Origin of the sequence: Glaciecola sp. MF2-115, assembly GCF_047250385.1 — a bacterium.
Classification (GTDB): domain Bacteria; phylum Pseudomonadota; class Gammaproteobacteria; order Enterobacterales; family Alteromonadaceae; genus Glaciecola.
In genome coordinates, this window is sequence record NZ_JBLBVM010000045.1 from 1 (window position 1) to 57,671 (window position 57,671).

Here is a 57,671-nt window from a genome sequence, read left to right on the forward strand (position 1 = left end):
ATTGAAAACATCAAACAATACATTGATTATTACAACAACGAACGCATTAAGCTAAAACTAAAAGGCCTGAGTCCGACACAATATCGAAATCAGGCCTTGGTCGCCGCTTAGAAATGAGTCCAACTTAATGGGGTCACTTCAGGAAACATTAGCGCTTTTTTATTAACTCAACTTTACTTCACTTAACTTAACTTAACTTAACTTAACTTGCCTTTGGTGGAATAACCCAATATTTTCCGTTGAAACTAGCGACAGCCGTATCTTCGTCGTGTATGTCGACAGTCAGTTCAATAGGACATTTCTTGTTAGACTTGAGTAGATCGAATCGTGCTTTCACCGATTCGATGTTGCAAACAGCACGTGGGCGCATCGTTATAGGTTTATGGTAATGAATGTCGCCGTCACCGAGCACAATTTCACCTTGAAGACCTTTTTGCTTAAGTTGCAGAAATATCATTCCCCAACCTGTTAGCGTAGCTTGCGAAAAAATACTTCCTGCGAACATGGAACCGTGTAGATTAATGTTCTTATTTAACGATGCTCTAGTTTCAATAGTACTCTCAGTATATTGATAAAGCTTAATGCCCATATGTTCGGTAATCGGGATTTTTTCATGCCAGGTATCCTGAAGCTCTTTGCACCATTGGGGATGGAGAACAAGGACATTGTTGTCCACAAGTAATTTGAACATATGCTTGCGTTTTAGCTTTCCCAGTTCCGCCGGAGCTTCTTTTTCGATTTGAAATCCACAAGCAGCGAAAAATGACATTGAGGTTTCTCGTGAATTAGTAACCGCTCGTTGTGCACCTAAATCACGCGCAACCGCCTCTAAAGCTGTTAAGATAAGTTGACCCACACCTTTGCGTCGGTACTTACTATCTACCGCTATATGCCTTATTTGAGCCTCTTCTGACGTATTTAAATGGATTCGACCACAGGCCACTATCTGCCCAGAGGGATTTAGAACGACTCTATGTTCACTAACGGTTTCATACTCGTCTTTTTCTGAGCCTTCTGGAAAACCCCACTGCTTACGCAACCACAGCCATCTAAAATGAAAGTAATCATTGAGTTCTTGTTCTGATGTAGGCTTTGAGATCGTAAACAAAAGTGTTCCTCGTTATGCTCCAGAGCAGCGTGTTAAAATTTCAGTAAGCGGCTAGTGTATCTTGAATTACGTACACCGTCATCCCTTCGAAGGAAGGGAACTCCCAAACTTCATGGAAAGCTTTGATAGTACACTTTTTGAATTTCCTAACGTTATTTGGAGATTCTTGCCTTCGCAAAAAAAACAGAAATTTCACCAATCACAATATTCTTTATACGTCTCGCCGACATATAATTTAAGCAACTTTTCTGGAGCACTAGGGAAGTGCACACTTAGCAATAAACCTGGGGTATGATTGAAACTAGTGTCTATACCTAAAGCATGAAATTTGCCGCCCATTTTTAGATATTGCCTAGCTAGGACAGGTACGTCTTTTCCGTCATCTTCAATGCTAGTTAAAAATGCAGTAAGTTGCTCACCTAATTTTATTTTTTGTGCGAGTTCATTTATTTCAATATGATTATCGAACTCAAACGAATTTATGGCTTCCACCTGAGAGGCACTTTGCGAGTCAATCAAACCTTGTTCAATCAATTTTACGCTTCGTGGGTCAAACAACTTACTAATTGACACTGTGCCATAAAGTGTTCGGTATTGTGGAAACTGAGCGACAAATCGACCTATACCTTTCCAAAGCAATAATAAGCCTTGATATGAGCCTTGCATTTCAGGAACTAAAAATGACCGGCCCATTTCCATACAGGGTTCTTGCTGATTGACGAAACTAGGTCTGAACTTAAACATTTTATGCAAGTACAAGCCTTCAGGGCCTTCACTGTCGAGCAACTTGTCAGTCAGACCCATACGATAAGCTCCCACTATTTTCTTTTGTTCATTATCTAAAATAAACAGATGAGTATAAGTCGCATCGTATCGATCAGTATCAAGTGCTTGACCACTTCCTTCATTATGCATTCTAAACACAATCTCGCGCAGACGAGCAATTTCCCTAACGACGAGAGGAAGTTGTGATTGGTAGCCAAAATAAACGGAGTATCCCTTATTTTCTAGAAGCAATTGATTGGCAGGAAGCGCGGAGATCTCTTTGATCAGTTGGCTAGTTTGAATTTCATCAATAATAGGTAACTGCTCTGTGACCATATCAGCAGGCCATTGATATCTCCATCGACGATCTTGTGCATAACTAAGCGCTCTGCAAAGCATCGCTTTGTCAGTATGATTCAGTTGTTTATCAAACTGCTTTTCCTTAACTGAATTGCCTGTATTAATAACAATCTTGGCGCCAGTTTTATTCAGTAACTCACGGCCTAAAAACAACATACGTAGTTTAAAATATATCCTTTCAATTCGATAAAACTTCTTACTGTTTTCACCGTTTACAAATATAGGTACGTACTGACAACTATCAATACTGACTAATCTTCCTACGAGCTTGTTCCAAACGTGTTCACTAATGCCAGATTTCGCTTTTTGATAATAGGACACTTTTCCGGCGGGGAAGATAAGTAGCGCCCCTTGTGATTGAACATGTTTCACGCATTGGCGCAGGGAGGGGCCATTTTTAGGATCGTTGGGGGAGAGTGGATTAGTGAAAATAAAATAGTCAGATATTTCTCTGAAGATACCAAGTCCTTTGTTGGCTAATACTTTTAAATCGGGACGAACTTCACCTATTAAGCGTGCCAAAATAACGCCTTCTATACCACCAAAAGGATGATTGCTGGCAATGACAACCGGGCCTGTTTTGGGGATTTTTAGCTTGAGTTTCTCTGCGCCTTGAATATCTAATTTAAGAATTTGAATTAAGCGGTCAGAGAAAGCTTCTTTGCTCAAACCTTGCATTTCATGCTGACGATATAAGCGGTCCATTTTTTTGATGCCAAGCAATCGGTCGAGAAACCAAATGAAAAGCTTGTTTGCAAAGTGAGTGTTTGGCGATATATTGCTAATACTAATGGCGGGTTGCATGAATTCCAGTGCCTATTAAAAAGTAGTGAATCAAATAAAAAAGCTGTATTTTAGAAGACCAAGGTTATCCTTTTTTCTTTCAATTTACTTCTGTTTTTCATTCATTCGAAAATGCACCGATGTTGCAACGAGGTGCCAAATTTATGCTTATAGGTATTTTGTCGATATAAGCATATTCTATACAAGCAGTATTGATAAGATGAAGAGTTTCTATATTTCAAGTTCTGGCTTACACTTTTATCAAAAAATGTACAGAATTCACAAATTGTCAAACAAGATGAGAACAATCCATGCTTTTGATGACTCAATTACATATTGATATTGCTAGAAACTCAACAGATGACTTTAATTTGTTTCACGACAAAAGCCGCTGGCACTGGCTTCGCGGGAATCCTTTTGAGGGCCCTATCGCATTGGGCTTTCAGCTCGGTTGCTTTATCGAGTATCAATGTAAATTATTGGACATGAATGGCGCCAGCGATATTGATCCTGAGCAGTTTCGCTTTAGTGCTTATGAATTTAGTTTTGCAAACTGTGTGCGGCCTGACGATGAAGTTAGTTTAAGTGTTAAAAGTGGCAAATGGTCAAATGGTGACGGCCCAAGCATCTTCAGCCGACGCCTTATTTTAAAAGCTAATAAAAAGCCTGCGATTATTGGTCATAAGCGCGAAGCTAATGATATGACCTTGCCGTTGCCAAGTAAGTTACCGCCAATGCATATGCTCAATGATCTAAGTGATAGAGACTTAGTACCTGGGACGAAATACTTTTTAAAACGCAAATATATGATTGTGGGCAATGCTAAGAACTTCTTAGCTAGTGCTGGGGCAGAACAGAGCCTATTTATCGATGAATTCGCTGATAAAGTAGATTTTCCAGAAATGTACCCTTTGGGGTTAATCTCATCAGCCCTCCTTGAACGTGCCGTTTTTGAAGATATTGACTTAATTTCTCACCCCATGATTTATGCCAGCCAGAAGCTTTGTATAGATAAGCGACAGCTTGAAGAACTGCGCAGTAACGATGCAATTAACATACTAGTGGGCCCAGATATATCTGACGACGCTAATGAGTTTGGTCCTGAGTCGAGTAATAAGAAACTAGTGATTCAAGAATGCGTTGCGTATGGTAAGGAAGAGAAACCCTTATTTATCGCGAAAGTCTGCTTAATTCCATTGAATAGTCTTATAAAAGCAAAATCTGAGTAAATTACATCGTTTAATTGCCCTTTAAGTGTGTAAATAGGGTAAAATATTCGCCATTATTTTTGACCTCTTTATATGGTGGAATTGGCATGACGACAACGCTTACTATTCAAACTCCAGATGATTGGCATTTACATTTTCGCGATGGTGAAATGCTTAAGGAAACTGTTCCTGCGACTGCACGTTGTTTTAAACGTGCGATTGTTATGCCAAACCTAGTACCGCCAGTAACGACAACTGAAATGGCTTTAGACTATAAGCAGCGCATATTGGATGCAGTGCCAGAAGGCGTTGAATTTGAACCTCTGCTGACTTTGTTTTTGACCAACCAAACCACAACCCAAGAAATCAAAAACGCGAAAGCGGCTGGTATTGTTGCATCAAAGCTATACCCCGCAGGTGCAACAACGAATTCAGATGCAGCAGTTAAAGGCATTAAAACTCTATATCCCGTTTTCGAGGTCATGCAAGAAGAGGGAATGTTGTTGTTAATCCACGGTGAAGTAACCGATGCTCACATCGATATATTCGATCGTGAGAAAGAGTTCATCGATACCTATTTACGTGACATTGTGAACGACTTTCCAAACTTAAAGGTCGTTTTTGAACACATTACTACAAAGGATGCGGTAGATTTTGTGCTCGCTTCCTCTGACAACGTAGCCGCGACCATTACTCCACAGCACCTACTTTTAAACCGCAACGATTTGTTAGTTGGCGGCGTTCGTCCACATAACTATTGTTTACCCGTGTTAAAGCGCAATACTCATCAACAAGCTTTAAGGGAAGTAGTCGCGTCAGGCTCTAAAAAGTTCTTTCTAGGCACTGATTCAGCGCCACACGAAAAACATAAAAAAGAAAACGCTTGTGGTTGTGCTGGTTGCTATAGCGCTTGGAGTGCAATTGAGTTGTACGCACAGGTCTTTGAAGATTTAGACGCGATAGAAAAATTAGAGGGCTTTGCGAGTCATTACGGCCCAGACTTCTATGGATTACCTCGCAACGGCGGAACGATCACACTAAACAAACAAAGCTGGGAAGTTCCTAGCAATATCAAATTACCGACAAAAGATGACACTGCTAGCACGGAACCCGCTAACAATGAAATAGTGCCATTCTTTGCAGGTGAAACCCTACAATGGAAATTAGCATGACATCTACTGCGGCAAATAGCGCGACCTCCTTTTCTAACTTAGGTTTATCTAAACCTTTGATGGAAGCAATAGAAGCCCTTGAGTTTACTCAAATGACACAAACTCAGCAGGCGTGCCTGCCGGATGTATTGGCAGGCAAAGATGTTGCTGTACAGGCTAAAACTGGTAGCGGTAAAACTTTGGCTTTTGCCCTTGCTCTATTAAGTAAAATAGACGTTGAAGCTAAGAACCCACAGGCTTTAATCATGTGTCCGACACGTGAATTGGCTGAGCAGGTGGCAGAGCAAATTCGTTTGCTCGCTAAGCGCATGTCTAATCTTAAGGTAGTTTCTTTGGTAGGTGGAATGCCAATGGGTCCACAAATTGTGTCTCTGCGTTACGGTGCAAATGTTGTCGTGGGTACGCCTGGGCGCATCATGGATCATATCGGTAAGCGCACACTCAGTCTTAAGAAAGTAAATTGCTTTGTACTAGATGAAGCTGACCGCATGTTGGATATGGGCTTCGAAGATGAAATGCGTATTGTAATGCACAATTTATCGCAAACGGCATTGGCTGCAACTCGCCAAACCTTATTGTTTTCAGCGACCTTCCCAGAGCAAATCAAGAGTATTACCGATCAATATCAACGCAATGCGAAGATTATAAAAGTAGAAGATGGCGAGTCAGCGCCGAATATCGAGCAACAAGCTTATCGCATTAACAATGAGCATCGAACACAAGCAGTTGCAGCACTACTGACTCATCATCAGATTGAATCGACCATTGTATTTTGCCGAACTCGACGCGAAACCAAAGAGCTTAGTGACGAACTCTATCAAATGGGCTTTACAGCCGTTGGTTTGCATGGCGATCTGGAGCAATCAGAACGTAGCCAAGTGTTAGCTCGCTTTGCCAACAAAACAGTTAGCGTATTGGTTGCTACAGATGTGGCCGCTCGAGGTCTTGATATTGACCGTGTCGACTTAGTCATTAATCATCGAGTGAGTGAAGACATTGATACCCACACTCATCGTATTGGACGAACTGGAAGAGCCGAAGAAAAAGGTTTAGCAATTACACTTATTGATGAAAGTGAAGAAGGTAAGTTAGACGAGATTGCTGCCAGAACAGATGCGAAAATCAACAAGATGCACATACAAGGCGTGCGTTTTCATGCAAACCGCATCAGAGAGCCAGAATACGTATGTATTGCTGTTGATGGCGGCAAACGAGATAAACTTCGTCCTGGTGATGTATTAGGCGCATTAACGAAAGAAGCGGAAATCCCAGGGGAAGATATTGGCAAAATTTCGATTTCCGCCCGACATACATATATCGCGATCAAAGCGAGAAGCGTAAAGCGCGCACTCAATCAATTTAGAGAGCGCCGTATTAAAGGGAAGCGTTTTAAGGCTAGAAAACTATAAGTTTTATTCTCAATAATTTTTCCGTGTGCGCTGAATTGCAGTTACTTTTGCGAAGAAGCGCCAAAGCCAAAATCTATATTATTCGTAATAAAATCATAACTTATTTATCAATCATTCAGCTTTTGTTCAGTTTTAAAATGCCAATCTTAGTCAGCAAATTCCACATTTATGAATTCAAAAAAAAGGATATTTAATGAAGCGTTCGCTTAGTTTTTTAGCAATCACCGCGCTGATGGGAAGTCATGCATCGTCTATCGCAAAAGTTAGTGTAAGTTCTGATTTTATCGAAGCCGGTCGAGCTAACGTTTATTTCGACTCTCAAGAACCAAGCGCCGATGGTTACTATGTATCGGGGCGGAAATTAATATCTGACAATTTTTATTTGGTAGGTGAGTATTTCAATACAAGAGTAGATAGCTTTGGTTTTCGAGTTGTTGACCTGGGAGATCGTGAGCGTGTTGATCGCTTATCAGCAAACGACGACTTTAAAGAGCTTTCTATTGGCTTAGGCTATTTATATCAAATTTCAAATAGTAGCTTTTTTCGCTTCGAAGCAAAATATTACGACTTCGAACAGGAGAGGCGCTCCAACTTTTCCAGAACGTTCAACAATCCACTCGAAATAGAGCAAGATGTAACATATCAACGAGCTGAGAGCACTGGCTCTATTATAGAAGCAGGTTACAAAGCGAAAGCCTTCAATTCATTTGAGTTCGAGATAGGCGTAGGTTACCGCCACATTGACGCTGCCACCGGCATGTATACCGAGTTATCAGCCTCTTATTTGCTGGGAGATAATTGGAAAGTTAGCCTCAGTACTGAGCAAGGAGATACTGACCGGTATATGCTGGGTGTTGGCTATGCATTTTAGGAATTTCAAAAAGCTTCCGGTTTATATTTTTACTGTGTGTTTATTATCCGCTTGCACTTCAACACCGACAGAACAATTGCTTGGTGAAGTGTTTATGACAGTGTTAACGGGTACGGTGACATCCAAAGGAAATCAAGCGCAGTGCAACCAATACAAAATGACTTGCAATAATTACCGAGAGTGGAGAGAAGATAATAAAATCGCTTGTTCTTGCTCAGATTAAAGGCAAGTTTATTTCTGGTTCAAGCTATACACTAAATAGGCTGATTCAGCGGTTTTTAAAGCTACCCCTGCAATGGCGGTAGCAGGCTGAATTTGCCGCAGGCTTGGGAAAAATGGAGCAAAAACATCAATTGCTTCAATGATAGCTTTTCCCGTCGCCATCGATGCGCGAATGTTGTTTTTTCTTAATGGATCTGACCATGCATCTATCGCGCTGTAGCTAGCGAATATGAACTCCATCGATTGAATAGGGGCATTCATTTCCTCTGGGAAATACTGCTTAATCAACGAAGCACTATTGGCAGTTAAAGACATGTATGCTTTTTGTATTTCTTTTGAGGAGACCTTCGGCGTGCTATCTGCCTTAGCTGCAAGCTTAACATTGTTAAAGCTCCCAAAGCTCAGGTTGTTCTGCAAATATTGAAGATAGTTTTTTTGTAAGCCCGTAATACTTTGCGTTCGAAATTGATTATTCAGAGTTTTATATGCGTCACCCGATAGCATGACATGTTTGTCGAGGTTCTCGCTCCACGCAATGTCATGCTTGCCTGATGTTAAGCTTTCAATTTCATTGACGGCTTCGGGTTTTGCTTTAACTAAGCGAACGCTTGTTTTAATTTCCATCATGCCATCCCTAAAATATGCTTAAAGAAACTATTGAAAACGAACTAAATCTTGCAAGCTTTCTGATTTAGCATTTCCTCTGATGAATACGAGGTTTTGCTTCCTGTTGGCGTCATTTGTTTATTGAGCTCATCGAGTTTTTTTTCTGCTTCTTCGCGTTGTTGAGTGTATTTTTCTACCGTTGCTTCGTGATTATCAAAAGTAGTAGCACAGTAATTCCTAAAATACTTCGTTGAGGCAATGGCTCGTTTTGGTGCGTTTTCTAAATTTAACTGATAGCTTCTACGCTTGGTATTTAAATGCTTTACCATGTCGAATGTACAATATGAAATTTCTGTCCACTCGTTAATCACGACTTCTTTGATTTGAGCTGGAATAAAGGCTTTGTCTGATAAGCCCATCAAATTAGTAAATATGCTCACCTTTCCCGCCTCTACTGCATATTGTGAGGACCAAATGTTGATCCCATCAGGTTTATAAGCATTACTTTTTTGCATGTATTTTTGAGCTTGTTGTGCCGATTTTACGAATTGCTCATAATAATCTTTAATTGCAGTGAAGTTTGGCGTCTCAAAGAAACCATTTTCTTTCAGATGAGTTTGGTTTCGATAAATCATTGGCAGTATCAGAGCAAGATCTATTCTGGTAGAAAACCAAGAAACAAGCTCGTCGGTTTGTTCTTTCGTTTTGGCTGCGACGGCTCTATTGATGTAGTTATCAAAAAAATAGAAAGAAGCATCAGTACAAATGCTTGCAGCTGCGGTTTGAATTTCTCCTGCTGGAAGAATGTCAGCTGTTTTAGCAACAAACTTGGGTTCAATATATAACTTATCGCAATCTTCGATACTGTTTACCTTAGTAATGCCAGCTAGGTTTTCTCGTTGTAGAACATTGTTCAAGTTGTTGAGCTCATGGAAGGGAGAGTTTTTGGCTTTGAATTCAGAATCTCTTGCGCTTCGTAGATTGCTTTCTGCCTTGTTTTTAATCTGATTGAAGAAATCTCCTTTAGTCTGTTCAAAAACATTTTGTTGCCAAAGCGGAAATGCGAATCTAGAGGATTCGTTACCTCCAGTACTAGCGCGAACCGGGATGGCTTGATTGTTCATAGCGATATACAAGCACACGTTTGATGATTCGGGAATTGATTTCAGTTTTCGTGGCAAGCCGAATACTTTACTGTTTAACTCTGGAAAGTCTCGTGACATATTTGCCACAACTTGTTTCACAGGTCGGGTGTTACCATTCATATCTAGTTCTTGATATTCAGCAATAAGCTGCATACGAGCCGTTTTGTAGTTTTGCGCGAAAGGATGCTGATCAGTCCAGGAAAAAACGATACTATTTCCTTTCCCTTCTACTTTCGTATCAAGGTTGTTGTCTAGAGATGTAGATGCACAGGAACTAAGCATTATTGCTAAAACAAGAATGGCTAAACAACGGAATAATTTCATCATGCTCTGCTCCTTTTTGGCCCTCTGATGAGCTTACTATTCAACATTGGTAAACCCGTAATTGAATAGTGTCTCTTGGCTTAATTCGGAGACTCCGCGTATTCTACTTTCGAACATGGTTATAATCATTCGCAGTGCTAAATTGCTTCTATTGCCTATACGATTGAGGCTACTCACCTGCTCGTCGAAGCGACTAGTTTTACATAAGGTAAACAATTGGTCTGCTACAAGCCAAGGTTTATAAGTCGATGACACGAAACTAAACTCTTTATTCTCATTTAACTCACAAATTCCGGCGATCATGTTGAATGCTGTTTCACGCTCAATTCGCATTGCGATTTGATGGGCTGCAGAACGTCCGCCTTCGCCGATACTTTTTATGTCAGCATCAAGTTGATGTTCGACATAATGATTGAATGACTGTATTCGTTTTTGTTGCAGCATTCTGGTTAAACGATTAGCTTCTCTAGTCATACCCTCATAACTAAAACTCTGATCAAGGGCTTGGATCATACTTTTGAGATAATTAAAGCGCCTAGCTACCTTAATAGACGAGTTGCCCCGCCTATTATCTTCTTCAAAATAGTATTTGTTTGGGTAAACAGATGAATACAGCAAGCCATGTTGGTTTTTAGCAATTGATAATAAGAATTCTCGAGGGTGACTCAGTAACTTATCCTTCCAAATAAAACTCTCTGCTCTGCGAGTATTGAAATCGTAGCCATTTAAGCGGTCAAAGCCATTCATAAAGCCAGAGTATATATGCACTAAAAACTGAGCATTTGAATCAATGGTTCGTAAACTTCCACCTAGGAATGCAACGGTGCAAGCACTTGCGCACTTGTTGCCATTGGCAACTCTAATCAGCAATTTGCTGCTGCGAAAGACTAAGCCTATCTTCATTCCTTCAGCGGAGTTTCCGCCACCTGAATCCAATCGAACTTCCACTGCTCCTCTATTTGAGTATATTGCTCTTTGGATACGAGATGCATCTCCGGCAGCGACACTACCGGAAACCTTTAATATTCGGCCGTTTGATAGAATCTTTAAACAGTCGTCATACGTTCTTGCTGCTCTATTTTTTGTTCGGGCTATGTATGACGTTGTCTCACTACTACATTGATTTTGAAATTCTCGATACTGGCCTTCTTGCGCGTTGCCGTCACCTACAAATCCACCCGCTATGGCTATTGAGATTACTACAAATATTCGCCAAAAACTGAGCGTAGACATAATGGATTACACCGCAACGACTTTAAATTCACCATCAGGTAAATCTCGACATTGCGTGACTAAAATCGACTCTGAGGTTTGATCAACTACCAAAGTATCTTTAGCGACGACACAATATGTATTACCGTTATTCTCAGTATATTTGTCGATGACATCAACGCTACCGCGATAGTTGGGATTTTGCGGGTCAACATAACTTGTTGATTCAGCTGTTACGGCAGCCTGCAATACTTGCTCACGACGTTTTTTTAAGCCATCTTCAGATAGTTTCTTGTAAATAGTTTCACCAGCATAATTAGCGATACCGCAAAACGTAAGAAACAAACCTACTTGAAAACCTTTCGTTAAGGTTTTTCGTTCTTCGGCAGTATATTGTTTGCTACTATTGCTAAAGTATTTACCGGCGAGTTCTTTCGCAATGTATGCCCCCGCAACACCACCGACTGCACAAAGTGTGGTTTTCATAAATACACCTAAACCGGCTTCGTTGTCGTTACCACCTTTACTGGTCGACTGACAGCCTGAAACAAAGAATACGAGACATAGAGTAGCGGTAAGTGCCATTTTAGTTATTTTCATTTCAAATCCATTTTTAATTTTTTAGCAAATGAGAAAATGACGTAAAATAATGCAGATCAGCGCGAATGGCCTGATCAGGGATTACGATGGTTGTTTTTTAACCAATATAAGAATTTGAAGATTTGTTGTCAAGAGAAAGACAGTGAACCGATACACTCAATTATAGAATATCGATGCAAAGCTGAAATCAAGGCTCCCTTCAAAATATCACAGGCTCATTTCCTTCTTCCCATATCGGGTACTGAGCCATTACCTTGTTAAACATGGCACTTTGCAAATACTTGTTCAACCACTTTTTAAGATTGGGGTACGGTGCCTGCACATACCATTGGCGTTCAACTTTAGCGAACTGACGAATAAAAGGGAATATTGCAATGTCAGCCAGACTTTCATGTGTTCCCATCACATATTTATGTTGGCTTAAGCGTCTCTCTAAGTCTTGAATATATCTCTCACAAGCTTCTCTGCACTCTACTAAGTTTGGCTCGTGGTAGCGTTTGGCGCACTTGTAGCGTTCTATGCAGCCTTTGAATTCTTGATCGTATTTATTCACAAAACTCAACAGCGAGGGGAGCTCACTTGAACCATCTGATTGATTTCCTAATAAATTATCAGGATCGCTTTGACCGAGACTCCACAGCATAACATCCAAGCTCTCGTCGATAATCTCAGTGGCTGATACCACTAAAATAGGCACGGTTCCCTTCGGCGATGCAATCAACATGGCTTCAGGTTTATTGTCTAACTTCACATCACGCAGCTCAACTGCCTTTCTTGACTTAAAAATAGCGATCCGTGCACGCATAGCAAACGGGCAGTGCCTAAGAGAATATAAGATGGGTAAAGTCATTTAACACGTCGCCTGTTTGCTTGGATTCGTAAACTAATTTGGTAATCAGGTGATTATTCTAACATCTAGTCATTTTATCGGTATAAAGACCTTTAATATACAGGTAAAATCCCTGATGAATAAATTCAACGAAAAATAAGTGTTAAGTGATAACGATGAGTCCAAAGATAGAATTACTAGCGCCAGGTGGCGATGTCGAAGCAATTAAAGCTGCAATTATCGCAGGTGCCGATGCCGTATATTGTGGTCTAGATAGCTTCAATGCACGAAACCGAGCGTCAAATATCTCCTTTGATGAACTCGTAGGCGTTATTCGTTTAGCTCATCAATATGATTGCGAAATATTCTTAACCTTGAATATCGTCATTTTGGAGCGTGAATTCAAATCGATGGCAAAGCTACTAAGTAGACTATCGAATACCACTTTAGATGGCGTTATCGTGCAAGATATGGGGATGTTCTATTTAATTAAAAAGTATTTCCCCAGATTAGATATTCACGTTTCAACACAAATGACGACTCATAATGTTGGTCAAATTCCCTTTCTTAAAAAGCTGGGTGCATCTCGAGTAAATCTTTCACGAGAACTGAACCTGCGTGAAATTACACAAATGGCTGCCGTAGGCAAAGAGCATGATGTTTTAACCGAAGTTTTTGTACATGGTTCTTTATGTGTAGCCTTTTCTGGTTTGTGTTATTCAACTTCTGCAAGTGTGGGGAATTCAGGAAATCGCGGTCGTTGCAGTCAAGCGTGCCGTGAAGAATACGAAACGACAGAATCCGGTAATAACTTTCCTCTCAATATCAAAGACAACAGTGCGTTCTTCGATTTGCCCGCACTGATCGATGCCGGAGTTCACTCTTTTAAAGTGGAAGGGCGCATTAAGGGAGCAAGTTACGTTCACACTGTTATCGATAGCTTTCGAAAGCAAATCGATGGCTATTTAGAAACTGGTGAATTAACACAGGATGGTGAACGGCTTTATAAAGTGTTCAACCGTGATTTGACCAACGCATTTTTGCGCGGTGACTTAAACCAATCCATGTTTATTGAAAATCCACGTGATAATTCCACTAATCGCGCATTGGAAGCCAGTAATGCTATTTCTATCGTGCAAATTTACGATGCGAAACAGTCTCTGCAAAAAGAACGAGATGAAATGAATGCGACGGTTTTCGATAAAATAAAGCATGTAAGTATCGAGAAGATGTCATTGAAGCTGAGTTTTAGTGGTCAGCCAGGCTTTCCTTTGCTAATACGAGCAAGCATAGAAGAAGATGGCTTATTACTTGGCGCCCCTCGCTTACAGCGAACAATTGAAGTGCAATCTAGTCAAGAACTAGTGGCGAATAAAGAAGGGAATATTGATTCAATCTCTTTGGAAAAACGCTTTAGAAGCTTTAACAATGCACAGTATATTTTAGAAGAGATTGATACGGACAAACTTGCGGATAATATCAGCTTAACCTTTAGTTCTCTTACCGCGCTTAAAAACGAATTGGCTAAAAGGTTAAATGATGGCGTAGATGTATTGCCAGAAGTCATACTTCCAAAGCTTGAAAACCATCCGAAAGCAAATCTCGATGAACCGCCAAAGTTGTCGCTATTAATATGTGATGAAAGTGACATAGAGCTAGCTGACAAGACGGACGCAGATATATACTTCAAGTTACCCGATGCTTACAAAAGAGGATGCACCAAATACATTACTTTTTTAGCGAACAACCCAAGACTCATTCCTTGGTTTCCACCCGTCTTAATTGGTAAAGATTACGAAGTGGCACTGAATATATTGGAGCAAGTAAAACCTAAGCTAATTGTGACCAATAATACGGGCATTGCTAATCGTGCTTCTGAGTTAGGTATTAATTGGATTGCAGGCCCATTCCTCAATACGACGAATTCTTATGCTTTATTAGCAATGCAAGAAAGCGCTAATTGCAGTGGCGCGTTCATTTCAAACGAAATTAATAGACAGCAAATAAAGACGATATCGCGGCCTAAGAACTTCAAATTGTTGTACAGTATTTATCACCCAATCTTATTAATGGCCAGCCGCCAATGCTTCTTCCAACAGAGTGTTGGTTGCGAAAAACCACGCATCGATAACGGTTGTATGCTGTCATGCGATAAGTCGACTAGTATTACGAATCTCAAAGGTGATTCTTTTGCAATTGATAAGCAAAAGGCCGGTTATCCAAGCATTTACAATCAAGACCAATTCATGAATATGGAGATCATTCATGATCTTGCTCCCATGTTTGACGGCTTTATGATTGATTTAACCAACATAGGTGCGGGTGATAAAGTGTCACCTGATAAAGTGAAGTTGATTCAGCAATTTGAGCAATTATTAGAGGGTAATAATAGCGTTGAAGAAAGCTTGAATATGCTGGTTCCAGAATCTACAAATGTTCAGTATCACAATGGCTTGTAGCTTAGTCTGTTAGTAAAGGTCATCACTGCGCACGCGGTGAACTCCCAAATATCCCAAGTTACCGCCTGCGCGCTAATGACCTAGGTAGTGCGTATACAACGAAGGGTTAATAGAAGAGCTTAAACCGTCCTAACCAGCATAAATTTCATAAACGAGCCTAAACTGCATAATCTAGCACTTTAATGATGCTTTTCCGAAGATCTACAAGCGACACATTTTAGATTTAGCGGCCTTAATTTTTTACTCGGAAAATGTACAGCTTTGAGGTTATACTGTGTAGATGAAAATTTATACATGTTCGGTTAAGCCATATGCGCCCTCTATTTTATAAGCTATTAATCGTAGACTTGGTAGTGGTGTTTTTGGTTTTGACTCACAGCGTTTCCGCGTTAGCGATTGAGCTCAATGAGCTTACTTTTATTACAGAAAGTAATGCATCATACAACTATATACGAGACGGTGAGTTGCAAGGTCCTGCTGTCGATTTACTCTTGGCCGCCTCGGCTAGTGCTGGTAGTCCTATAACTCGCGACGCGATATTGGTTTTGCCTTGGGCTAGAGGTTTTAGAGATGCTCAAGAGGGACCTAATACCGTATTGTTTAGTACTATTAGGACGTCTCAGCGAGAAACAGTTTTCCAATGGGTCGGACCAATTGCTGCTGAGAGTGATGTGTTGATTGCCTTGAAGTCGAGACAATTAAAAATCAGCAAACCAGACGATTTAAAGAATTATTTGACCGGTGCCGTGGAGGGCGATGTAGGCGAAGAAATACTCCATGATGCGGGAGTACCGTCGCAAAGAATGGCACTGATTGCGCACTCGAAAAGCTTGGGAAAGATGTTAAATGCAGGGCGCATAGATCTCTGGATATTTGGTGAGGCTGGTTGGCAAGAAACGCTTATTGCTAGTGATATTGACCCAAGTAAGTTTGAAATTGTTTACCGCTTTCCGCCAAAACATTACTATTTCGCGCTGAGTCAAGACATTGATAAGCAACTGGTGAGTAAGTTTCAACAGGCAGTTGATATTGCATTAAAGTCAAATGGCTTTGTGTTTTAAAAACATTTTGCGCACATCATCGCTGTAACTCGATAAAGCTAAGTCTCAATCCAAAACGTCACCGGACCATCATTAAGCAGTGAAACGGCCATATCGGCACCAAAAATCCCAGTTTGGCACTTCCAGTATTCAGAGTTTATGTGCTGTACAAAGGATTTATAGATAAACTCCCCATGTTCAGGTGTCGCACCTTTTGAGAAGCCAGGACGATTACCTTTTGCGGTGTCAGCGACTAAGGTAAATTGAGATACCACCAGTAATTCACCTTGTATATCGGAAAGGCTCTTATTCATTCGTCCGTCTTGGTCGGCAAATATTCGATAATTAAATACTTTGCGGGCCATTTTTTCTATTTGCTGATCGCTATCGTCTTTTTCAACACCGATAAACAGCAATATACCGCTCTGAATCTCCCCAACGACTTCTGTATTTACGCTAACAGAAGCTGATGTAACTCTTTGAATTAATCCTTTCAAAAACGCGCTCCGCTTTCAAACATTTCATTCATTATTCTGGTTAACTCATTTGCGATGCCAGTTTCAGACATACTATGCCCCGCATTATTGACTACCTTTAAGGTCGCATGAGGCAAGGCTTTTTTGATCGAATAAGCCGCTTCCAGCTTGCATACCATATCGTAACGGCCATGCACGATATGACAGGGAATATCGTATAATTTATCGATGTTATCTAATATGTAATTTTCGGCGACAAAACATTTATTTAGCAAGTAATGACACTCGAGCAATGCGAGACTTTTTATGTGTTTATCGGTACTTAAATCACTCATCATCACGTTAGGTGCGATTAGGCGAGAGATATAACCTTCCCAATTAAACCAAGCTTTAAGTGCAGGGAAGCTAAGGTTATTGTCTGGGTTTTCAAACAAACTAATAAACTGTTTGCACACGATATCGGAAGAAGACTTATCAGATATATGGCTTGAAAATTCTTCATAAGCTTCAGGGTAAATTTGAGCAGCACAACCAGTAGGCAGAAGAAACCAATCAAAATCTTCTTTTCTAGCTAAAAACACACCACGCAGCACCATAGATATTACGGCTCTAGGATTGTTAATTGCGTAGAGTAAAGCCAGGGTTGAGCCCCACGAGCCACCAAACACAATCCATTTATCAATATTAAAATGTTTGCGAATAAACTCAAAATCTTGAATAAGCAATTCAGTAGTATTGTTTAAGGTATCACCGAAAGGAGTAGAACGACCACATCCACGTTGATCAACGCCAATGACACGATATTTAAGCGGGTTGAATGGCCATTGATAATTTTTACCTAAACCAGCACCCGGGCCACCGTGCATATAAATGAGAGGAATGCCCTCTGGGTTGCCACTTTGCTCTACATACAACTTATGACCATCTGAAACCTCAATGGTTTGATAGTCATAAACGGCATTAGTGTAGAAAATTCCATTCATAAATCTGAATCACGCTTAGTATGAAAGTAAGCAAAAACAGACAAATTGTGGCTTAGGCATAAAATGTCGTGCTCTATTTAATTAATTACTTAAATTTATACCTTTTTGCTAATTAAATCGACTTAAATAATTCAGTATTACTCGTAAATGACCTCGTTTTTGGCTCTTTTAAGGAGAAAATGAGGAGTAAATTAGGTGTAAAGCCTAGTAGTTTAGTCTAGTGTCGCTTATCCTAATAAGCAGACTTAAGTATCATTTACTTACAATTTTTTACATCCTCAGAAGGAAAGTGACATGCTTCGTTTATTTTGTTGTATTTTTATATTGTCGTTAGCCGGTTGTCAGTCGGCGGTAGACAATGCTTATTATGGGATGTGGGAAAAGTTGGGTGTCGAGAAACGAGATATTTTAGTTGACCGCGTAGAAGACGCTCAAGATTCACAAAAGGATGCTCAAGAACAGTTCGCATCCGCTTTAGACGAGTTCAGTGCCTTAATTAATTTCGACGGCGGTGAGTTAGAAGATGTTTATAATAATTTGAGTGACCAGCTTGAAGTTAGCAAAGAGAGCGCTGAATCGGTAAGAGAAAGAATAAATAAAGTTGAGTCAGTTGCTCAGGCATTGTTTGAGGAATGGGCTGATGAAATTGAAATGATTTCCAGCGCTAATTTGAAACGTGATAGTAAACGTAAGCTCAGCGAAACTAAACGCAAATATGCTTCCTTACTTAAATCGATGCGAAAGGTTGAGCAAAGTATGGATCCGGTCCTTATTGCTCTTCAAGACAACGTATTTGCACTAAAACATAATTTAAACGCTAATGCGATTGGCGCACTGCAAGGTGAGTTTAATAGTATCAAACAAGACGTTGGTAGCTTGATCAAAGAAATGAACACTGCCATTGCACAGTCAGATGAATTTATTAAGAGTATTAAAGGCTAGAGCAAGGAACAAACGCAAGTAATCTAGCACGCAAAATAGAAAGCGATTCTCCAAAACGCCATAGTTACAGGTATTTTGGGAATCGCCAACAATGAATAGTTTTACGCTTTCTATTCAGCTTCCGCAGCCGCTATATCTATCCCCATTTTTTCCATAATCTCTCTTGCCGAGGCTGGTATGCGATTGGGGTTATCTTTCTTCAGATCGCTGTCATCTGGCAATGGCTGCCCAGTAAAAGCATGCAAAAATGCCTCACATAACAATTCTGAATTAGTGGCATGACGTAAATTATTTACCTGTCGACGTGTTCTTTCATCCGTTAACACTTTTAGTACGTTAATCGGAATTGAAACAGTGACCTTTTTAACTTGCTCATTCTTTTTACCGTGTTCTGCATATGGGTGAATATATTGTCCGTTCCACTCTGCCATGGGGATCCTTATTATTTTAATTATATGAAAATTCTAACTGGTATAGAAAAAATATCAATCTAGAAGTGTAAACTTCTTGACGTCTAAGCGTATAAAAAGTAATTTAGACGTCTAAACGTCTAAAAGTAAGTGGCAAATTAATGGTTTCATACGCACAGGGCATCGATGCTTTAAATCAATCTTTATCTGAATTGAGAGATATCGAAGTATCTTTTGAGTTTTTTCCACCGAATTCGGAAGATATGGAAAAGACATTATGGAAATCAGTCGAACGCCTTGCACCCTTAAAGCCCAAATATATGTCAGTGACATATGGCGCAAACAGTGGCGAAAGAGATAGAACCCATGCCGTAGTAAAGCGCATACAAAAGGAAACTGGGGTTTCAACAGCACCACATTTAACTTGTGTTGATGCATCGCAAAGCGAACTCAAGCAAATTGCGAAGGATTATTGGGATTCTGGCATAAAGCGCATTGTGGCCTTGCGTGGTGATTTACCTGCAGGGGTCGAAAAGACCGACATGTATGCTTCAGACCTAGTAAGCCTGCTGAAAGACGTCGCTGATTTCGATATTTCAGTTGCGGCTTACCCTGAAAAACATCCTGAAGCTCCTAATGCGCAATTCGATTTATTGAATTTGAAGCGTAAAGCAGAGGCCGGTGCTAACGAGGCGATTACTCAATTTTTCTTTGATACTTCTGTATTTTTGCGCTTTAGAGACCGAGCGGCAGCAGCCGGTATCGATTTAGATATTGTTCCAGGAATTCTACCTGTTACCAACTATCAAACACTGACACGCTTCGCAGGGTTTACGAATGTGCATGTTCCTAATTGGTTGCATAAGATGTACGACGGCTTAGATTCTGACGATCAAGCAACTAGAAACTTGATGGGCGCAAACATTGCGATGGATATGGTGAAAGTCTTGGCGAAAGAGGGGGTGAAGCACTTTCATTTTTATACTTTGAACCGTTGTGAATTAAGCTATGCAATTTGCCATATGCTGGGTTTACGCAATCAAAAGTAGGCATTCTTGTAAGATATGTTTAAGTTAGGTGCTGTTGTAGGTAAACTAACACTATTATTAGAGTTTTTTTCCAAACTAATTTATTGGAATAGTGTGTATAACAGCATCAACCGGAGTTTGCTGAGTTGAATTTACCTGATGCTATTGCCAAAAAGTAAGCTCTGAATTTTTACTACAAGTCTTTAGACAAGGGATATGATGCGCAAAACTATTTTTCAGGTATTGATAGGCATAAATTTATTCATTTTACTCATTTCCCTTCTTGCACCACTGCTTGCGTGGGGTTTGCTTCTCTCGCTGCCTTTATTGTGTATTGCAGTTTATGATAGCTGGCAAAAAAAGCATGCCATATTAAGAAATTTCCCGCTCATAGGTAGAGTTCGTTGGATTATTGAGGACGTTCGCCCTTTTATTCAACAATATATTCTTGAAACAGATACAGGTGGTGCTCCCATCAGTCGTATGTTTCGAAATATCGTCTATCAACGTGCAAAAGGCAGTCGCGATACAATCCCCTTTGGTACACAAGTTGATACTTACAGAACGGGATATGAGTGGATCGGCCATTCCTTATCTGCATTAAAAGTTGATGATATTGACAAACAACCACGCGTCACTGTTGGAAGCCGGCATTGCAAACAGCCTTACTCTGCAAGCATATTAAACATTTCGGCGATGAGTTTCGGTAGTTTAAGTAAGCCAGCTTTACAAGCCTTAAACAAAGGAGCGAAGCTTGGTGGCTTTTACCACAACACAGGTGAAGGCGGAGTAAGCCCTTATCATTTAGAGTTCGGTGCTGATGTTGTATGGCAAATTGGTACGGGGTATTTCGGTTGCCGAAACGACAAAGGCGGTTTTGACGCAGACAAATTTACCAAACAAGCGTCCCATGCCAATATTAAAATGATAGAAATTAAGTTGTCTCAAGGCGCAAAGCCCGGGCATGGTGGTATTTTACCAGCAAGTAAAAATACGCAAGAGATAGCTGATATTCGTGGTGTGGAAGTTGGCACTCAAGTCGATTCTCCACCAACACATAGTGCATTTAATTCGCCACTTGAATTGATTCACTTTGTCCAAACATTACGTGAGCTTAGCGGTGGAAAGCCTATAGGTATTAAGTTGGCCTTGGGCAGAAGAAGTGAGTTTGTGGCTATATGTAAAGCGATGGTCGAATTAAATCTCACACCCGATTTTATTACTGTTGATGGTGGCGAAGGCGGTACTGGAGCGGCCCCTCTGGAATATTCAAACTCTATTGGTTCCCCTTTAATTGAAGCTTTGGCCTTTGTAGACGATTGCCTGACGGGTTTTGGACTAAGAGAAGATATTAAGATAATTGCATCCGGAAAAATAATATCGGGTTTTCATTTAGTTAAAAATCTCGCCTTAGGGGCTGATATTTGTAATAGCGCTAGAGGCATGATGTTAGCTCTCGGATGTGTACAGTCTTTATCGTGTAATACAAATGAATGTCCAACCGGCGTCGCAACGCAAGATCCTGCTCTTTCTGCAGGATTAATTCCGGCTAACAAGGCTGTTCGTGTACATCAGTTTCATGAGAAAACAGTACATGCGACCGTCGATATTATTTCCTCAGCAGGACTAGAAGCTCCTCATAACTTGAACCGAACTCATATATTTAGACGGGTTAATCAGCAGGAAGTGAAACGCTACGATGAAATTTTTCCGCATATGGTGATTGGCGGATTCTTGAAAGACTGCATCCCTAAGAACTATGAGATAGACCTTGAAGAGGGTGACGCACGCACTTTCATGCCGAAGAAAACATTATCCAATATCAACATGCAAACCAAAACGCTTTGCTAGGAAATATTTTACCCAGCAAAAGCGCGTTCTAGAATCTGTTGAGTAAAGTTCTTTCGCAAATAGAATCCTCGGGGCCGAGTTTTTATTACCTGGCCGCTCTCACCGATGGCATCTGTAAGCACTGAACCATTTGCTGCTTTGGGCCTTAATTGCAGATATGTTCCAACCGTCGCATCGATGCGTTCAACGTGCCCTAAACTAATCATGTCCATTAGTTCTTCCCAGTCGTGTTGAAGTTGTGTGTTTTCATCAGCGCTTGGTTGCCATAAAATTGGGAAACCAATAACTCTCTCAGCAGGTGGGATTTCTCGCTCACCTTGAATCGGCAACCAAAGAACCTGTTGTAACTTATTACGCACATTAGAATTTTTCCAGTTTACACCGGTATTATTAGTTAGGGGCGCATAACAAACATAGGTTGTTTCAAGTGGCTGGTTATTGTAGGAAAGCGGTAAGGATTTTAACTCGACACCTAAGTCGGGGAAATCTTGTTCTGGTTTCGAACCCGCACTTGCACCTAAGCAAAGTTCAATTAACTGCCCAGACCATCCCTTTTGCGTCTTAAAATTCAATGGAACCGCAATGTCCGCTGCATTTGCCAAATCACCTAGAGTCAGGCCCGCTAATCCTTGAGCGCGTTGCATTAAGGCATCTATCGAATCAGGCGGATTTTGAGGTACTTGTAATGATGACATGGGCTAGGTGCTTCACTTAATAAATAATTAACGCTATTGCTTTGCATAATGCATAGTTTATGGAAGAATGGACAGATATAAAAGTATAAATGCGCTGGGTAATCTAAGTGATTGATGCCGAAGGATTCCGCGCGAATGTTGGTATTATCATATGCAATAAAATGGGCCAAGTGTTTTGGGCTCGTCGCTATGGCCAACATTCATGGCAATTCCCACAAGGCGGAATTGACCAAGGGGAAACTGCCGAACAGGCAATGTATAGGGAGCTCCACGAAGAAGTGGGCTTGCTGGAAAAAGACGTAAGTATAGTTAGTGTTACTCGCAACTGGCTTCGTTATAAATTGCCTAAACGCCTTGTAAGGAAGGGTTCAAACCCTGTATGTATTGGCCAAAAGCAAAAGTGGTTTTTGCTGACACTTAAGTGTGACGAAAAAGACGTCGATCTTTTACAGTCAGGGCATCCTGAGTTTGATGATTGGCGCTGGGTTAGCTATTGGTATCCAATACGTAACGTAGTTTCGTTTAAACGAGATGTTTATCGAAAAGCTATGAAAGAGTTTTCGCCGGTGGTCTTATCCGTGCAAAAAACGTCTGTGCAAAAGCCGTCTGTGCACAAACCGACAGCACAAAAGCCTCATACACATTCACCCAACAATAATCGAAAAAACAAAAGGCGTCGACCAAGACCGCAAACCTAAGGCAACGGTAACAGGGGCTTTAAGCTTGCTTTACTTGTCTTGTTAATTGCAATGGAGCGTAGTGCATGCTAACTATCCTGAAACGAATAGTTCAAGAAGTTAATCAGATTCCAGGGCTGGAACCGGCACTGGATCGCTTAGCGACCTTAGTTAAAGAAACCATGAAAGTGGATTCTTGTTCGATCTATTTGGCTGATCATAAAAATCAAGTCCTTGTAATGAAAGCGACTGACGGGCTTGATAAAAGTGCGATCAATAAGGTTAGCGTAGGATTTAGCGAAGGGCTAATTGGATTGGTTGTTCAGCGCGAAGAGCCTTTAAATATCGAAAATGCACCCATACACCCTCGCTTTAAACATTATCCCGAAGTAAATGAAGATGCCTTTTTTGCTTTTATTGGTACGCCAATAATTCACCAGCGAAAAGTATTGGGTGTCATTTCAATGCAGCAAAAATCGATTCGTCGTTTCAGCGAAGATGAAGAATCTTTTTTAGTCACTCTTGCCACCCAAATTGGACTGGAAATTACGAATGCCGAAATTCGTGGCGTGCTCGATGTAAATCCAGACACAAATTTCAACACTCACAAGAGCATAAACGGTTTACCTGGTTCACCTGGCTTAGCTTTAGGTAAGGGTGTCGTGCTCAATATGAAGCATGAACTCAGTCAAATGGTTGTTCGTAAAACGACAGACCAAAAGCAAGAAATCTCACACTATCGACAAGCTGTTGAGTTAACTAGAACTCAAGTTGCTAGCTTGTCAGATAACTTGGGCGATAGTTTACCCGAAGATGTTAAGGCAATCTTTCAGCTTTACCATCAATTACTTGATGCCAACAGTTTAGGTCGGGAAGTTGAACAGAAAATTCGCGAGGACTGGGATGCGGCCTCCTCGCTGAAGTTGGTTGTTGAGAGTTATGCCGCGCGCTTCGCAGCGATGGAAGACCCCTATATGCAGGAAAGGGCAGTCGACATCGTAGATTTGGCCAACCGTATTTTACACAACATCATGAATGCATCGGGCTCACCCACTAATTCGGACCAAAATTTACCAGATAACGCAATACTTGTTGCGAGTGAAGTAAGCGCTCCAATGTTAGCTGAATTCCCGAGTGAAAAATTGAAAGGAATTGTGTCCATTCGAGGATCTAACAATTCTCATGCGGCTATTCTAGCACGGGCAATGGGCGTGCCTGCTGTTATGGGCATGGATGGTGTGCCACTGAGTTTGTTAAACCATCAGGAGATCTTTGTTGACGGATATTCAGGGCAAGTGGTACTTGCTCCTGAAGAACAAGCTCGCGCTGAGTTTTTGCATTTAATCGCGGAAGAAGAGGCACTTCATAAACGAATTGAAAGTGAAGCAGAGCAGGCGGCGATTACCGAAGATGGTGTTGAAATGGCATTATTAGTTAATGCTGGCTTATCCGCTGGTTTGGAAATGGAGCAAAATAAACAGGGTGCTGGGGTCGGACTTTACCGTACTGAAATCCCATTTATGCTGCGTGAACGTTTTCCCTCAGAGCAGGAACAATTCGAGCTTTACCAGAGTATATTAAGTGCCCATCCGAACAAAGAAATGACTATGCGAACCCTGGATGTTGGTGGGGATAAGCCTTTGTCATATTTTCCTATCTCGGAAGAGAACCCGTTCTTGGGTTGGCGTGGCATTCGTTTAACACTGGATCATCCAGAGATCTTTTTAGTGCAAGTTAGGGCGATGTTGCGAGCGAGTATTGGGCTCAAAAATCTGCATATTTTGTTGCCTATGATTTCCAATATCAATGAGATTGATGAAGCTAATCGCCTCATTAAGCAAGCTTTTGATGAGGTTGAAGAAGAAGCTCATAAGAGTCAGCAGAAACTGTTTATGCCTGCAGTAGGTGTCATGTTAGAAGTGCCCGCGGTCATTTTTCAATTAGAACAAATTGCTGAAAAAGTCGATTTCTTCTCGGTAGGAACGAACGATTTAACTCAGTACCTATTAGCAGTAGACCGCAACAATTCGCGGGTCGCGCAATTATATTCCAGCTATCATCCATCGGTGTTAATGGCCTTAAATAAAATTGTGCAAACTTCCAAGCGCTGTAATATTCCTGTGACGGTGTGCGGCGAATTAGCTGGCGAACCAAAGGGCGTTTTAATACTAATGGCAATGGGCTATCGAAAACTAAGCATGAATGCCCACAGTTTACGAAAAATTAACTGGGTTATTCGCAATGTAGCGATAAATGAACTAGAAGCTCTTTTAGATGAAATTTTACCTTGCGAAGGGCCAGACGAAGTTAAAATTATCGTAGACAAATACCTTGAGCTAAAAGGGCTAGGTGGCCTAGTTCGAGCTGGATCTTAATTTATCATGCGTAGCGTTACATCAAATATGGCGAGTCAATTATAAATGGATCCAAATATCGTAATATTTTTACTGTGCGCAGTACTTGGTTCTGCTGTTGGCGTGATGGCTGGCTTGCTTGGTATTGGAGGCGGACTCCTTATTGTGCCTGCAATGGTCTTTCTGCTGCACTACTATTTAGGAATTGATATCGATATTGGTATGCCAATAGCCATAGCGACATCCTTATCAACCGTTATTATGACTGGCTTATCTTCTACTCGAAGCCATTATAAAATGGGAAATTTAGACAAGCGGATAGTACTTTATTGCGGTTTAGGGATTGCCGTCGGCGCTATCCTGGGAGCGCAATTTGCCAGCTTTATTTCAGGCGCTATACTGCAACGTATCTTCGCATTACTTGTTATATTAATTGCCTTACAAATGATTTTCGGCTCGCATAAAATGTCGAAGAATACCATTGGTAAACCAGGTTTAGGCGGGATTGGTGTTGGCACTGGTTTTGTTTCTGCATTAATGGGAATCGGGGGCGGCGCTTTGCTGGTACCGGCGCTTCTTTGGTATCAAATTAATATTCGCAAAGCTATTGGATGTGCAGCATTTAGCGGGGTCATAGTGGCATTATTTGGCACGCTTACTTTTATGATCACCGGCTTCAATAAGCCAGAATTACCAGCATATTCGATTGGCTATGTATACTTACCAGCCACATTCGGAATTATTGCTACATCGGTGCTAACAGCGCCAATAGGTGTTAAACTCGGACAAGGGCTAGATACTATTAAGTTAAAGAAAGTTTTTGCAACGTTTTTAGTTCTAGTTAGCATACGCATGATCATAGGAATTGAGTAATACATGACCACCCCCTTACAAACTATCCCTGCACATTTAGATTTTCCCATCATAGATGCCGTCATTTTTGAAATTGGCCCACTGGCGCTCCGCTGGTATGGCGTCATGTATTTAATTGGTTTTCTGGCTGCATTTTGGCTAGCTAATAGACGTCTTTCACGCACTGATTGGAGCAAAGAGCAACTTAGTGACTTGCTGTTTTGGGGCTTCATGGGCGTTGTTTTGGGGGGCAGAATTGGCTATGTCATGTTTTATAATTTTGGCGTGTTCCTTGATAATCCGCTTTATCTGTTCCGAATATGGGAAGGCGGAATGTCTTTCCATGGTGGTTGTTTAGGCGTGATCATTGCCGCTTATTGGTATTCAAAAAAGCGCGGATGGTCTTTTCTGCGAGTCGGTGATTTTATTGCTCCCCTAGTACCTATTGGTCTCGGTGCAGGCCGAATCGGTAACTTTATCAATGCAGAACTTTGGGGGCGTACAACTGATGTTCCGTGGGCATTTATTTTTCCTGGCGCTGGACCAATGCCAAGACACCCATCGCAACTTTATGAGTTTGCCCTCGAAGGCGTATTATTGTTCGTCATATTATGGCTTTATTCAGCGAAGCCTCGTCCCGTTGGTTCTGTTGGTGGTTTATTCCTTGTAGGATACGGTTCATTCAGGTTCTTTGTGGAATATTTCCGCGAGCCAGATGCGCATTTAGGTTTGTATTCGTTTGGCTTGTCACAAGGTCAGATGCTATGTATTCCAATGATCCTAGCGGGTATCGGTTTAATTGCATATGCGTATAAAAAGGGCGTTAAAGCCTAGTTCACAGTACGTAGTATATTCAGGTCTATCAGCGAAAGCGTTTAAAGCGAATAAGTAGGAAATCAACATCATGAGTCAGTACGAACAATTATGTCAGCGCATTGTTAATGAAGGAACTTGGTTAACCAATGAGCGGACTGGTCAGAAGTGTTTGACGGTGATTAACGCAGAGCTCGAATACGATGTTGAAAATCGCTCATTTCCCCTAGTAACGACGCGTAAAAGTTATTACAAAGCGGCCATCGCTGAACTCCTCGGTTATCTGCGCGGCTATCAGAGTGCCGCAGAGTTTCGCGCAATCGGCTGCAACACCTGGAATGCTAACGCTAACGAGAATCAAGCGTGGTTAGCTAACCCTAATCGCAAAGGCGATGATGATATGGGGCGAGTCTATGGTGTTCAAGGCCGCAGTTGGCAAAAGCCAGATGGTACAGCTCTCGATCAACTTGCCAAAGTCATCAATAATTTAACTAAGGGTATTGATGATCGTGGTGAAATTATCACTTTTTACAACCCCGGTGAATTCGATATGGGGTGTCTGCGTCCTTGCATGCACACACACACGTTTTCCTTACTAGGGAAAGATTTATATCTCACCAGTTATCAACGTTCATGTGACGTACCTTTGGGCTTAAATTTCAATCAAATTCAAGTGTATGTATTGCTTGCCTTGGTTGCACAGATTACGGGGAATAGGCCGAAGAAGGCATTTCATAAAATTATCAATGCGCATATTTACGAAAATCAATTCGAATTAATGAAAGATGTACAGCTTGCCCGTAAGCCATTTCCTAACCCAAGCTTAACGATTAATCCCGAAATTAAGTCGCTAAAAGATATCGAAACTTGGGTGACTACCGATGACTTTAAGGTGGAAGGTTACGAACACCACGCGGCAATTGCTTATCCTTTTTCAGTGTAGTGTTGCTTGCAATAAATTTTTCTATTAATGGATAGTTGCAAGCTCTTTGAAAAAGTCACTAAATTGTAATAAAGTCGCTTATAAACGTGAATAAGGTTAAGCGGCACTCTACGGTAAAGTTAGCATAGCTTACTAATGTAGTTTGATAACGTATAACTGTTACTATGAGCTTAAAAAGAAGTTATCATTACTCTTAAATTTCTTATGTCCCATGTATCGTCACTTATGATGTTAATTTTTTTCCTGAGGCCCTCTTCATGACAGTACCCGTTCTAATCTGCGATGATTCCGGTTTTGCTCGAAAAGCAATGGCCCGATCGCTCCCCGATAGTTGGGATGTGGATATTTCATTCGCGGAACATGGACTGCAGGCTATTGATATGATTAAAGAAGGAAAAGCAGATATTCTTTTCCTAGATTTGAACATGCCAATTATGGATGGTTATCAAACCATGCAAATTATTCGCGATGAAGACTTGCCGACCTTGGTTATAGTAGTTTCCGGTGATGTTCAAGAAGAAGCACGCAAAAGGATGTTAGCTTTGGGTGCGATCGACTTCATCCGCAAGCCAATCGACAACGAAAAACTAACTACAATTTTAGCGAAGTATGGGATATACACTGGCGAATCTTCTGCCGAAAAGCGCGAACAAACAAATCAAATTACGGGCAATGCAAGCGAATCAGAGAAACTAGATGCTTTCCGAGAGCTCGCTAACGTAGCGATGGGTCAAGCTGGCGAAAAACTCGCAAAAATACTGAACGAATTTATCGATTTACCTATTCCAAATGTGAGTCTTTTGCACACCAATGAACTTCATATGACATTAGATGAAGTTAATAAAAATACCCAAATGTCAGCCGTTTCGAAAGGCTTTATCAGCACTGGGATCCGCGGGGAAGCAATTATTCTTTTCAACGATAGCAATGTTCAGAACATGGCCAATTTGTTGGGAGCTGATATTTCGGGTAAGGATAATAGCGGTGAAATTGAAGTGTTAATGGATATTTCGAATATCCTAATTGGCGCTTGTCTCAACGCACTATCTGCTCAATTGAATGTTAAATTTACGCACAATTCTCCAATTATTCTAGGCTTACATTGCGACTCTTTCGATCTAATGAATCAGCATGCGACTAGATGGGAGAAGGTTTTGGCGATTGAAATTGCTTATGCTATTTCCAAACATGATATTAGTTTCGAACTACTTTTACTTATCCCCGATCAAGACGTCGACAAAGTGTTTAAGCGCTTAATATTCCAAGAGGCAAATGAGAATGAATAGTGCCATTGACGAGCTGGCAGAATTGCATTGGCAACAAGATCTTTTAGGATCAATTGAGGTTGGCATTGCCGTTATTGAAAAAGATTTCACCGTTGCTGTGTGGAACCAATTCATGGAAAACCACAGTAGTGTAAGACCAAGTCAAATTTGCGGAAAAAACTTGTTTGAGCATTTCCCTGAGATTGACGAAGCTTGGTTCAAACGTAAATGTGAACCAGTTTTCAATATGATGAGTCCTGCATTTATTATTTGGGAACAACGCCCTTATGTATTTAAGTTCGGGACTAGCAGGCCTATCACATCTACTTCAGATTACATGTATCAAAACGTCACTATTTTTCCTCTAGCTTCCATGACAGGGAAAACAGAGCGTATATGCGTGCTGGTCTATGATGTGACTGATCAAGCGATTGGGAAACAACGCATTGATGGACTGAATCTAGAGTTACAAGAAATAAGTCGAGTTGATGGCCTAACAGGTTTATACAACCGACGTTATTGGCAGGAGCGTTTCGATCGAGAATACAAAGTAGCGATGCGCACAGAGCCAAACATTTGTGTCATTATGCTCGATATAGATCATTTCAAGAAAGTTAATGATACATACGGACATCACGCGGGTGATTTGGTCATTCAGCGTTTAGCAAAGTCTATTGAGTTAGCGACACGTGAAACTGACATTTGTGGTCGTTATGGTGGAGAAGAGTTTGTTATTATTCTTCCTGAAACTACAGAGAAGACAGCAAATATTATGGCTGAAAGACTAAGAAAACTCGTTTCCTTAGATGCAGTTCAATACGAAGATATCGCAATAAAATATACAATCAGTATTGGTATAGCGCAGTTTTCGAGCGACTACAGAGAAGCTGTTCTTTGGCTTGAAGATGCAGATAAAGCATTGTACGAAGCAAAAGAAGGCGGACGAAACAGAGTGGTACTTGCGCACAGTAATGGCAGCTAAAATCCTTTAAGGTCGTATCCCTACAACATCTAAGGGGCAGAGTCCTTGCCCTTCTAAAAACAATACACACATCGACAATTGGGCTTTAATGCAGTCGTCATTGCGTATTAAGGGCTCCTCCCAATAGTGAGCTTGGTGCAGCACATGCCAGAAAATCCGTTCTTTGTGACTATATGGCTGTGAATGTTGATTTTTAACCAGCGTCCACTCTTCAAACGTGTCCCATAAAAAACACTCAAGCTCAGCATAGGGCAACTTGTTCTGCCAATAAGAACGTAAGTAGAATACAAGCTGCTCTGCTTTGTTATCTATAAAATTTTGAACTAACAAAATAGTGTGCCAATGATAATTCGACGGAAGTATGATTAAAGTATAGGTAGATAAATTTAATTCGTGAGCTTTGTAGGGATGATTAAGTTTAAGTCTTTGTATTATTGGGAATTAAATAACAAAATAAAGATATCCTAATTTTTACCAACCCAAATAGGCGGTCCAACCTATTATTTGCCGAGAGATGTATTCCATTTGTCGTTGGTCGAAGCTTTGCCCAACTATTTCTACTTGGCGATAAACTTCCTTAAGCTCTGTGCGTGCCGCAATTTCACGCTTGGCAGCTGTTTGCTTACTCCAGCTGTTGTCCCAATAGCTGGTGAGATCAAGTACAGGAATAGGAGTTTGAGCGATAAGCATTGGCACCTTATTATTCAGCTTCCGAATTGGCCAATAAGGGTTGTTAATGACAAGTGCATCAATATTCGACGAGGTAGGCTTATCAACAATTAACTTCGTTATCGTAGCTGCGGTAATGCCTTGTGTGACAACAATGCGATGACCCATGGTCAATTTCATATGTTGTAGAACTGACTCAATATAGGCCTCAACTTCTTGTGAATAAACTATCAACTCAGCCTCTGTGATTGCTGGCCGTGCTGAAAGACTATTAATCGTTTCGACTGCGTTTGTCGGTTTATCCTCTTCGTCTTCTTCGCTTGCAGGGTTGCCCTCAACGGCGTTGAGTTCAACAGCTGAGTTTTCGGTATCGGGGCTGTCAGGTTGTGCCTTTGTTACTGCTGTATCTGTTCGCTCTATCGGGAAGGCGATGTTAGGACCTGATCGTAACCCTAGTGAGGGCATTACGACAGTTGTCCATCCAAGTGCGGGTAGTGTTTTTGCAACATGAACCAAAGAGTCCTTTTTACCTAAAGGTGAGTCTGCATCCCCTATGATCATGACGACGCCTTTCGTTATGGGTTGTTCCGACAAGGAGATTAGAATTGGCATACTGTTGTCACCTATTTCTATTAAAGTAAACTCATCGTTATGCATTTGATTTTTAATATCGAGCGCTGTCTTTTCTGCAAAAGAAGCTGACTGAGCGTTTGCGTCGAGTGGCGAAGCTAGGAGAAAGCAAATTAAACAGCACAATAGATGACTAAAAGAGATAGCACGGAGCAATTTAGGGCACCGTTTGTGTTGAAAATTAGCTCTATTGCTTGGATTCTGCATAGATATAAGTTCAGTCAGTTAGTCATGTGTAATAATAGTTTATCGGCCCGCGATTTAAGACGTTTAACCTTTTTAATTTTATTTAAAACCTTAGTTACATAAAAATAGAAATTAGTACTACTAAGGCGTTATTTTGGCATAAAAAAAGCAGCTCGAAAGCTGCTTTCATATTAAGTAAATATCAAGTTTAGAATTCGTATGACACTGATGCGCCAACGAGTCTAGGTTGATTTGGATACGCATTGAAACTACCGCTTTGAATCGGTGGTGGGAACGCAGATAAGTAATACTCATCGTTGTTCAAATTACGCACCCAAATTTGAAAGCTTAAACCATTCTCCATGGTCAAACCTGCACTAGCATTTATAGTACTGACAGTTCGAGTCAACTCCGCAGGTACATTTGATACTAAGCGCACTTCACTTTCGTATTGATAGTCGGTGCGAATGTAACCGAACATGCCGTTATCAAACTCGAAGTTATACGTAATACCAGCGTTAAATGTACGCTCTGGAATACCAGCAGGTTTCTCACCCGATAAATCGGTCGGGCCGGTTAAGCCAGACGCACCTACGAAAGAATCGTAAATCGGGTCTAAAAGCATACCTGCAAGAGTAATATCGATTGAATCAGTAGCATTAAATTTAGAATCAAACTCAACACCTTTGGTCGATTGCTTACCAGCATTCGCTAATACGAACCCTGTTCCAACAAAGGTGCTTGATTGGAAGCCATTAATCGTTTGGTCAAAAGCTGTAATGTTGATAGCCGCATTACTAAATCTTGTTTTTATGCCTAACTCATACACTTTAGTTTCTTCAGGGCCAGCATAACGCGTACCGTAGCTTTGGTTAGCTTGAGTCAAACCTGCACTTGCAATTGCGCTTGCGTCACCAGGGAACGGACGTGTATCGCGCGATAAGTTCCAAGATGTACCTTTAAAACCAGTCGCTGCAGTTGCAAAGAAGTTAACATTCTTATTGAGCTCATACGCTAAACGCACACTCCAAGTTGCTTTGCTGTCCGAGCTTTTGCCATTTTCAACTTCATTTGGAAATACGAGTTGTGGTGGTAAAAACTGCACGCCTTTCAAAGTGGGTACAAAGGGGGCCAATGTAGGAATTGATGTAAGTGGCACACCAAATAAAGTTGGATCAGTATCAAAATCAATTGAAGATAAGACTTCTTGGTTATCAGAGGCAATCGTGACAGCTTTCTCATCTTTCGTGTAGCTTGCGCCGAAGGTTGCTGTAAGTGCTTCACTAAGGTCATAATCTAAACTAACGAAAAGTGAATAAGCTTGGTTGTCTTGAGTAAACTCGCTGTTGATGTATTGATCAGCTGCGAAGAAGGTATTTGGCGCTAAGCCGTACACACCCTCAACACCAGCAAATAAATCACTTAAACCCAAGACGTTGAAGAAGTTACGAGTACCTGAACCGTAAAACAAGGTGTCGCCAGTATCTACTTGCTCATCAAAATAGAATGCACCCACCATCCAGTCAAAAGTATTATCACCAGTAGAACTCAGTCTGAATTCCTGTGTCAATGTATCAATGTCTGTGTGACCTTCCTCTGTCAAAATATCTAACGAAGTGTAGTCAACGTCGACAAAATAATCTGATTTGTTATTTCGAAGAGCACTAATCGATGTAAATGCAAAACCATCGTAATCAACATCAATTTGCATGGATATGCCGCCATCTTCGACCTTATTTTTAGGATCGATATTCAGAGCCGATTCATATGCAAAGGGAGTCGCATCATCAAGCACCACGCCGCCAAGTGCGCGCACTGCCGCTGTTGTAGGGCCGTTAATGACATCAGCAACGGTACAGCAAGCTTCGTCAATGACACTAAAGTCACCAATAAAACGCACACTCACGTCATCAGTCGGTTGATACAATAACTGACTTCTAAAGTTCCAGCGGTCACGGTCATTAATATCATCGAGTCCCACGACACTTTTAGTGAAGCCGTCTCGTGTATTAAAGCCACCAGAGAGACTAAATGCTAGTTCATCGGTGATCTCATTGGTTATGTAGCCCTTAAAAATGCGTTGATTGTAGTTGCCTACAGTCGCTTCAATTCTACCTTCCTTGTTGAAGGAGGGAGCTTCTGTTCTTACGTTGATAACGCCAGCAGAGGCATTCTTACCGAATAGAGTACTTTGCGGCCCACTGAGAATTTCAACTTGTTGTAAGCGAGGCAAGTCACCAATTTGAGCGGCTGCACGTGAACGATAAACACCGTCGATGAATACACCCACTGATGGTTCGATACCAGTATTGTTGGTGCCGTTACCAAAACCACGGATAGAGAAGTTGGTATTGGTAGAGCGCTGAAGTGGAGTTACTCGCAACGTAGGCACTAGACTTTGTAAGTCACCTATGTCGAGTACTTTGGTTTGCTGGATATCTTTTGCACTTGTTACAGTGACTGCTATTGGCGTTTCCTGCAGGCCTGTAGAGCGCTTAGATGCAGTGATAACGATGGTTTCAAATTCTTGTTCAACTTCGGCTTCGGTTTCTTCCTGAGCTAAAGCATGGTTTGACATAAAACCTAAAGACATCGCGACAAGCAAAGCCAAGGGTTTGGTTTTGAATTGATTTGGTAAATACGGACTCATGTGTGTTCTCATCATATTACGGGAAGTTTATTATTATTTTTTGAGCATAAAGTTCAGTACACAAGTTACCCGTCCGTAGTTGCATGATCAAAAGAACCTTATATCACCACTGACTCATTCGCTTAACAGGAAGTTAATTAACCTTGCATGTTAAAAAAATGTTGCAGAACGATCTTAGAGTAAAGGTATTTTATTGGCTAGGCAACCGCAAAAAGTACGGTTTTCAGGAGTTTATTTCATCTTCTTATTGATATGTTGCTAAATTGTTATCAAATCATTAGGTGGGGCGGTGAATTGAAGGTAGTTGATTGATAAATATATGTTCTATTTATTTTACTTATTTACAACTCTTGTTGAAATGAATGAGGTGATTCAAACTTTATTGTAACGCCACTAACAGGGTGCATGAATTCATGCATTTGAGCATGTAAACATAAACGAGGGCTCAACGCTTTTGCATCGTCATGTGCATACAAACGATCTCCTAAAATTGGGTGACCTAAAGCCAACATATGCACTCTTAATTGATGCGAGCGCCCTGTAATAGGAGTTAGCCTAACTAGTGTTGAATGTTTGTCACGCGTGACTACTTGCCAATGCGTTTGTGATGGCTTGCCTCGTTCATGATCTACCATCTGCTTTGGGCGATTAGGCCAATCACAAATGAGTGGTAAATCAATTTCACCCGAGTCACCTTCAACCTGCCCATACACTCGTGCGTAATACGTTTTTGAAGTTTGCCGGTTTTCAAACTGGCGAGATAGGTGAACGTGCGCTGGTTTATTCAATGCAATAATAAGAATACCAGACGTCGCCATATCCAAACGATGCACAATAGTGGCTGTGGGGAATACTCTCTGCACACGAGTTTGTAGTGAATCTCGATGCTCGAGTGCTTTTCCCGGTACAGAAAGTAGCTCCGCTGGTTTATCCAAAACGAGTATATCGTCATCACGATATAAGAATGTTAGATAAGGATCGACAGGTGGTGAATAATGCAAAAGTGCCATTTTATGGGTTATTCACCACAATTCGTAAACTATCTAAATAGGGTTCAGCATTCGAGATAATATCGGTCAACGTGGCTTTTTGGGCTTCGATAAATTCAATTTCCTCATTTCGAATTGATGGGTTAGATTTTTGCAATGAGCGCAAGCGCTCAATATCGGAACTTAACTGCGCCTCCATTGCGTCTAGCGCAATTTTCTGTTTTTCAGCTAATGCCGCATGTCCAAGTTTTAAACTCTCTTCTATTCCCAAAGTAATTGGGTCAGCGAGGGCTTGAAGCAATTGCAACGCAATCTTGCGTTTTACTTTAAATAACTGGTTAAACTCGACATCAACCACTTGATTTTTTGCATCTAAGCATAGTCGAACCGGTGTCGGTGGCAAAAAACGATACAACTGCAAGCTAGCCTCAGCACTTGCTGACAACACACTGGTCGTCTCTATCCAAAATGCACCAGTGGGGAGCGTTGGATCTTTTGCAAAAGCAATACTACTTTTACCAAGTACATCAGTGGTGACTGAGTCTAAGCAATGATTAACTATTTCACTGTCCCAACTTAAGAACTGCAATTGTTCAAACTTCGTTGCATTGCTGCGCTGATACGTTACTTCCAAGCCATCTTCTGTTAAGCCCGGAATTTGATGGACTAATTGCTCAGTGGGACGCAGGATAAAGCTGTGATCATCTTTTTCCTCTTGAGTAACGCCTAAGGAGTCAAATAATCTGCTCATGAACTTCAACAAGCTAACTGGGTTTTCAGCGGCAACGATTTTATCAAGCAAATCATCAATGCGCCCAAAGCCTGAAGCGTTAAGCTCTAGTAACTTGTCTCGGCCTTGCTCAATTTTCGTTTTGAGTTCTTTCGTCAAAGCTGCGGTTTGACTTATTATATCTAGCTTTAACTCTGTATCTTCAGGGTCTTTTAAAGCTGACATCAAATCAGACTCAACTTGCTTAAATACATCACTACCCACTGGGCACGTGGACTCAAAGGCTCCTAAGCCATCTTGATACCAATCAAACAAAACTTCCTGAGCAGTATTTTCAAAGTAAGGGATGTGAATATTAATATCGAATTTTTGACCAATTCGGTCTAGACGACCAATGCGCTGCTCTAATAAGTCAGGCACCATAGGTAAATCAAACAACACTAAATGGCGTGAAAATTGGAAATTTCTGCCTTCACTACCAATTTCGCTGCACAACAATACTTGTGCGCCTTGTTCATTCGTTGCGAAAAAGTGTGCGGCTTTATCACGTTCGATAATACTCATACCTTCATGAAAAACGCTGTGGCGGATTGAGGTTTTTTGACGCAAATATTCAGCCATTTGAAGTGCGGTTGAAGCATAAGCACATATCACGAGTACTTTTTCTTCTTTATTCGTTTCTAGCAAGTCGACTAACCAATTCACTCGCGGGTCATACTTCGTCCAATTATCATTGACTAAAGGAGCGCGCTCCGGATGGAGGCTAAGTACAACATCTTCTTCCAATGACATTGATACAGCATACTCTTTTGGCAATTTTAGAGGTGCAGGCAGAGCAAGACGCTCGGGAAAGCCCTCAATGCTGGCGCGACTGTTTCTAAATAACAATCGACCCGTTCCGTGCTGATCAATTAACTTGATAAGTAGAGCGTGACGCTGTTCGCCACTGGCTAGCATTTCATCTGTGATCTCTTCGTCGGGCACAATAGCATTCAGCTTTTCAATATGCGACTGGTCCATGTGAGAGTTGTCAATGAGTGGTGCTACCGCTTCTGCAAGCTCACCATAATGCGCTTCTTCTTCGAGGAACTGATCGTAATCATGGAATCTAGCTGAATCGAGTAGGCGTAACCTTGCGAAGTGACTTTCATGACCGAGTTGGTCTGGGGTTGCTGTTAATAACAATACGCCTTTACTTATTTTGCACAGCTTTTCTACGGCACTGTATTCTTCAGATACGTGTTCAGCAGACCATCTTAAATGATGGGCTTCATCGACTATCAGAATATCCCAATCAACTTGAGTCGCTTTTTCTAGCACTTCTTCTTGTTTAAGAAAGTCGATGCTACATAGCACTAATTGCTCTTGTTCAAATGGGTTATCGCCACTTTCAGCCATGGCTTCCATACGCTCTTCATCAAACACTGAAAACGAAAGGTTAACGCGACGTAGCATTTCAACCAACCATTGATGCACAAGGCTTGAAGGCACTGCTATGAGGACTCTTTTGGCTTTCCCTGTGAGTAGTTGCTGATGTAAAATCAGACCTGCCTCAATGGTTTTACCTAGGCCTACTTCATCAGCCAATAGCACACGAGGAGCATATCGACTGCCTACTTCATTGGCGATGTGTAATTGATGAGGAATGAGCTCCACTCGGGCGCCTACCAGTCCAACCGCGCCTGAAGTTGAATGTTCATATTGCTTTTGCAAGCACTCATGACGAATATCAAACCACTTTGGTGAGTCGAGTTGGCCGCTAAATAAACGCTTTTCTGGTTGATTTAATTTTACGTTATGGTCAAGTGCAATCTCGATAATCGAGGCTTTTTCGCCATTATCGACTCTTATGCCGGAATAAATATATAAACCATCTTGATTGGTGACGTCGGTAATTTTTATTTCCCAACCATCTGTATGTAAAGCTTTCTCGCCTTCACTCAGTATAAGACGAGTGATGGGGGCGTGAGCGATGGCATAAGTGCGATCTTCTTTAACTGCAGGAAAGAGTAAATTTATCGTTCGGTTGTCGGCTGCCATTACAACACCCAAGCCTAAATCAGCTTCTGTATTGCTTAACCAACGTTGCCCAACGGTGAACTCTTGTGCTGCATTCATAATCAAAATTCCAAGATGAAAATTAAAAAAGGGTGCGCATTGTACTGATCCTAAGTGCTACTGTCAGCTATCTGATCAAATTACCTTGAAAAAGGTGATGCTAATTATAGCAAACTAATTTAGAGTAGAAATGTCGTCAATGCTTTCTGACGCAAAAGCCGACTCATTACAGCAAAATTGCTTCTACGAGGACTGCGCAGAAACATTGCTTTCTCACCACTGAGACTTAGCCTTGAAGCTGTTTATCAGTGCGAACGGAGTAACTAGATGTCAGAATCAACTCAAGCAAAGCCTAGAACTAAAAAAAATAACGAAAAAACTGACGCTGAAATTGTGTCAATCTCCAAAACTAAACTCTACGTGCTCGACACCAATATTCTTCTTCACGAGCCCCTCGCATTCACTTCTTTCAAGGAAAATGACGTCGTTGTGCCAATGACTGTTTTAGAAGAACTCGACTACATCAAAGATAGCAAAAAGGATGTTGCAAGGGATGCTCGTGTTTCTATTCGTGCAATGGAAGACTTGTTACACAATGCCACGCCAGAACAAATGCTAGAAGGTGTCAGCATGGCGGGCTTAGGGGCGGGTGAGAGCGCTCCGACGGGGACATTTTCAATATTTGCCGATCTTTCGATGCCAGATAATCAACAGGTGTTTACAAGCAATGAGAATGACAACCGTATAATTAATGTTGCATTGAGACTGCAGTCAAAGCTGGCTCCGCGTCAAGTGATCTTAGTTACCAAAGACATCAATATGCGCTTAAAAGCGAAAGGCGCTGGAATGGCTTTAGTGGAAGACTATCGCACTGACCAGCTCATTAGCGACATTAAGTATTTATCCAAGGGCTATCATATATTTGAGGGCGATTTTTGGCAAAGCGTTCAACGCGTTGAAAGCCATACGGAAGGGCGTGACACGATACATAATATTCCGAGGACGGTGCTTCCAGAGGCCTACGTTAATGAATTCCTGATTGATGAAACTAGGCAGTTCGCTGGTTTAGTCGAATCAATGACTGAAGATACTTTGGAAGTATTAGACTTAGGTTATGAACGTTTAATGTCTCGTCGAGCTTGGGGCATAGCACCTAAGAATATCGGGCAGGCTATGGCACTGCACGCTTTACTCGACCCACATATTGATTTATGCATTCTTACCGGTCCCGCAGGAAGCGGAAAAACCTTATTGGCCTTGGCCGCGGCACTAGAGATGGTGATCGAGAAAAATATGTATGACAAGATCATAGTCACTCGTTCAACACCAGAAATCGCTGAGTCTATTGGCTTTTTGCCGGGAACTGAGGAGGAGAAAATGGCGCCTTGGCTAGCGGCAATTACAGACTCTCTTGAGGTCTTGCATAAGGGCGATGAAAACGCGAAAGGCTCGATGAGTTATATTATGGAAAAGGCTAACATTCAATTTAAGTCAGTTAACTTTATGCGTGGAAGAAGTATCCAGAATGCAATCGTTATTCTGGATGAGTCTCAAAACCTGACGGCCTCACAATTGAAAACCATTATTACCCGTTGTGGTGAAGGCACAAAATTGATTTGTGGTGGCAATTTGGCCCAGATTGACAGTAATTACTTATCAGCAGTTACCTCGGGTTTGACCTATATCGTCGAAAAATTCAAGAACTTCTCAGGCAGTGCTACGTTCAATCTCGATGGTGTCGTTAGGAGCCGTTTAGCTGAATTTGCTGAGAAAGAGCTTTAGACTGGAAACTTTTAAAATTACTGGTATTATCCGCTTTATATACTTTAGTCGTAAAGTGGATGATTACAAATATATATTTCATACTTTGTAATCTAGAGATTATGCCGATAAGCAGTTAATAGATGCAATGTCGTAAGCTCGAAAGCCAATTCGATTGAGAGTAAATCAACATTGCCAAGATAAATATTAAGAAAATTAATTTATATTAGCTGATTTGAAGCAGAGGTTAGATGATAAACAATCGCGCTACCATTTTGGTTGTTGATGATGAACGCATTAATATTCAAATTCTAAATAATGCGTTAAGAGACGAATACAATATTCTTGCAGCTATGAATGGTGGGCAAGCTATTAAGGTGGCAACAGAATCACTCCCTGATCTTATCTTGCTTGATATTGTTTTAGGCGATACTAGCGGTCATGATGTTTGCAAAGAATTGAAAAACAACGAACTCACCCAGCATATTCCAATTATTTTTATTACAGCTCAAAGCAAGGCCGAAGACGAACTCAAAGGTTTAGAACTAGGTGCCGTTGATTATTTTCGCAAACCCTTTGTTCTTCCTTTAATTAAGGTGCGGATTAAAAACCAGATTGAGCTCATTCAAAAAACACGCGAGCTTGAGAGAATGGCTTGGGTTGACGGCTTAACCGGTATTTCAAATCGCCGTTTGTTTGATAAGCGTTTCTTTGATGTTTCTAAATTTGCTATCCGGAACAAGCGGCGAGTTTCTATCATTTTGGCAGATATAGACTTTTTCAAGGAATTTAATGATCACTATGGCCATGCTAAAGGTGATGCCGTCCTTAAAAAGGTGGCCCAAGCTCTCCAGCAAGGGGCGTCTAGGCCACTAGATTTGGTCGCTCGTTTTGGTGGTGAAGAATTCGTTATATTACTTACGGATTCGAGTGATACTGAAGGTGCACTCGTTGCTGAGAAAGTACGTGAGAAAGTAGAGGAATTAGCAATTCCTCATGCAAAATCTACTGTTCATAAAGCGTTGACGATTAGTGTTGGTGTAGCAACAAGCCCAGCAGACTCTGCTCCATTTGACCGTAATGATTTGATCGAAGCAGCCGATCGCTGCTTGTACGAAGCAAAGTCAATGGGGAGAAACTCTGTAGTTAGTGTAGACTTTAGGCCACCTTCACCGGATTAATCGACAAACTGAGCGCCAAATTACTCTTCTTATTATAGTGCGTAGCATTTCACTTTCATTCCAACTCGCAGTTGAAAATTACAAAATGTTATATTATAACTTCACGCTTTAAGTGTTATAGTATAACATCTTTATATGCATCAGTTTTCAAACTCTATTTACAGGTATCTATTGTGAGTGATTTTCCTAAATATCGAGCACTAAGCCTAGCTTCATTATTATTCTCAGCCTCATTCTATGCTCAAGCGCAAACCTTATCGGGCGTTGTTGTTAATAAATTGGGCGAACCATTAAAAGACGGAAGCGTCCAAATAATGGGAACAAATTTGAGTGCGGACATTCAGGCTAACGGCAGCTTTATATTCGAAGATGTGAAACCGGGAGATATTGAAGTCCACGTCGCTAGCTCAACTTATATTCATTCTAAAACTGAATTAAGCATTCCTGAATCTGGATTATTCGATGTGGAAATCATCGTCGAAAAATCGAGTATTGAAATCTTTGATGTTACTGCCAGTGCTTTTCATGCTTCCACAATAGAATCAGCGGCACCGGTGAGTGTGATATCCGGTGACGAATTGCGAAAAAAACAAGCATCAACTTTAGGTGACACCTTAAAAAATGAAGTGGGAGTGCATTCAACTTTTTATGGTTCTGTCGCGAGTTCGCCAATTATTCGAGGCTTAGACGGACCTCGAGTACTCGTAACCCAAAATGGATTAGACTCAGGTGATGCATCAAGAGTTGGACCTGATCATGTTGTTGCCACTGATGCCTCAACGGCAACGCAAATAGAAGTATTACGAGGACCTGCAACCTTATTCTACGGAAGCGGTGCAATTGGAGGTGTCGTTAATGTTGTTGACCAACGCATACCCGATAATAACGATTGGGAAGGTGAAGTAGCTACTGATAGAAACACTAATAATAGTGAGGAAACTTTCTCAGCTAATCTTAAAGGTGGAAAAGGTAGCGTGGCCTTCAACCTGCAAGCTTTCTATCGCGATGCAGATGATTATCGCATTCCTGGCTTTGCAGAAAATCCAGAACTTCACGACGACGAGGAGATGCATGATGAAGACGAGGCTCACAACGAAGAAGCTGAAAGCAAAGGTGTCGTAGAGAACTCTGCAAGTAATTCAAAAGGAATAACTGTCGGTGCAAGCTACTTAATGGAAAATGGACATGTTGGTTTTTCTGTTGAGCATCTATCTAGCCTATATGGAGTGCCGGGTCATGCTCATTCCGAAGATGAAACGGTTGAGGGGGATTTACAACAAAATCGATACCAAATTTCCAGCAAGCATCAGTTAGATAATGAATGGTTCAGTGCCCTAAACACGGGTTTTGCTTATACCGATTACCAACATGCGGAAATTGAAGATGGGCAAATCGGTACTGTTTTTGGCAATATTTCGCAAGAAGCAAGGATTGAACTTATTCATCAGACTATTGCTGGATGGCGCGGTGGCTTTAGTTTCCATTACAAAGCAAGTGACTTCGAAGCCATTGGTGATGAGGCATTTACACCGCCCTCAGAAACAAGGAATTTCGGCCTTGGCATAATTGAAGAACAGCATTTTGGTGACGTTTTATTTCAATTGGGTGCAAGAATAGAAAAAGTAAAAATCGATGTGCCAAGTATACAATTAAATGTGCCAGAGTTTATAGCTGAGCACTCTGATGCCGAACATGATGAAGAAGCGCATGATGAAGAACATGAAGAAACAGCTGATTTTGGTTTTCTAAATTCCAGTATCGCGTCATTTACTCCTATTAGCGCGTCTATCGGAGCTGTATGGGATTTCACAACTGGTTACAATCTTGGCCTGTCTTTTGTGCATGCGCAGAGAGCACCATCTAGTGCTGAAGTCTATAGCTTTGGGCCGCATATTGGCACAAGTACTTACGAAGTGGGGGCTTTTTACACGCTTAATGATGAGGGTGAAGTTGCTTTAAACGAAAGTGGTTTGAATGTGGAGAAGTCTAACAACATCGACATTTCTTTGCGTAAGTTTAGCGGCGAGTTTGGATTCGTTTTAAATGCCTTCTATAACCAAGTTCAAGACTACTATGTTGCTAGTAATTCAGGATTTGTGTTTGAGGGCGAGCATGGGCATGAAGAACATGAAGACGAACTAAATGACGAGCATATGGATGATGCCCACGAAGATGAACTACCAGTATTTTTATATTCTGCCGTCGATGTTGATTTATATGGTTTTGAAGCTCAGCTGAACTGGCAGGCTACTGCATCCTTACAAATTCAAGCTCAAGCTGACATGGTTCGTTCAAAGTTAAAAGAACAAAGGGGAAATAGCCGCTATTTAGCGAGAACACCACCCTCTAGACTAGGATTAAGTGCCAACTATGTTTTCGGAAATTGGCAAGCTGAATTGTCCCTTCATCGATATTTCGCCCAAGACAGGCTTGCTGAGTTTGAAACCGCAACCGATGCTTATTCGTTGTTGGATCTAGACCTCAATTATGTGACTTCGTATAAAAATACTGATGTTACTTTCTACTTAAAAGGGCGCAACTTGGCCGATGAAGAAGCGAGAGTGCATACTTCATTCTTGAAAGACTTAACACCAGTACAAGGGCGCTCTTTTGTCTTGGGTGCAAGACTTCAGTTCTAATGAGCCAGTGCTCAAAATGAAAAATGAGCTATTGTTTTTTTGATTGCTTTCTATATTGTTTGTTAACAACGTGCCCTTAGCCGTGCTCTTAGCATCATGTTTAAGTGAGTGTTTAAGGGCTGTTAATCAAACAAGGAAAAGCAATGAGCATTCAAGATCAAAACGAAAACATGCTGTACATCGTCCTCGTTAGCTGTGCGGCAACCATTGGCGGTTTTTTATTTGGTTTTGATAGCGGTGTGATTAATGGCACTTATGATGGCTTAGCTGCTGCGTTTGACACTTCTGAGCTGTCCGGCGGCTTCAACATTGCAAGTATGCTTTTAGGTTGTGCGGTCGGGGCACTCTTTGCCGGTGTTTTGGCTGACATACTTGGGCGTAAAGTGTTGCTAATTATTGCCTCAGTTTTCTTCATCATAAGTGCATGGGGCTCCGGCATAGCAGGTAGTTCCTTTGAATTCGTTATCTTTCGTATTCTTGGTGGCTTGGCAGTTGGAGCTGCTTCAGTCATGGCTCCAGCTTATATTAGTGAAATTGCGCCAGCTCGAATAAGAGGGCGCTTAACGTCCATTCAACAAATCGCCATCATTACAGGGCTTTTCAGTGCTTTTGTTAGCAACTACTTCTTAGCTAAATACGCTGGCTTATCCACTGATATTCTGTGGTGGGAGTTTGAGGCATGGCGTTGGATGTTTTGGATAGAGCTCGTTCCAGCTATCATTTTCTTTTTTGTGCTTTTCCTTATTCCCGAAAGTCCTAGATTTTTAGTCATGAATCATCAAGAAGAAAAGGCAAAGACGATATTAGAAAAGTTGTATGGGACAAGCGTAGCTGAAACATTAGTTGTGGAGATACAGGATTCAATTGAGAACGATGCCAAAAGGCCGAGTATTGTCGATTTAATTGATAAAACCAAAGGAAGAGTTAGGCCTATCGTGTGGGTCGGAATTGGTCTGGCGGTTTTCCAACAATTAGTTGGAATCAATGTCGTATTTTACTATGGCGCTGTGCTTTGGCAAGCTGTGGGCTTTTCTGAATCGGATGCGCTTTTGATTAATATCATTAGTGGTAGCGTCAGCATCGCTGCATGTTTAATTACGATTAAAGTGATAGATAAAGTAGGCAGAAAACCTTTATTAAGTATCGGTTCATTTGGAATGACAATAAGCCTAGCTTTGATGGTATTCGCGTTTATGAACTCAGAGTTTGATAGTGAGGCAAATAAATTGGTGATGGGTGAACTAGGCACACTGGCGCTAATATCTGCGAATGTTTATGTGTTCTTTTTCAACCTTTCATGGGGGCCTGTTATGTGGGTGATGCTAGGAGAAATGTTTCCAAACCAGATCCGGGGTTCTGGCTTAGCAGTATCAGGCTTAGCTCAATGGGGTGCAAACTTCGCAATCATTATGTTGTTCCCACTTATGCTAGCTGCGATTGGACTGGCTGGCGCATATGCTTTCTATACAGTCTGCGCACTTATTTCAATGGTGTTTGTTATTAAATATGTGCAAGAAACGAAAGGCCGAGCCTTGGAGGATATGCAAGGATAAGGCAATTACTCTTCTACAATGTGTTCTATCCTGTAGCGATCTTTGCCATCATGCTTGGCTTTGTAGAGGCCTTTATCTGCAGCTTGGATAAGTAATTCTGGTTCGTCTTCAATACACGGTTCCGCGCAGCTTACTCCAATGCTAAGAGTGACAATGTCTCTAACACTTGATTCGGCATGCGGATATTCTAAAAGTCGAATTTCATCGAGTACTTTTTGAGCAATGAATTCGGCGCCCTCTAAATCTGTGTTTGGTAATAAAATCACAAATTCTTCACCACCGACTCGCGCAACCATATCTATAGGGCGTTCAACGGTTTTCTGTAATGTGTTGGCAACAGCAATTAAACATTTGTCGCCTTTCGGGTGCCCATAATGATCGTTAAAACGTTTAAAATCATCAATATCAATCATCAGAAGGGAGATAGGGGATTTATCCCTCACAGCCAGTTTCCAATCGGAGCATATTGCTTCATTGAATTTTCGTCTGTTTGCAACACCGGTGAGCACATCAGTAAGCACAAGTGCTTCTAAGCTTTTCAGATCGGTTGATTGACGAATATGAGCGCGTAATCTTGCTTTTAATATTTTGGTATCTATGGGTTTAGTTAGGTAGTCAGTAGCGCCTAGTTCAAAGCCTTTGACTTGATCACTGGCGAGTTTTGCACTGGTGATGAACACAACGGGAATATGTTGTGTTTCTGGTGTGCTTTTTAAAGTATCGCAAATTTCAAAACCGTCAACTTTAGGCATTTTAACATCAAGCAGGATTAAGTCAGGCTTCACTGCTTGCGATGCCTTTTGCAGGCATTCAATAGCAGACAAAGCAAAAATAACTTCATATTCGCTCTTAATGGCTTGAGCAATAAACTTAACGGTTGTGATGTCGTCATCAACTACAAGTACCATTGGTTTTTTCATACTGATTTCAGAACCCATTGATTGCCCTGTTAAAATATTAAACATAAGTCTATAGTGTGACACTTCAGTTGTACATAAATTATTCATGTTAGGAGCTTTTGATGGATGAGTCGCTAGAGTCCTTATTTCGTTCAGACTATATGCCTCATGGGCATTGTTACTGGTGGAAGCCTGAAATCCTTTGGCTCAATGTGGTGTCTGATTTGTTTATTGCATTCGCTTATTTTTCCATTCCAATAGCAATCTATTATTTTGTAAAGCGACGAGAGGACGTCCAATTTAAGGGCGTTTTCATTTTATTTTCTCTTTTCATTTTATTTTGTGGGATAACCCATGTAGTCAGTATTTTCGTTATCTGGAACGGTATCTATGGTATCCATGGCCTAACAAAGTTGGCTACGGCAACAGTCTCGTGTATTACTGCCTATAAAGTTTTTCAGTCAATTCCTTTGGCTTTGGGATTGCCCACTCAAGATGATTTGAAACAAGCTTATGAAAAAGTAAACCAAGAAAAACTGGAGCGACTAAAATTAGAAAGCAAGGCTAAAGAGGAAGCCATGCTACGAGAATCGACCAATATTGCCCATGTCGGTGTTTTTTCCTTCGGCAAGAATGGGGAAGTATTGGTTGCCAACGATGCTGCTTGTAAAATTTTTGAGTCGAGTAAAGCAGAATTAGAAAGCAAAACAATAGAAGAGTTATTGGAAGTTGAATTTGTAACAAATGCAAGTAAAGGAGAGAGTAAAACAGCAATTAAACACATCAATTTACGTGAGCTATGGCAATTACAATCAGACAAATTTGGTGCAGAAAAACTATCCCATGTTGTTTATGCACTCACTCAAAATGGACATAGAACTCCCATCAGCTTTAAGTTAAGTAGTAGCCAAATTAAATATGAGATTTCTGATGAACTAGGTACAACTTTTGCGTCATTCCAAGATATCAGTGAGCAACTTAGTTACCAGAAAGCTTTAGCAGAAAGTGAAGCAACTACACGCAGCATCATTGACTCATTACCCGTCGGAATGCATGTTTTTGAGCGAAGCGACGATAGTTTAATCTTAACGGGATATAACAAGGCCGCTGATAGGATTCTGGGTGTTAAGCATAAGGAACTACTAAGCAAAGATATAGAACAAGCGTTCCCTGATTTAATGGGTAAGGGGATCTCTGAAAGATACAAGAACATTGCCAAAGAAGGAGGACACTGGAGCGATCAGTCGATTAATTATGAATATAACAAAATCAAAGGCATCTACGACGTACAGTGCTTCCAAAGTGTTAAAAATACAGCAATCGTGTTGTTCGAAGATGTAACAGAACAAAAACTAGCCAAACAAGCTATCGCTGAAAAAGAGTTATTTATTAAAACCGCTTTCAACGCATCAATTACAGGCGTTCTTGTTTTTAATTTTGTGACACAAAGAATTGAGTTTGTTAATGAAAGCTTTACTGATATCACCGGATATGCAATTGACGAAGCAGTTGATATAGATGAGCTGGCAATGGCCGATCTCATCCACCCCGACGATAAACAAAGCGCATTTAAACACTGGCAGACAATTCAAAATTCAGATACCAACGCAATCATTCATTTTAACTTTCGCCTAAAACATGCCGATGGCCATTATATATGGTGTATGGCCAAAGATGTTGTATTTGAGAAAGATGCTCAAGGCAAGGTAATTCGTTACATGAGCAGCTTTTTAGATATTTCTGAAATGAAGCAGATGCAAGATAACTTGATTAAATTGAAAGATACGGCTGAAACCGCAAGTGCCGCCAAAAGTACGTTTCTGGCAAACATGAGTCACGAAATACGCACCCCAATGAACGCCATCCTAGGGCTTACGAATGTCGTGTTACGCATGGATTTAGGTGGCAAGCAGCGTGACTACTTGAGTCGAGTAGAGGCAGCGTCTCAATCACTATTAAGTCTTTTGAATGATATTTTGGATTATTCAAAAATAGAAGCTGGCAAATTAAAAATCAACAGAGAGATATTTGAACTCAATTTTGTCATTAATAACTGCACGGGACTATTTGGCTTTTTGGCTGAACAAAAGGGCATAGAATTTATTGTCACCAAGGACACAGGGCTTTCTAAGTACTATTTGGGCGACCCAATACGCCTAAGCCAAATCTTAAACAATTTACTTGGTAACGCCGTGAAGTTCACCAAGCAGGGATTCATTCAGTTGCGTGTTAGCGTTGCGGAAAATGATAGCAATCATGAGCTAACGTTTGAAGTGAAGGATTCTGGAATTGGAATGACAATGCAACAATCCGAATCGCTTTTTGAAGCCTTCTCCCAAGCAGATAGTTCCATTAGCAGGCAATACGGTGGCACTGGCCTAGGTTTAGCCATCAGCCGCTCTTTAACTCATTTGATGAATGGTTCACTTACTTTTCACTCTAAAATAGACGAAGGAAGTGTATTCACCGTGACCTTGCCATTCCCTCCAGCGGATTATGCTGAAATGCATAAGCTGGATTTATCGCGAGACAATGAGAATATAGTTGAATATGGTCAAGGCACTGGCTTTGAAATCGTTGAGTTTGACGATGTTAAAGCGCTTGTCGTGGAGGATAACGCAACCAATCAGCTAGTCGCGGAAGAGTTTTTAACCCAACTTAACATTCAGTCTGTATGCGTTAATAATGGTCTTGAAGCCATAAACGCGGTAGAAAGTGATTTATATGACTTCATCCTGATGGATCTGCAAATGCCTGTGATGGATGGCTATAGTGCGACTAAAGTTATTAGAGAAACTCAGCGAGGAAAGGACATTCCAATTATTGCAATGTCTGCGGCAGTGTCTGAATCTGATATTGAAAAAGTATTGGCTTCCGGTATGAATTCTCACTTACCTAAACCTTTCAACCTGCCTCTTTTATTTAATCGTCTGGCAGAGTTTATTGGCCACAAAAAATCTGAAAACCGAGTACTGCCTGCTAGCAAAGTTTGGGATCTAGCGAAGTACCCTAAAGACTTCAACATCCCCGATGCTATGCGCAAGGTAGGAGATGATGAAGGTTTATATGTGAAGCTTGTACAAAGCTTTGCAGAGGATTTTGAAGATACAATAAAGGATATAAGCGAGGTATTTGAGCAGAAGGATTATGACGCTGTACAGTTATATGCACATACAATCAAGGGCTTAGCTGAAAGTATGGGGGCGACGGATCTATTCCATGAGGCAAGGCACGTAGAAAATGAATATATAAGCGGAAACTTCGTCGACCCTAATCGTTTATTTGAAAAAATTGAACAAGCTATTGATTCAATTAAGGCTGTACACTTCGAGTCCGATAACGCATTTATACCTGCGAAAGGTGGAAACAAAGCATTAGCTCTTGAGTATATTGCAAAATTACGTTTGGACTTAACTAGCAGTAAATTTGTTGCAGTAGAGGATATTACAATGGAGCTTTCCGCAATTGCTGAGTTTGTGGAAGCTCATCTGATTGAAGATCTTATTACAACGGTCAAGAAATTAGACTATTCAAGTAGCGTCTCAATTTTAGACAAAATCGAGACTTGCGTACTTAACTTACAGTAGAGAATGCAGAGAATGCAGACAGCGCAGAAGACTTACAACTTGTCGGATTTGGGCTGCAGGTTTTCAAAAGCGGCTTCACGCTTTTGTTGGCCTGCACTCATTGCCTCCATGACATCTGGCATTTGAAACATGCCACTTTGCCACGTTGCCATATAATTTAGGCTATTTGCTACCGTGTTGTCACGAGTGTAGTTGATCATCTCTTTACAACCAGCAACTGCCATAGGTGAATGAGCAGCAATAGTTTTGGCAAGTTTGAATACTTCAAGCAACATAGTTTCTTGATCGGGATAAACGTGGTTTACGAAGCCACATGACTGCGCCTCCTTGCTCATCATGTTTCTGCCCGTATAAGCTAATTCTCTTACTAAACCGTGAGGCATAATATGGGGAAGTCGCTGTAATGTGCCGACATCCGCGGTCATACCAATTTCTGTTTCCTTAATACAAAAGAATGCATCTTGTGTGCAATATCGACTGTCGCAAGCGCTGATCATATCAACCGCCCCGCCAATAGCGCCGCCTTGTATAGCTGCCAATACGGGCATTCTTGCTTCTTCCAAGGCATTGAATGTGTCCTGTAATTGCATAACGTGACGTCGGAATTTCTCAGCTCGCCTGGCAGGTTCACCTTTAAAGCTGGCGCCCATATTTTCAAACACAGATAAATCCATACCAGCGCTAAAATGCTTGCCTTGCGATGAAATAACGATCACTCTGGCGAGAGCGTGCTCATCAATATATCGCACTGCTTCTGGAATCTCGGCCCAAAATGCAAGGTTCATACTGTTAAGTTCTTGCGGTCGACACAGCTGTATGTGAGCTATGTTTTCTTCAATACTGACCGATAGTGTCGAGTAGTTTTTTAGGTTTGGTACGGTCATTGTTATTCCTTATTTTGAGCGCAAATATATGTTTTCAGCTAAATTACTATACTCAGATAAAGTGAGTATTTACATTTTGTTTATATATAAGACCGAATAAACAACAATTATTTGCTCTTAGATGCTATTAAGTCTTTAATTCACTTGTTATTCTATCTCGTGAATATTTTAATAAGAAAAGCATAATAATGAAAAAAATACCAATTCGAATCTTGGCGGTAGTGATCGCGTGCATTGGCTTTTATGGCTGCAGTAAAAAAGCAGATAACGAAGACGGCTTCAACGTGAAGTATGAACAGTATCAGCTCTCTAACGGTCTCAATGTTATTTTGCATCAAGATAAATCCGACCCTATTGTTGCCATGGCTACTGTCGTTCAAGTGGGTTCGAATCGTGAAAAGCCAGGCAAGACAGGTTTTGCGCACTTCTTTGAACACATGTCTTTTAATGACTCAGAGAACGTACCCAAAGGTGCGAACCGCAAAATGATCCCTGAATTGGGGGGCACTCGAAATGGTGGAACATGGAGCGATGGGACAATTTATTATGAAGTCGTGCCTAAAGATGCCTTTGACAAATTATTATGGATAGACAGCGACCGCCTTGGTTTTATGATCAATACCGTCGATGAAGGTACGCTTGAACGTGAAAAGCAGGTTGTTAAAAACGAAAAGCGCCAGCGCGTTGACAACCGACCCTATGGTCACACCCAACATGTTATTAAGAAGAATTTGTATCCGAAAGGCCATCCTTATAATTGGACGGTAATTGGTGATCTAGAAGATTTGCAGTCTGCTACATTGGAAGACGTTAAAGAATTTTATAATACATACTACGTTCCTAGTAACGCCACTTTAGTGATTGCCGGCGATATTGATATTGCCGAAACGAAAGCAAAAGTAGAAAAGTGGTTTGGTGAAATCAAAGCAGGACCCGAAGTAGAGCCTATTCTTCCTCAACCAGTAAGCCTTGAGAAGGATGTTAAACTTTACCATCTTGATAACTTTGCAAAATTGCCTGAAATTCGATTAACCTTCCCTACCGTTGAGCAATATCACAAAGACGCTTATGCCTTAGACGCTTTGGGTACTTTGTTATCGAGCGGAAAGAACGCGGCCTTGTACAAAACAATTGTTGAAGCAAAGAAAATTGCACCGAGTGTTTCGTCGTTTCATCGTGCTGAAGAAATTGCAGGAACCTTTACCATTCGAGTAAGAGCGAATCAGGGCGTTAAGCTAGATGAAGTGCATGCAGCAATAAACGAGTCATTGAGTGACTTTGCTCTCAATGGTTTTACAGACCAACAACTGACAAAAATAAAAGCTGAAGCAGAAACTTCATTTTACTACTCGATAGAAAGTATTCTTAACAAAGCGCTTCAACTAGGTATTTATAATGAATACGCCGGTTCCCCTGATTTTATAAAACAAGATATTGCGAACATTACAGCTGTGAGTCGTGAAGACGTTATGCGTGTTTTCAAAAAGTATATTGAAAATAAACCCGCCATTATTACAAGCTTTGTTCCAAAAGACGCGCCTGAACTCATTGTGAGTAACTCAACGAAAGCGAATGTTGTTGAAGAAGTCATTTCACAAGGCGCCGAACAAAAGTTTGAAGAGAATGACGAAATTGTTTATCAAAAAACACCGACAAAACATGATCGCAGTGAACCACCTCTGACAGAGCTACCCGCTCTTAGCATCCCTGAGGTTTGGGAGAGTGCATCTACTAATCAAATGAGAATTCTAGGGATTGAGCAAGTAGAGCTTCCGGTGGTCAATTTTAGTATTACAATAGCTGGTGGTCAGAGTTTAGATCCTAAAGATAAGCTTGGTACAGCATATTTGATGGCTCAATTGATGAATGAAGGGACGCAACTTAAAACACCTCAGGAGTTGGAAGAAGCCATTGGTTTATTAGGAGCGAGATTAAGTATTTCAAGTGGCAAAGAAAACATCGTTGTGCGTGGAAACGTGTTGGTGAAAAACTTTGAAGCTAGCATTGCCTTGCTGAATGAAATGCTCTTAAAACCGCGATGGGATCTAAATGAGTTTGAACGCATTAAATCTCGACGTTTGACTTCAATTAAGCAATCTAAAGGTAATGCCAATAGTATTGCAGCTCAAGCATTCTTCAAACAGCTATATGGAGCAGAGCATTTAGCTGGAATGCCGACAGGCGGTACATTAAAGACAGTTGAAAATATTGAGCTCGACGACTTGAAAGCCTACTACACCTCAAACTTCACTCCGAAAAATGCGACCTTCCATATTGTGGGTGACATTAAGCGTGAACAGGTCGAAAAAGCATTAGTTCAGCTTGCTGACTGGCAAGGAGGCGAGGTCGCTATACCGCAGCAAGCAGAAATTGAAAATGTGAGCAAACCAAAGCTTTTCTTTATTGACTTACCCAAGGCTAAGCAAAGTGTCATATATATGGGCAAAGCGGTCGTGCCGGGTGACAATAATAATTTTTACCCTATCGAGTTTGCGAATATGCGATTAGGTGGCGGTATTAGCGCGCGCTTAGCACAAACGCTAAGAATTGAAAAAGGTTACACGTATGGTGCATATTCATATCTGCTAGATAGTTCATATCAAAGCCCGTTCGTAGCCTCATCTCAAGTACGTACTAATGTCACATTAGAGTCTTTGCAAATATTTAAAAAGTTAGTGGGTGAATACAAAGAAACTTATACAGAGGAAGATCTTGCGGTTGCGAAAAATATGACGATTAAGAGTAACTCGCGACGTTTTGAAACTCTGAATAGTTTGCTAGGTATGTTAGAAACAATCAGCCGTTTCGACAAAGCTAAGAACTATATCGAGCAGGAACAAAACTTTGTGATTAACGCCGAATTAATTGACGTACAGAGTGCCATCGAGAACTTTCTTGATGAGCAAGAAATGATTTACTTAGTTGTTGGAGATGCGGAGTCTCAACTTAAGCGCATGAGTCAACTTGGCTATGGCGAGCCTATTTTATTGGATATCGATGGCAATAGAATTTAGGTATTACTAAGCATTAAGCTATAGGTAAAGTAAAGCGCCAATCAGTATTTTGCTATTGGCGTTTTTTCAATGTAAACCCACATTTGAAGCAATGAAGTGACAAGCATACTAACAAGCAATAGGCGGCAATAATGAGCAGTGATGACAATAAGTTCGACTTTATTCTTTATGGGGCGACTTCTTTTGTCGGCCAAATTATGGCTGAGTATTTAGCAGGCTATGCTGGTGAAAAGTTTACTTGGGCGATGGCGGGCAGAAGTGAGAGTAAATTACAGGCGTTGAAAGCGCGCTTAAATTTAACGGATATTCCTCATTTTGTAGCCGAAGCGGACGATGAAATTGCATTAAAGGCATTATGTGTTGAAACGAATGCCATTGTTAGCACGGTTGGACCTTATGCATTGTATGGTGAAACCGTTGTTAAAGTTTGTGCTCAGTCAGGAACCGACTATTGTGATTTAACGGGCGAGCCGCAATGGATTAAGCAAATGTTAGATAAGTACGAGGCTGAGGCTAAAAAATCAGGTGCCCGTATCGTTCACTGCACTGGCTTCGATTCGATCCCTTCTGACTTGGGAGTCTATAAGCTCCAGCAAGTATGTATTGAGGAAAGCGCTAAACCAGCTAAGCATATCAAGATGCGTGTTAGGAGGCTCAAAGGAGCGGCTTCTGGCGGCACTATTGCAAGTATGTTGAATGTGTTTAAAGAAACCAAAGAAAATCCTGCATTGCGCCGAGTCCTTGTTAATCCGTATGTCCTTTGCCCTATTGGCCACCCTTTTAAACAGCGTCAAAAGAATCATAAAGGCGCAGAGTTTGATGCTTCACTTGGTATCTGGACCATGCCTTTCGTTATGGCTTCAATTAATGAGCGAATAGTTCACCGTTCTAATGCTCTGCTAGGCAATCAATATGGTGAAGACTTTCTTTATGATGAAGCAATGTCTGCTAAAGGACGCTTTCAGGCTTGGACTACGACGCTGAGTTTAGGAGCGTTTATGCTAGCCGCTAGTATTTCTCCTCTACGTTCCTTGCTTGCTAAGTACGTGCTTCCTAAGCCAGGTGAAGGCCCAAGTGAAGAGCAGCAATTGAATGGTATGTTCGATATGCGCTTTTATGCCAAGCTTGAGAACGGTGAGCAGCGCGTCGTAAAGGTTGTTGGTGATCGTGATCCGGGTTACGGATCTACTGGCAAGATGTTAGCGCAAGCCGTATTGTGTTTATCAAAGGATGTACCTGATTTACCAGGGGGCTTCTGGACGCCGGCTTCAGCCCTAAACGAGCCGTTAATCGAAAGGTTAGCGACCCACGCAGGCGTGACTGTTGAATTAATGCCTAATAAAGACAATAAATAAATTTACTTCCATTTAGGAAAGGTAAAAAAACGATGAACAAAATTAAACTAATAATACTTGGTACGATATTCTCGGCCATGAGCGTTTCGGCTGCAAATTTAGACATGGGCGCAGAGCATAAGGACAAAGAGGTGCTTCGACTTTCTGAACCTGTTGCAACAAACGCATATTCTGAAATATTCGGTTCTTTGCTTGACGAATCTCTTCCGAAAGTCACATTGAATGACTTAACTTCAAATTCAGCTAACTATATTGGTAAAGGATTCCAAGTCGAAACAAAAGTTGCCAAAGTTTGTCAGAAAAAAGGCTGCTTTTTTATCGCCCAACAAGGTGATGACGTAATGCGTGTCGGGTTTAAAAACTATAGCTTTTTTGTACCAACAGACAGCGCGGGTAAAACCGTGACGTTAGCTGGTGTGCTAGTCGAAAAACAAATGACAGCAGAGCAGGTTGAACACTTCAATAAGGACATGCAAGGTAATTCGGCTGCAATTAAAGAAGGTGTTGTATACGAAATTCTAGCCGACAGTGTAGTTATACCTAAGGTGTAGTTATACCTAAAGCGTAGGTATTCCTTAAGCGCAATAAGTCGCTGGGAATGCCTTGGCCCTAAGCGTTGAAAAAGAAAAGAGTATACACAAAGCTATTCAAGCTGGACGTTTAAAGAGCTGCTAAACGTCCGCTAGTAAGAAAAAGCCCTCCCAATATTACCGTGAAAACTGACTTAAACTCATTTCGCTCTTTAAGGTTATTTTTAACTAAGCCTTAACGACTTAGTTATTATCACTTTCGTTTTTTTCTTCTTGGGATTTAGATTGAGTGCTCGAATCAAGATCTGTTACGGTTACAGAGCCACCACCGAAGTTCACTGCTCTAATTCTCATCAAAGACGAAAGCTGTGCCTGTTGAGCTGGTGAGAGCTTGTTACCGCCAGCAAATCGCCCACCGTTTCCAGAGTTTACGTAAAGTCCTATATCTCTTCGGCTTATGCTCCCGTAAAAATCATTAATACGCCAGTTATTGATGTTTGCCTCAAAGCCCTCTGCGTCTTTAATTTTTCCACGAATGGTAATATTTGCAAACTGCAGGAGATGCGACTTTAGACTTTCATTAAAATCCGGAAAAAGTTGAGCGTTTCTTTCGTAAAAGCTCGATACTCTTACAATACCTTCACCACCATTAAACTGTGTACCTCTGTTGGAATTCACAAATTCTTGCGCATTTTCCTTCAGCTTCTGATTAACGTCCCGTGCAGTAAATGCTTTAGTACGAATATTCGGACTACCTTTTATGCCTTGATGTAAACCATAAATGTACAATGTATCGTCGGGATAAAGCATTGGAAGCACACGATAATGAATATCATTGAGGCTTAGCTGCACATTGTCTACCAAAAGGCTTTTTTTATCGAGAAGCGAGTCATCACCCTTTAAGACCGGCTTTAGATTATTCAGCGGATAAATAATGGCTAATTCATTAATTAGCGTGACGTTATACAAATTCAACCAGTAAGCTAATTGCGCTTCTTTGGTATATTGATTTAGTGGAGTAAGGCTAGGTATTGCTTCCAATTCTTTTCGCAATTTGAGGATTTTTTCTTGCTCATGCCTGAGGTTTTCGTAGAAGAAACGATTCGCTTCATTTTCAGTTGGACGATCAATGGTTTGTGTAAAGCGCGTGCCAGTTGGAGGCATCAGGTCCTTGGCGTAAGCTCGCGTTGACGGGCCCATATTCATTACACCAGCATGTAATAATTGGTCCACAATACTAAAATCCATTTCAAGCGTGGAGTTTTCAGTAAACTCAGCAAATTTGGCGTATTCTTGAGTATTCACTTGCTGAGCGATTAAGCTTCCTGAAAGCGACATGAATACGATTAATATCAATACATCTAAAAATTTTTTATACATTGCGGAAGTCCTTGTCTTTACCTTAAATTTCAAATGTGAGTTAAATTAGTACTTATTGTTTTCTTATATGCTTAGCTCTAATAAATAGATTGCGGGAGCAAAAACGGCTAAAGAGTTAGGTTGGGATAATGCGATTCGCAAACGCTTTTGCTTTTGCAAAACGTCTACTAGAGCGCTCACCAAGTTTAACTAGCATCAAGTAGCAAAATGGCACTAAAAACAAACTGGTGAATGTCGAAAATAACAATCCACCAATAATCGCGACGGCCATTGAATAAGTTTCACTTTCGCTTGTGGCAAAGGTAAGCGGTACCATGCCTATTACAGTGGTCGCAACGGTCATAAAAATAGGGCGTATGCGACTAACGCATGCCTCTACAATAGGGTTAATTATACTAACTGAGTCAGATTTTAGTTTATTTATTTGGTCAATTAGTACAATGCCGTTGTTAACCACAATACCCATTAGTATTAGCATGCCAATGCGACCAGTATCGCCTAAGCCAAGTCCTAGCAGCGCAAAGGTCCAATATACGCCAATAAAAGCGAGGCCGATTGAGGATAAAATAGCGATGGGCATGAGCAATGATTC

At 41.1% G+C, this 57,671-nt stretch carries 45 protein-coding genes (1 of these 45 running past the window's edge); 25 read left to right on the forward strand and 20 right to left on the reverse strand.

Translation table 11 applies throughout. The annotated features are described in order from the left end of the window. The coding region (locus tag ACKLNX_RS06035; protein WP_412970899.1) for an IS3 family transposase at nucleotides 1–111 on the forward strand (111 nt) is incomplete at its 5' end. 91 nt (nucleotides 112–202) lie between these two features. Here the strand turns inward: ACKLNX_RS06035 and ACKLNX_RS06040 are convergent. Both ACKLNX_RS06040 and ACKLNX_RS06045 read right to left on the reverse strand, forming a co-directional pair. Further along, nucleotides 203–1,108, reverse strand: coding sequence for a YiiD C-terminal domain-containing protein (locus ACKLNX_RS06040; protein WP_412971642.1), 906 nt, complete (start codon nucleotides 1,106–1,108; stop codon nucleotides 203–205). Nucleotides 1,109–1,300: 192 nt separating this feature from the next. After that, nucleotides 1,301–3,037, reverse strand: a complete 1,737-nt coding sequence (locus ACKLNX_RS06045) for a lysophospholipid acyltransferase family protein (protein WP_412971643.1) — start codon at nucleotides 3,035–3,037, stop codon at nucleotides 1,301–1,303. A 290-nt stretch (nucleotides 3,038–3,327) separates the two neighbouring features. Here ACKLNX_RS06045 and ACKLNX_RS06050 point away from each other — a divergent pair, with 290 nt between their 5' ends. The 4 genes from ACKLNX_RS06050 to ACKLNX_RS06065 all read left to right on the forward strand — a co-directional run bounded on the left by ACKLNX_RS06050 (nucleotide 3,328) and on the right by ACKLNX_RS06065 (nucleotide 7,676). After that, nucleotides 3,328–4,245, forward strand: a complete 918-nt coding sequence (locus ACKLNX_RS06050; RefSeq protein ID WP_412971644.1) for a hypothetical protein — start codon at nucleotides 3,328–3,330, stop codon at nucleotides 4,243–4,245. A gap of 86 nt (nucleotides 4,246–4,331) precedes the next feature. Further along, nucleotides 4,332–5,396, forward strand: coding sequence for a dihydroorotase (gene pyrC, locus ACKLNX_RS06055; RefSeq protein WP_412971645.1), 1,065 nt, complete (start codon nucleotides 4,332–4,334; stop codon nucleotides 5,394–5,396). Then, nucleotides 5,381–6,805, forward strand: coding sequence for an ATP-dependent RNA helicase DbpA (gene dbpA / locus ACKLNX_RS06060; protein ID WP_412971646.1), 1,425 nt, complete (start codon nucleotides 5,381–5,383; stop codon nucleotides 6,803–6,805). Before pyrC ends, dbpA begins: the two co-directional genes overlap by 16 nt. Nucleotides 6,806–6,998: 193 nt before the next feature. Then, nucleotides 6,999–7,676: a hypothetical protein gene (locus ACKLNX_RS06065; protein WP_412971647.1), complete on the forward strand. Its 678-nt coding sequence runs from the start codon at nucleotides 6,999–7,001 to the stop codon at nucleotides 7,674–7,676. A 231-nt stretch (nucleotides 7,677–7,907) separates the two neighbouring features. Here the strand turns inward: ACKLNX_RS06065 and ACKLNX_RS06070 are convergent, their stop codons facing one another. The 5 genes from ACKLNX_RS06070 to ACKLNX_RS06090 all read right to left on the reverse strand — a co-directional run bounded on the left by ACKLNX_RS06070 (nucleotide 7,908) and on the right by ACKLNX_RS06090 (nucleotide 12,635). Beyond that, complete coding sequence (locus ACKLNX_RS06070) at nucleotides 7,908–8,525, reverse strand: hypothetical protein (RefSeq protein ID WP_412971648.1); 618 nt, start codon at nucleotides 8,523–8,525, stop codon at nucleotides 7,908–7,910. A 41-nt stretch (nucleotides 8,526–8,566) separates the two neighbouring features. Beyond that, nucleotides 8,567–9,976 carry a hypothetical protein gene (locus ACKLNX_RS06075; protein ID WP_412971649.1) on the reverse strand — a complete coding sequence of 470 codons (1,410 nt, stop codon included), beginning with the start codon at nucleotides 9,974–9,976 and terminating at the stop codon, nucleotides 8,567–8,569. A 33-nt stretch (nucleotides 9,977–10,009) separates the two neighbouring features. Next, nucleotides 10,010–11,206 carry a hypothetical protein gene (locus ACKLNX_RS06080; RefSeq protein ID WP_412971650.1) on the reverse strand — a complete coding sequence of 399 codons (1,197 nt, stop codon included), beginning with the start codon at nucleotides 11,204–11,206 and terminating at the stop codon, nucleotides 10,010–10,012. 6 nt (nucleotides 11,207–11,212) lie between these two features. Continuing rightward, nucleotides 11,213–11,785 (reverse strand): hypothetical protein, encoded by a 573-nt coding sequence (locus ACKLNX_RS06085; protein WP_412971651.1) that lies wholly within the window; start codon nucleotides 11,783–11,785, stop codon nucleotides 11,213–11,215. Nucleotides 11,786–11,984: 199 nt separating this feature from the next. Further along, on the reverse strand, nucleotides 11,985–12,635 hold the full coding sequence (locus ACKLNX_RS06090) for a glutathione S-transferase (protein ID WP_412971652.1): 651 nt from the start codon (nucleotides 12,633–12,635) through the stop codon (nucleotides 11,985–11,987). A 155-nt stretch (nucleotides 12,636–12,790) separates the two neighbouring features. On the opposite strand from ACKLNX_RS06090, the gene ACKLNX_RS06095 reads away from it, so the two are divergent. Beyond that, nucleotides 12,791–15,073, forward strand: a complete 2,283-nt coding sequence (locus ACKLNX_RS06095; protein WP_412971653.1) for a peptidase U32 family protein — start codon at nucleotides 12,791–12,793, stop codon at nucleotides 15,071–15,073. A 311-nt stretch (nucleotides 15,074–15,384) separates the two neighbouring features. Beyond that, entirely contained in the window at nucleotides 15,385–16,134 is a 750-nt protein-coding gene (locus ACKLNX_RS06100; protein ID WP_412971654.1) for a substrate-binding periplasmic protein, read from the forward strand. Nucleotides 16,135–16,172: 38 nt separating this feature from the next. On the opposite strand, the gene dtd is transcribed toward ACKLNX_RS06100, so the two are convergent. Further along, nucleotides 16,173–16,610, reverse strand: a complete 438-nt coding sequence (dtd, locus tag ACKLNX_RS06105) for a D-aminoacyl-tRNA deacylase (protein ID WP_412971655.1) — start codon at nucleotides 16,608–16,610, stop codon at nucleotides 16,173–16,175. Beyond that, entirely contained in the window at nucleotides 16,607–17,572 is a 966-nt protein-coding gene (gene pip / locus ACKLNX_RS06110) for a prolyl aminopeptidase (RefSeq protein WP_412971656.1), read from the reverse strand. Before pip ends, dtd begins: the two co-directional genes overlap by 4 nt. 294 nt (nucleotides 17,573–17,866) lie before the next feature. On the opposite strand from pip, the gene ACKLNX_RS06115 reads away from it, so the two are divergent. Continuing rightward, nucleotides 17,867–18,514, forward strand: a complete 648-nt coding sequence (locus ACKLNX_RS06115) for a DUF2959 domain-containing protein (RefSeq protein ID WP_411692755.1) — start codon at nucleotides 17,867–17,869, stop codon at nucleotides 18,512–18,514. Between the two features lie 110 nt (nucleotides 18,515–18,624). On the opposite strand, the gene metJ is transcribed toward ACKLNX_RS06115, so the two are convergent. Continuing rightward, a complete protein-coding gene (gene metJ, locus ACKLNX_RS06120; RefSeq protein WP_411692756.1) occupies nucleotides 18,625–18,945 on the reverse strand; it encodes a met regulon transcriptional regulator MetJ in 321 nt (106 codons plus the stop codon). Between the two features lie 140 nt (nucleotides 18,946–19,085). On the opposite strand from metJ, the gene metF reads away from it, so the two are divergent. Together metF and ACKLNX_RS06130 are read left to right on the forward strand one after the other, a co-directional pair. Beyond that, on the forward strand, nucleotides 19,086–19,973 hold the full coding sequence (gene metF, locus ACKLNX_RS06125; protein WP_412971657.1) for a methylenetetrahydrofolate reductase: 888 nt from the start codon (nucleotides 19,086–19,088) through the stop codon (nucleotides 19,971–19,973). Nucleotides 19,974–20,171: 198 nt separating this feature from the next. Then, the gene (locus ACKLNX_RS06130; RefSeq protein WP_412971658.1) at nucleotides 20,172–21,803 is read left to right on the forward strand and encodes an FMN-binding glutamate synthase family protein; all 1,632 of its coding nucleotides are present in this window, start codon (nucleotides 20,172–20,174) and stop codon (nucleotides 21,801–21,803) included. Between the two features lie 8 nt (nucleotides 21,804–21,811). On the opposite strand, the gene mutH is transcribed toward ACKLNX_RS06130, so the two are convergent. Then, the gene (mutH, locus tag ACKLNX_RS06135) at nucleotides 21,812–22,498 is read right to left on the reverse strand and encodes a DNA mismatch repair endonuclease MutH (protein ID WP_412971659.1); all 687 of its coding nucleotides are present in this window, start codon (nucleotides 22,496–22,498) and stop codon (nucleotides 21,812–21,814) included. Between the two features lie 107 nt (nucleotides 22,499–22,605). Between mutH and rppH the strand changes: the two genes are divergently transcribed. The 7 genes from rppH to ACKLNX_RS06170 all read left to right on the forward strand — a co-directional run bounded on the left by rppH (nucleotide 22,606) and on the right by ACKLNX_RS06170 (nucleotide 30,384). Beyond that, nucleotides 22,606–23,196 carry an RNA pyrophosphohydrolase gene (rppH, locus tag ACKLNX_RS06140; protein WP_411692759.1) on the forward strand — a complete coding sequence of 197 codons (591 nt, stop codon included), beginning with the start codon at nucleotides 22,606–22,608 and terminating at the stop codon, nucleotides 23,194–23,196. A gap of 65 nt (nucleotides 23,197–23,261) precedes the next feature. Further along, nucleotides 23,262–25,550 carry a phosphoenolpyruvate--protein phosphotransferase gene (gene ptsP / locus ACKLNX_RS06145; protein ID WP_412971660.1) on the forward strand — a complete coding sequence of 763 codons (2,289 nt, stop codon included), beginning with the start codon at nucleotides 23,262–23,264 and terminating at the stop codon, nucleotides 25,548–25,550. A gap of 45 nt (nucleotides 25,551–25,595) precedes the next feature. Further along, nucleotides 25,596–26,402 (forward strand): sulfite exporter TauE/SafE family protein, encoded by an 807-nt coding sequence (locus ACKLNX_RS06150; RefSeq protein ID WP_412971661.1) that lies wholly within the window; start codon nucleotides 25,596–25,598, stop codon nucleotides 26,400–26,402. Nucleotides 26,403–26,405: 3 nt separating this feature from the next. Further along, nucleotides 26,406–27,215 carry a prolipoprotein diacylglyceryl transferase gene (gene lgt / locus ACKLNX_RS06155; protein WP_411692762.1) on the forward strand — a complete coding sequence of 270 codons (810 nt, stop codon included), beginning with the start codon at nucleotides 26,406–26,408 and terminating at the stop codon, nucleotides 27,213–27,215. A gap of 70 nt (nucleotides 27,216–27,285) precedes the next feature. Further along, the gene (locus tag ACKLNX_RS06160) at nucleotides 27,286–28,137 is read left to right on the forward strand and encodes a thymidylate synthase (protein WP_411692763.1); all 852 of its coding nucleotides are present in this window, start codon (nucleotides 27,286–27,288) and stop codon (nucleotides 28,135–28,137) included. Between the two features lie 257 nt (nucleotides 28,138–28,394). Then, nucleotides 28,395–29,423 (forward strand): response regulator, encoded by a 1,029-nt coding sequence (locus tag ACKLNX_RS06165; RefSeq protein ID WP_411692764.1) that lies wholly within the window; start codon nucleotides 28,395–28,397, stop codon nucleotides 29,421–29,423. After that, nucleotides 29,416–30,384, forward strand: coding sequence for a diguanylate cyclase (locus ACKLNX_RS06170; RefSeq protein WP_411692897.1), 969 nt, complete (start codon nucleotides 29,416–29,418; stop codon nucleotides 30,382–30,384). Before ACKLNX_RS06165 ends, ACKLNX_RS06170 begins: the two co-directional genes overlap by 8 nt. 6 nt (nucleotides 30,385–30,390) lie before the next feature. Here the strand turns inward: ACKLNX_RS06170 and ACKLNX_RS06175 are convergent, their stop codons facing one another. The 5 genes from ACKLNX_RS06175 to rapA all read right to left on the reverse strand — a co-directional run bounded on the left by ACKLNX_RS06175 (nucleotide 30,391) and on the right by rapA (nucleotide 38,356). After that, nucleotides 30,391–30,714 carry a hypothetical protein gene (locus ACKLNX_RS06175; protein ID WP_411692765.1) on the reverse strand — a complete coding sequence of 108 codons (324 nt, stop codon included), beginning with the start codon at nucleotides 30,712–30,714 and terminating at the stop codon, nucleotides 30,391–30,393. Nucleotides 30,715–30,855: 141 nt separating this feature from the next. Next, the gene (locus tag ACKLNX_RS06180; RefSeq protein WP_411692766.1) at nucleotides 30,856–31,890 is read right to left on the reverse strand and encodes a DUF3530 family protein; all 1,035 of its coding nucleotides are present in this window, start codon (nucleotides 31,888–31,890) and stop codon (nucleotides 30,856–30,858) included. Nucleotides 31,891–32,077: 187 nt separating this feature from the next. After that, nucleotides 32,078–34,519: a TonB-dependent receptor gene (locus ACKLNX_RS06185; RefSeq protein ID WP_412971662.1), complete on the reverse strand. Its 2,442-nt coding sequence runs from the start codon at nucleotides 34,517–34,519 to the stop codon at nucleotides 32,078–32,080. Nucleotides 34,520–34,860: 341 nt separating this feature from the next. Then, nucleotides 34,861–35,529 carry a bifunctional tRNA pseudouridine(32) synthase/23S rRNA pseudouridine(746) synthase RluA gene (rluA, locus tag ACKLNX_RS06190; protein ID WP_412971663.1) on the reverse strand — a complete coding sequence of 223 codons (669 nt, stop codon included), beginning with the start codon at nucleotides 35,527–35,529 and terminating at the stop codon, nucleotides 34,861–34,863. Between the two features lies 1 nt (nucleotide 35,530). Beyond that, a complete protein-coding gene (gene rapA, locus ACKLNX_RS06195; RefSeq protein ID WP_412971664.1) occupies nucleotides 35,531–38,356 on the reverse strand; it encodes an RNA polymerase-associated protein RapA in 2,826 nt (941 codons plus the stop codon). A gap of 267 nt (nucleotides 38,357–38,623) precedes the next feature. Here rapA and ACKLNX_RS06200 point away from each other — a divergent pair, with 267 nt between their 5' ends. The 4 genes from ACKLNX_RS06200 (at nucleotide 38,624) to ACKLNX_RS06215 (ending at nucleotide 45,430) form a co-directional block, all read left to right on the forward strand. After that, entirely contained in the window at nucleotides 38,624–40,078 is a 1,455-nt protein-coding gene (locus ACKLNX_RS06200; RefSeq protein ID WP_412971665.1) for a PhoH family protein, read from the forward strand. Between the two features lie 230 nt (nucleotides 40,079–40,308). After that, nucleotides 40,309–41,238: a diguanylate cyclase gene (locus ACKLNX_RS06205; protein ID WP_412971666.1), complete on the forward strand. Its 930-nt coding sequence runs from the start codon at nucleotides 40,309–40,311 to the stop codon at nucleotides 41,236–41,238. Nucleotides 41,239–41,411: 173 nt separating this feature from the next. Further along, entirely contained in the window at nucleotides 41,412–43,877 is a 2,466-nt protein-coding gene (locus ACKLNX_RS06210; RefSeq protein ID WP_412971667.1) for a TonB-dependent receptor, read from the forward strand. Between the two features lie 143 nt (nucleotides 43,878–44,020). Then, nucleotides 44,021–45,430, forward strand: coding sequence for a sugar porter family MFS transporter (locus tag ACKLNX_RS06215; protein WP_412971668.1), 1,410 nt, complete (start codon nucleotides 44,021–44,023; stop codon nucleotides 45,428–45,430). A 5-nt stretch (nucleotides 45,431–45,435) separates the two neighbouring features. Here the strand turns inward: ACKLNX_RS06215 and ACKLNX_RS06220 are convergent, their stop codons facing one another. Continuing rightward, a complete protein-coding gene (locus ACKLNX_RS06220; RefSeq protein WP_412971669.1) occupies nucleotides 45,436–46,437 on the reverse strand; it encodes a diguanylate cyclase domain-containing protein in 1,002 nt (333 codons plus the stop codon). A gap of 14 nt (nucleotides 46,438–46,451) precedes the next feature. Here ACKLNX_RS06220 and ACKLNX_RS06225 point away from each other — a divergent pair, with 14 nt between their 5' ends. Further along, a complete protein-coding gene (locus ACKLNX_RS06225; RefSeq protein ID WP_412971670.1) occupies nucleotides 46,452–49,916 on the forward strand; it encodes an ATP-binding protein in 3,465 nt (1,154 codons plus the stop codon). Between the two features lie 32 nt (nucleotides 49,917–49,948). Here the strand turns inward: ACKLNX_RS06225 and ACKLNX_RS06230 are convergent, their stop codons facing one another. Further along, nucleotides 49,949–50,800 carry a crotonase/enoyl-CoA hydratase family protein gene (locus tag ACKLNX_RS06230; RefSeq protein ID WP_412971671.1) on the reverse strand — a complete coding sequence of 284 codons (852 nt, stop codon included), beginning with the start codon at nucleotides 50,798–50,800 and terminating at the stop codon, nucleotides 49,949–49,951. 188 nt (nucleotides 50,801–50,988) lie between these two features. Between ACKLNX_RS06230 and ACKLNX_RS06235 the strand changes: the two genes are divergently transcribed. From ACKLNX_RS06235 to ACKLNX_RS06245, 3 genes are all read left to right on the forward strand, one after another. Continuing rightward, nucleotides 50,989–53,814: a M16 family metallopeptidase gene (locus tag ACKLNX_RS06235; RefSeq protein ID WP_411692777.1), complete on the forward strand. Its 2,826-nt coding sequence runs from the start codon at nucleotides 50,989–50,991 to the stop codon at nucleotides 53,812–53,814. 131 nt (nucleotides 53,815–53,945) lie between these two features. Then, entirely contained in the window at nucleotides 53,946–55,169 is a 1,224-nt protein-coding gene (locus ACKLNX_RS06240; protein WP_411692778.1) for a saccharopine dehydrogenase family protein, read from the forward strand. Between the two features lie 32 nt (nucleotides 55,170–55,201). Further along, on the forward strand, nucleotides 55,202–55,720 hold the full coding sequence (locus ACKLNX_RS06245) for a DUF4920 domain-containing protein (RefSeq protein ID WP_411692779.1): 519 nt from the start codon (nucleotides 55,202–55,204) through the stop codon (nucleotides 55,718–55,720). 222 nt (nucleotides 55,721–55,942) lie between these two features. Here ACKLNX_RS06245 and ACKLNX_RS06250 read toward each other — a convergent pair whose 3' ends face one another. Together ACKLNX_RS06250 and ACKLNX_RS06255 are read right to left on the reverse strand one after the other, a co-directional pair. Continuing rightward, a complete protein-coding gene (locus tag ACKLNX_RS06250; RefSeq protein ID WP_412971672.1) occupies nucleotides 55,943–57,079 on the reverse strand; it encodes a DUF547 domain-containing protein in 1,137 nt (378 codons plus the stop codon). 115 nt (nucleotides 57,080–57,194) lie between these two features. Beyond that, nucleotides 57,195–57,671 carry the 3' end of an efflux RND transporter permease subunit gene (locus ACKLNX_RS06255; RefSeq protein WP_412971673.1) on the reverse strand. It continues 2,652 nt past the right edge of the window, so the window shows 477 of its 3,129 coding nt (coding positions 2,653–3,129); its start codon lies off the right edge, out of view; it ends in the stop codon at nucleotides 57,195–57,197.

What these genes read in the sequence shown, in the direction of transcription:
- ACKLNX_RS06100 (WP_412971654.1), top strand. Translation starts at nt 15,385, where the DNA reads ATGCGCCCTCTATTTTATAAGCTATTAATCGTAGACTTGGTAGTGGTG.
- rluA (WP_412971663.1), bottom strand. Translation starts at nt 35,529, where the DNA reads ATGGCACTTTTGCATTATTCACCACCTGTCGATCCTTATCTAACATTC.
- pyrC (WP_412971645.1), top strand. Translation starts at nt 4,332, where the DNA reads ATGACGACAACGCTTACTATTCAAACTCCAGATGATTGGCATTTACAT.
- ptsP (WP_412971660.1), top strand. Translation starts at nt 23,262, where the DNA reads ATGCTAACTATCCTGAAACGAATAGTTCAAGAAGTTAATCAGATTCCA.
- ACKLNX_RS06245 (WP_411692779.1), top strand. Translation starts at nt 55,202, where the DNA reads ATGAACAAAATTAAACTAATAATACTTGGTACGATATTCTCGGCCATG.
- ACKLNX_RS06130 (WP_412971658.1), top strand. Translation starts at nt 20,172, where the DNA reads ATGCGCAAAACTATTTTTCAGGTATTGATAGGCATAAATTTATTCATT.
- ACKLNX_RS06220 (WP_412971669.1), bottom strand. Translation starts at nt 46,437, where the DNA reads ATGAATAATTTATGTACAACTGAAGTGTCACACTATAGACTTATGTTT.
- metJ (WP_411692756.1), bottom strand. Translation starts at nt 18,945, where the DNA reads ATGGCAGAGTGGAACGGACAATATATTCACCCATATGCAGAACACGGT.
- lgt (WP_411692762.1), top strand. Translation starts at nt 26,406, where the DNA reads ATGACCACCCCCTTACAAACTATCCCTGCACATTTAGATTTTCCCATC.
- ACKLNX_RS06065 (WP_412971647.1), top strand. Translation starts at nt 6,999, where the DNA reads ATGAAGCGTTCGCTTAGTTTTTTAGCAATCACCGCGCTGATGGGAAGT.
- ACKLNX_RS06215 (WP_412971668.1), top strand. Translation starts at nt 44,021, where the DNA reads ATGAGCATTCAAGATCAAAACGAAAACATGCTGTACATCGTCCTCGTT.
- ACKLNX_RS06240 (WP_411692778.1), top strand. Translation starts at nt 53,946, where the DNA reads ATGAGCAGTGATGACAATAAGTTCGACTTTATTCTTTATGGGGCGACT.
- ACKLNX_RS06170 (WP_411692897.1), top strand. Translation starts at nt 29,416, where the DNA reads ATGAATAGTGCCATTGACGAGCTGGCAGAATTGCATTGGCAACAAGAT.
- ACKLNX_RS06230 (WP_412971671.1), bottom strand. Translation starts at nt 50,800, where the DNA reads ATGACCGTACCAAACCTAAAAAACTACTCGACACTATCGGTCAGTATT.
- dbpA (WP_412971646.1), top strand. Translation starts at nt 5,381, where the DNA reads ATGGAAATTAGCATGACATCTACTGCGGCAAATAGCGCGACCTCCTTT.
- ACKLNX_RS06075 (WP_412971649.1), bottom strand. Translation starts at nt 9,976, where the DNA reads ATGATGAAATTATTCCGTTGTTTAGCCATTCTTGTTTTAGCAATAATG.
- ACKLNX_RS06160 (WP_411692763.1), top strand. Translation starts at nt 27,286, where the DNA reads ATGAGTCAGTACGAACAATTATGTCAGCGCATTGTTAATGAAGGAACT.
- pip (WP_412971656.1), bottom strand. Translation starts at nt 17,572, where the DNA reads ATGAATGGAATTTTCTACACTAATGCCGTTTATGACTATCAAACCATT.
- ACKLNX_RS06095 (WP_412971653.1), top strand. Translation starts at nt 12,791, where the DNA reads ATGAGTCCAAAGATAGAATTACTAGCGCCAGGTGGCGATGTCGAAGCA.
- ACKLNX_RS06090 (WP_412971652.1), bottom strand. Translation starts at nt 12,635, where the DNA reads ATGACTTTACCCATCTTATATTCTCTTAGGCACTGCCCGTTTGCTATG.
- ACKLNX_RS06180 (WP_411692766.1), bottom strand. Translation starts at nt 31,890, where the DNA reads ATGCAGAATCCAAGCAATAGAGCTAATTTTCAACACAAACGGTGCCCT.
- ACKLNX_RS06085 (WP_412971651.1), bottom strand. Translation starts at nt 11,785, where the DNA reads ATGAAAATAACTAAAATGGCACTTACCGCTACTCTATGTCTCGTATTC.
- metF (WP_412971657.1), top strand. Translation starts at nt 19,086, where the DNA reads ATGGTTTCATACGCACAGGGCATCGATGCTTTAAATCAATCTTTATCT.
- ACKLNX_RS06235 (WP_411692777.1), top strand. Translation starts at nt 50,989, where the DNA reads ATGAAAAAAATACCAATTCGAATCTTGGCGGTAGTGATCGCGTGCATT.
- ACKLNX_RS06225 (WP_412971670.1), top strand. Translation starts at nt 46,452, where the DNA reads ATGGATGAGTCGCTAGAGTCCTTATTTCGTTCAGACTATATGCCTCAT.
- ACKLNX_RS06165 (WP_411692764.1), top strand. Translation starts at nt 28,395, where the DNA reads ATGACAGTACCCGTTCTAATCTGCGATGATTCCGGTTTTGCTCGAAAA.
- rapA (WP_412971664.1), bottom strand. Translation starts at nt 38,356, where the DNA reads ATGAATGCAGCACAAGAGTTCACCGTTGGGCAACGTTGGTTAAGCAAT.
- ACKLNX_RS06150 (WP_412971661.1), top strand. Translation starts at nt 25,596, where the DNA reads ATGGATCCAAATATCGTAATATTTTTACTGTGCGCAGTACTTGGTTCT.
- ACKLNX_RS06115 (WP_411692755.1), top strand. Translation starts at nt 17,867, where the DNA reads ATGCTTCGTTTATTTTGTTGTATTTTTATATTGTCGTTAGCCGGTTGT.
- ACKLNX_RS06045 (WP_412971643.1), bottom strand. Translation starts at nt 3,037, where the DNA reads ATGCAACCCGCCATTAGTATTAGCAATATATCGCCAAACACTCACTTT.
- ACKLNX_RS06070 (WP_412971648.1), bottom strand. Translation starts at nt 8,525, where the DNA reads ATGATGGAAATTAAAACAAGCGTTCGCTTAGTTAAAGCAAAACCCGAA.
- ACKLNX_RS06205 (WP_412971666.1), top strand. Translation starts at nt 40,309, where the DNA reads ATGATAAACAATCGCGCTACCATTTTGGTTGTTGATGATGAACGCATT.
- ACKLNX_RS06185 (WP_412971662.1), bottom strand. Translation starts at nt 34,519, where the DNA reads ATGAGTCCGTATTTACCAAATCAATTCAAAACCAAACCCTTGGCTTTG.
- ACKLNX_RS06050 (WP_412971644.1), top strand. Translation starts at nt 3,328, where the DNA reads ATGCTTTTGATGACTCAATTACATATTGATATTGCTAGAAACTCAACA.
- ACKLNX_RS06200 (WP_412971665.1), top strand. Translation starts at nt 38,624, where the DNA reads ATGTCAGAATCAACTCAAGCAAAGCCTAGAACTAAAAAAAATAACGAA.
- ACKLNX_RS06080 (WP_412971650.1), bottom strand. Translation starts at nt 11,206, where the DNA reads ATGTCTACGCTCAGTTTTTGGCGAATATTTGTAGTAATCTCAATAGCC.
- ACKLNX_RS06250 (WP_412971672.1), bottom strand. Translation starts at nt 57,079, where the DNA reads ATGTATAAAAAATTTTTAGATGTATTGATATTAATCGTATTCATGTCG.
- mutH (WP_412971659.1), bottom strand. Translation starts at nt 22,498, where the DNA reads ATGTCATCATTACAAGTACCTCAAAATCCGCCTGATTCGATAGATGCC.